53 protein-coding genes and 1 pseudogene (1 of these 54 running past the window's edge) are annotated in these 57245 nt (G+C 73.0%); 37 read left to right on the top strand and 17 right to left on the bottom strand.

Going from position 1 to position 57245, the window contains the following annotated elements:
* The 5 genes from atpA to IEX22_RS09450 form a co-directional block, all read left to right on the top strand.
* Positions 1-924 carry the 3' portion of a F0F1 ATP synthase subunit alpha gene (gene atpA, locus IEX22_RS09470; RefSeq protein ID WP_188668094.1) on the top strand. Its footprint begins 711 nt before the window's first position, so 924 of the gene's 1635 nt are visible here — the last part of the coding sequence; its start codon lies off the left edge, out of view; it ends in the stop codon at positions 922-924.
* Positions 925-997: 73 nt separating this feature from the next.
* Entirely contained in the window at positions 998-1888 is an 891-nt protein-coding gene (locus IEX22_RS09465) for a F0F1 ATP synthase subunit gamma (protein WP_188668093.1), read from the top strand.
* 49 nt (positions 1889-1937) lie between these two features.
* Positions 1938-3398: a F0F1 ATP synthase subunit beta gene (gene atpD / locus IEX22_RS09460; protein ID WP_188668092.1), complete on the top strand. Its 1461-nt coding sequence runs from the start codon at positions 1938-1940 to the stop codon at positions 3396-3398.
* Positions 3399-3400: 2 nt separating this feature from the next.
* Entirely contained in the window at positions 3401-3697 is a 297-nt protein-coding gene (locus IEX22_RS09455; protein WP_188668091.1) for a F0F1 ATP synthase subunit epsilon, read from the top strand.
* A 7-nt stretch (positions 3698-3704) separates the two neighbouring features.
* Positions 3705-4136, top strand: a complete 432-nt coding sequence (locus IEX22_RS09450; protein WP_188668090.1) for a DUF2550 domain-containing protein — start codon at positions 3705-3707, stop codon at positions 4134-4136.
* A 114-nt stretch (positions 4137-4250) separates the two neighbouring features.
* Here the strand turns inward: IEX22_RS09450 and IEX22_RS09445 are convergent, their stop codons facing one another.
* Together IEX22_RS09445 and nucS are read right to left on the bottom strand one after the other, a co-directional pair.
* A complete protein-coding gene (locus IEX22_RS09445) occupies positions 4251-4454 on the bottom strand; it encodes a cold-shock protein (RefSeq protein ID WP_076692750.1) in 204 nt (67 codons plus the stop codon).
* Positions 4455-4695: 241 nt separating this feature from the next.
* Positions 4696-5391 (bottom strand): endonuclease NucS, encoded by a 696-nt coding sequence (gene nucS, locus IEX22_RS09440; RefSeq protein WP_188668089.1) that lies wholly within the window; start codon positions 5389-5391, stop codon positions 4696-4698.
* 33 nt (positions 5392-5424) lie between these two features.
* Between nucS and IEX22_RS09435 the strand changes: the two genes are divergently transcribed.
* Positions 5425-5745, top strand: coding sequence for an Rv1322 family protein (locus IEX22_RS09435; protein WP_229659913.1), 321 nt, complete (start codon positions 5425-5427; stop codon positions 5743-5745).
* 50 nt (positions 5746-5795) lie between these two features.
* The gene (locus tag IEX22_RS09430; protein ID WP_188668088.1) at positions 5796-6590 is read left to right on the top strand and encodes an alpha/beta hydrolase; all 795 of its coding nucleotides are present in this window, start codon (positions 5796-5798) and stop codon (positions 6588-6590) included.
* A gap of 29 nt (positions 6591-6619) precedes the next feature.
* On the opposite strand, the gene IEX22_RS09425 is transcribed toward IEX22_RS09430, so the two are convergent.
* The gene (locus IEX22_RS09425) at positions 6620-7909 is read right to left on the bottom strand and encodes an AI-2E family transporter (RefSeq protein WP_438816615.1); all 1290 of its coding nucleotides are present in this window, start codon (positions 7907-7909) and stop codon (positions 6620-6622) included.
* Between the two features lie 271 nt (positions 7910-8180).
* On the opposite strand from IEX22_RS09425, the gene IEX22_RS09420 reads away from it, so the two are divergent.
* The 9 genes from IEX22_RS09420 (at position 8181) to IEX22_RS09380 (ending at position 21073) form a co-directional block, all read left to right on the top strand.
* Positions 8181-10031, top strand: a complete 1851-nt coding sequence (locus IEX22_RS09420) for a DUF8094 domain-containing protein (RefSeq protein ID WP_188668086.1) — start codon at positions 8181-8183, stop codon at positions 10029-10031.
* Between the two features lie 75 nt (positions 10032-10106).
* Positions 10107-11102 carry a tetratricopeptide repeat protein gene (locus tag IEX22_RS09415; RefSeq protein WP_188668085.1) on the top strand — a complete coding sequence of 332 codons (996 nt, stop codon included), beginning with the start codon at positions 10107-10109 and terminating at the stop codon, positions 11100-11102.
* A gap of 216 nt (positions 11103-11318) precedes the next feature.
* On the top strand, positions 11319-12272 hold the full coding sequence (locus tag IEX22_RS09410) for an ABC transporter ATP-binding protein (RefSeq protein WP_229659912.1): 954 nt from the start codon (positions 11319-11321) through the stop codon (positions 12270-12272).
* Entirely contained in the window at positions 12257-13834 is a 1578-nt protein-coding gene (locus tag IEX22_RS09405) for a transporter (RefSeq protein ID WP_188668084.1), read from the top strand. The genes IEX22_RS09410 and IEX22_RS09405 overlap by 16 nt, the downstream gene beginning before the upstream one ends.
* Positions 13835-13887: 53 nt before the next feature.
* Positions 13888-15627, top strand: coding sequence for a CocE/NonD family hydrolase (locus tag IEX22_RS09400; RefSeq protein WP_188668083.1), 1740 nt, complete (start codon positions 13888-13890; stop codon positions 15625-15627).
* Between the two features lie 9 nt (positions 15628-15636).
* Positions 15637-15954, top strand: coding sequence for a DUF3039 domain-containing protein (locus IEX22_RS09395; protein WP_188668082.1), 318 nt, complete (start codon positions 15637-15639; stop codon positions 15952-15954).
* Between the two features lie 33 nt (positions 15955-15987).
* A complete protein-coding gene (locus tag IEX22_RS09390) occupies positions 15988-17436 on the top strand; it encodes an MFS transporter (RefSeq protein ID WP_188668081.1) in 1449 nt (482 codons plus the stop codon).
* 67 nt (positions 17437-17503) lie between these two features.
* Complete coding sequence (locus IEX22_RS09385) at positions 17504-19291, top strand: DEAD/DEAH box helicase (RefSeq protein WP_188668130.1); 1788 nt, start codon at positions 17504-17506, stop codon at positions 19289-19291.
* 111 nt (positions 19292-19402) lie between these two features.
* Positions 19403-21073: an FAD-binding dehydrogenase gene (locus tag IEX22_RS09380; RefSeq protein WP_188668080.1), complete on the top strand. Its 1671-nt coding sequence runs from the start codon at positions 19403-19405 to the stop codon at positions 21071-21073.
* 102 nt (positions 21074-21175) lie between these two features.
* Here the strand turns inward: IEX22_RS09380 and IEX22_RS09375 are convergent, their stop codons facing one another.
* From IEX22_RS09375 to IEX22_RS09360, 4 genes are all read right to left on the bottom strand, one after another.
* Positions 21176-21646: a DUF3817 domain-containing protein gene (locus tag IEX22_RS09375; protein WP_188668079.1), complete on the bottom strand. Its 471-nt coding sequence runs from the start codon at positions 21644-21646 to the stop codon at positions 21176-21178.
* A gap of 92 nt (positions 21647-21738) precedes the next feature.
* Positions 21739-22545, bottom strand: a complete 807-nt coding sequence (locus tag IEX22_RS09370) for an SDR family oxidoreductase (RefSeq protein WP_188668078.1) — start codon at positions 22543-22545, stop codon at positions 21739-21741.
* Positions 22542-23168: an isochorismatase family protein gene (locus IEX22_RS09365; RefSeq protein ID WP_188668077.1), complete on the bottom strand. Its 627-nt coding sequence runs from the start codon at positions 23166-23168 to the stop codon at positions 22542-22544. The genes IEX22_RS09370 and IEX22_RS09365 overlap by 4 nt, the downstream gene beginning before the upstream one ends.
* A gap of 47 nt (positions 23169-23215) precedes the next feature.
* On the bottom strand, positions 23216-24544 hold the full coding sequence (locus tag IEX22_RS09360) for a nicotinate phosphoribosyltransferase (RefSeq protein ID WP_188668076.1): 1329 nt from the start codon (positions 24542-24544) through the stop codon (positions 23216-23218).
* A 38-nt stretch (positions 24545-24582) separates the two neighbouring features.
* Between IEX22_RS09360 and clpS the strand changes: the two genes are divergently transcribed.
* The 14 genes and pseudogenes from clpS (at position 24583) to rdgB (ending at position 36210) form a co-directional block, all read left to right on the top strand.
* Entirely contained in the window at positions 24583-24906 is a 324-nt protein-coding gene (gene clpS, locus IEX22_RS09355) for an ATP-dependent Clp protease adapter ClpS (RefSeq protein WP_188668075.1), read from the top strand.
* A complete protein-coding gene (locus tag IEX22_RS09350) occupies positions 24906-25466 on the top strand; it encodes a DUF2017 domain-containing protein (RefSeq protein ID WP_188668074.1) in 561 nt (186 codons plus the stop codon). The genes clpS and IEX22_RS09350 overlap by 1 nt, the downstream gene beginning before the upstream one ends.
* Before the next feature lie 101 nt (positions 25467-25567).
* Positions 25568-26608 (top strand): glutamate racemase, encoded by a 1041-nt coding sequence (gene murI, locus IEX22_RS09345; protein WP_188668073.1) that lies wholly within the window; start codon positions 25568-25570, stop codon positions 26606-26608.
* Complete coding sequence (locus IEX22_RS09340; RefSeq protein ID WP_229659911.1) at positions 26605-27426, top strand: MBL fold metallo-hydrolase; 822 nt, start codon at positions 26605-26607, stop codon at positions 27424-27426. The genes murI and IEX22_RS09340 overlap by 4 nt, the downstream gene beginning before the upstream one ends.
* Before the next feature lie 124 nt (positions 27427-27550).
* Positions 27551-27853: an urease subunit gamma gene (locus tag IEX22_RS09335; RefSeq protein ID WP_188668072.1), complete on the top strand. Its 303-nt coding sequence runs from the start codon at positions 27551-27553 to the stop codon at positions 27851-27853.
* 11 nt (positions 27854-27864) lie between these two features.
* Positions 27865-28197 carry an urease subunit beta gene (locus tag IEX22_RS09330; RefSeq protein ID WP_188668071.1) on the top strand — a complete coding sequence of 111 codons (333 nt, stop codon included), beginning with the start codon at positions 27865-27867 and terminating at the stop codon, positions 28195-28197.
* Positions 28194-29963 (top strand): urease subunit alpha, encoded by a 1770-nt coding sequence (gene ureC / locus IEX22_RS09325; RefSeq protein WP_188668070.1) that lies wholly within the window; start codon positions 28194-28196, stop codon positions 29961-29963. The genes IEX22_RS09330 and ureC overlap by 4 nt, the downstream gene beginning before the upstream one ends.
* A gap of 34 nt (positions 29964-29997) precedes the next feature.
* Positions 29998-30483: an urease accessory protein UreE gene (ureE, locus tag IEX22_RS09320; RefSeq protein ID WP_188668069.1), complete on the top strand. Its 486-nt coding sequence runs from the start codon at positions 29998-30000 to the stop codon at positions 30481-30483.
* On the top strand, positions 30483-31196 hold the full coding sequence (locus IEX22_RS09315) for an urease accessory protein UreF (protein ID WP_188668068.1): 714 nt from the start codon (positions 30483-30485) through the stop codon (positions 31194-31196). Before ureE ends, IEX22_RS09315 begins: the two co-directional genes overlap by 1 nt.
* 63 nt (positions 31197-31259) lie before the next feature.
* Positions 31260-31871: an urease accessory protein UreG gene (gene ureG, locus IEX22_RS09310; RefSeq protein ID WP_188668067.1), complete on the top strand. Its 612-nt coding sequence runs from the start codon at positions 31260-31262 to the stop codon at positions 31869-31871.
* On the top strand, positions 31868-32779 hold the full coding sequence (locus tag IEX22_RS09305) for an urease accessory protein UreD (protein ID WP_188668066.1): 912 nt from the start codon (positions 31868-31870) through the stop codon (positions 32777-32779). The genes ureG and IEX22_RS09305 overlap by 4 nt, the downstream gene beginning before the upstream one ends.
* Positions 32780-32890: 111 nt before the next feature.
* Positions 32891-34174: pseudogene (locus IEX22_RS15860) on the top strand (DUF222 domain-containing protein); the annotation flags it as partial.
* Positions 34175-34738: 564 nt separating this feature from the next.
* Entirely contained in the window at positions 34739-35527 is a 789-nt protein-coding gene (gene rph, locus IEX22_RS15855; RefSeq protein WP_229659917.1) for a ribonuclease PH, read from the top strand.
* Positions 35524-36210, top strand: coding sequence for an RdgB/HAM1 family non-canonical purine NTP pyrophosphatase (gene rdgB / locus IEX22_RS09295; protein WP_229659910.1), 687 nt, complete (start codon positions 35524-35526; stop codon positions 36208-36210). The genes rph and rdgB overlap by 4 nt, the downstream gene beginning before the upstream one ends.
* Before the next feature lie 15 nt (positions 36211-36225).
* Here rdgB and IEX22_RS09290 read toward each other — a convergent pair whose 3' ends face one another.
* A complete protein-coding gene (locus tag IEX22_RS09290; RefSeq protein ID WP_229659909.1) occupies positions 36226-36930 on the bottom strand; it encodes a DedA family protein in 705 nt (234 codons plus the stop codon).
* A 174-nt stretch (positions 36931-37104) separates the two neighbouring features.
* Here IEX22_RS09290 and IEX22_RS09285 point away from each other — a divergent pair, with 174 nt between their 5' ends.
* Complete coding sequence (locus IEX22_RS09285; RefSeq protein WP_188668064.1) at positions 37105-37818, top strand: 3'-5' exonuclease; 714 nt, start codon at positions 37105-37107, stop codon at positions 37816-37818.
* A gap of 46 nt (positions 37819-37864) precedes the next feature.
* Here the strand turns inward: IEX22_RS09285 and IEX22_RS09280 are convergent, their stop codons facing one another.
* Positions 37865-39019 (bottom strand): ADP-ribosylglycohydrolase family protein, encoded by a 1155-nt coding sequence (locus IEX22_RS09280; protein WP_229659908.1) that lies wholly within the window; start codon positions 39017-39019, stop codon positions 37865-37867.
* Positions 39020-39105: 86 nt separating this feature from the next.
* Here IEX22_RS09280 and IEX22_RS09275 point away from each other — a divergent pair, with 86 nt between their 5' ends.
* The 3 genes from IEX22_RS09275 to IEX22_RS09265 all read left to right on the top strand — a co-directional run bounded on the left by IEX22_RS09275 (position 39106) and on the right by IEX22_RS09265 (position 44709).
* Positions 39106-40221 (top strand): MIP/aquaporin family protein, encoded by a 1116-nt coding sequence (locus IEX22_RS09275; protein WP_188668063.1) that lies wholly within the window; start codon positions 39106-39108, stop codon positions 40219-40221.
* Between the two features lie 100 nt (positions 40222-40321).
* Entirely contained in the window at positions 40322-41551 is a 1230-nt protein-coding gene (locus tag IEX22_RS09270) for an exonuclease SbcCD subunit D (RefSeq protein WP_188668062.1), read from the top strand.
* Entirely contained in the window at positions 41548-44709 is a 3162-nt protein-coding gene (locus IEX22_RS09265) for an AAA family ATPase (protein WP_188668061.1), read from the top strand. The genes IEX22_RS09270 and IEX22_RS09265 overlap by 4 nt, the downstream gene beginning before the upstream one ends.
* Before the next feature lie 154 nt (positions 44710-44863).
* Here the strand turns inward: IEX22_RS09265 and IEX22_RS09260 are convergent, their stop codons facing one another.
* Both IEX22_RS09260 and IEX22_RS09255 read right to left on the bottom strand, forming a co-directional pair.
* Positions 44864-45622: an IclR family transcriptional regulator gene (locus IEX22_RS09260; RefSeq protein ID WP_188668060.1), complete on the bottom strand. Its 759-nt coding sequence runs from the start codon at positions 45620-45622 to the stop codon at positions 44864-44866.
* Between the two features lie 62 nt (positions 45623-45684).
* The gene (locus IEX22_RS09255; protein ID WP_229659907.1) at positions 45685-46401 is read right to left on the bottom strand and encodes a phosphoribosyltransferase; all 717 of its coding nucleotides are present in this window, start codon (positions 46399-46401) and stop codon (positions 45685-45687) included.
* Positions 46402-46556: 155 nt separating this feature from the next.
* Between IEX22_RS09255 and IEX22_RS09250 the strand changes: the two genes are divergently transcribed.
* The 3 genes from IEX22_RS09250 (at position 46557) to IEX22_RS09240 (ending at position 50406) form a co-directional block, all read left to right on the top strand.
* On the top strand, positions 46557-47960 hold the full coding sequence (locus IEX22_RS09250; protein ID WP_188668059.1) for an MFS transporter: 1404 nt from the start codon (positions 46557-46559) through the stop codon (positions 47958-47960).
* A 161-nt stretch (positions 47961-48121) separates the two neighbouring features.
* Complete coding sequence (locus IEX22_RS09245) at positions 48122-49597, top strand: MFS transporter (protein ID WP_188668058.1); 1476 nt, start codon at positions 48122-48124, stop codon at positions 49595-49597.
* Between the two features lie 23 nt (positions 49598-49620).
* Positions 49621-50406 (top strand): alpha/beta fold hydrolase, encoded by a 786-nt coding sequence (locus IEX22_RS09240; protein WP_188668057.1) that lies wholly within the window; start codon positions 49621-49623, stop codon positions 50404-50406.
* A 43-nt stretch (positions 50407-50449) separates the two neighbouring features.
* On the opposite strand, the gene IEX22_RS09235 is transcribed toward IEX22_RS09240, so the two are convergent.
* The 6 genes from IEX22_RS09235 to IEX22_RS09210 form a co-directional block, all read right to left on the bottom strand.
* Positions 50450-51229, bottom strand: coding sequence for an HpcH/HpaI aldolase family protein (locus tag IEX22_RS09235; protein ID WP_188668056.1), 780 nt, complete (start codon positions 51227-51229; stop codon positions 50450-50452).
* Positions 51214-52014, bottom strand: coding sequence for a fumarylacetoacetate hydrolase family protein (locus tag IEX22_RS09230; RefSeq protein ID WP_188668055.1), 801 nt, complete (start codon positions 52012-52014; stop codon positions 51214-51216). Before IEX22_RS09230 ends, IEX22_RS09235 begins: the two co-directional genes overlap by 16 nt.
* Positions 52014-53132: a 3,4-dihydroxyphenylacetate 2,3-dioxygenase gene (hpaD, locus tag IEX22_RS09225; RefSeq protein WP_188668054.1), complete on the bottom strand. Its 1119-nt coding sequence runs from the start codon at positions 53130-53132 to the stop codon at positions 52014-52016. The genes IEX22_RS09230 and hpaD overlap by 1 nt, the downstream gene beginning before the upstream one ends.
* 39 nt (positions 53133-53171) lie before the next feature.
* Positions 53172-54701 carry a 5-carboxymethyl-2-hydroxymuconate semialdehyde dehydrogenase gene (hpaE, locus tag IEX22_RS09220; RefSeq protein WP_188668053.1) on the bottom strand — a complete coding sequence of 510 codons (1530 nt, stop codon included), beginning with the start codon at positions 54699-54701 and terminating at the stop codon, positions 53172-53174.
* A 64-nt stretch (positions 54702-54765) separates the two neighbouring features.
* The gene (locus tag IEX22_RS09215; protein ID WP_188668052.1) at positions 54766-55422 is read right to left on the bottom strand and encodes a GntR family transcriptional regulator; all 657 of its coding nucleotides are present in this window, start codon (positions 55420-55422) and stop codon (positions 54766-54768) included.
* A gap of 5 nt (positions 55423-55427) precedes the next feature.
* A complete protein-coding gene (locus IEX22_RS09210; protein WP_188668051.1) occupies positions 55428-56963 on the bottom strand; it encodes a fumarylacetoacetate hydrolase family protein in 1536 nt (511 codons plus the stop codon).
* Between the last annotated feature and the right edge of the window lie 282 nt (positions 56964-57245).

Raw genomic sequence — 57245 nt, 5'->3', positions numbered from 1 at the left:
TCCCCGGCTTCCGACCCCGCCGGCTTCAAGTACCTGGCCCCCTACGCCGGCTCGGCCATCGGCCAGCACTGGATGTACGGCGGCAAGCACGTGCTCATCGTGTTCGACGACCTGTCCAAGCAGGCCGAGGCGTACCGCGCCGTGTCGCTGCTGCTGCGGCGCCCGCCGGGACGCGAGGCCTACCCGGGCGACGTGTTCTACCTGCACTCCCGGCTGCTCGAGCGTTGTGCGAAGCTCTCGGACGACCTGGGCGCGGGCTCGATGACCGGCCTGCCGATCATCGAGACGAAGGCGAACGACGTCTCGGCGTACATCCCGACCAACGTCATCTCCATCACCGACGGCCAGATCTTCCTGCAGTCGGACCTGTTCAACGCCAACCAGCGCCCGGCCGTGGACGTGGGCATCTCGGTGTCCCGCGTCGGTGGCGCCGCGCAGGTGAAGTCGATGAAGAAGGTCTCCGGCACGCTGAAACTGGACCTGGCCCAGTACCGCGACATGCAGGCGTTCGCCATGTTCGCCTCGGACCTGGACGCCGCGTCCCAGCAGCAGCTGACCCGTGGCGCCCGGCTGATGGAGCTGCTCAAGCAGAAGCAGTACTCGCCGTTCCCGGTGGAGGAGCAGGTCGTCTCGATCTGGGCCGGCACCAACGGTCACCTCGACGACGTCCCCGTCAACGAGATCGGCCGGTTCGAGCGGGAGTTCCTCGACCACCTGCGCCGCAAGGACATCGCCCTGACGACGCTGGCCCAGACCGGCAAGCTCGAGGACGAGACGGTCGCTGCGCTGGAGTCCGAGCTCACCGAGTTCAAGAAGGGCTTCCTGGGGCAGGAGTCGGCCTACGGCCACGCCGGTTCCGAGCAGAACGAGGCGATCGACGCCGAGGACATCAACCAGGAGCGGATCGTCAAGCAGGCGCACTGAGCTCGACCGACGGGGTGCGGCTGGCCCGCACCCCGTCGGCCCGGTTCGACCGCCTCACGAAAGGAAACACCCGATGGGAGCGCAGCTTCGCGTCTACCGCCAGAAGATCGAGTCGACCAAGTCGACGCAGAAGATCTTCAAGGCGATGGAGATGATGGCCACGTCGCGCATCGCCAAGGCGCGCTCACGCGTGAGTGCCTCGACGCCGTACGCACGGGCGATCACCCGCGCCGTCTCGGCCGTGGCGAGCCAGCACGACCTCGATCACCCGCTGACCACCGAGCCGGAGCGCGTGCGCCGGTCGCTCGTGGTCGTGCTGACGTCGGACCGCGGGCTCGCCGGGTCCTACTCGGCGAACGCCCTGAAGAAGGCGGAGGGCCTGATCCAGCGGCTCAAGGACGCCGGGTCCGAGCCGAAGCTGTACCTGGTGGGCCGCAAGGCGCAGGCGTACTTCCAGTTCCGCCGCCGCTCGTTCGAGAAGGCGTGGACGGGGGACACGGACGCACCGACCTACGCACTGGCGCGGGAGATCGCCGAGGCCGTCCTGGCCGAGTTCACCACCCCGTACGAGAAGGGCGGAGTCGACGAGATCCACGTCGTCTACACCCAGTTCCAGTCGATGGTCGCCCAGGTGCCCCAGGTGCTGCGGCTGCTGCCGCTGGAGGTCAGCGAGCAGCGGGTCACCAGCGAGTCGGATCTGCTGCCGCTCTACGAGTTCGAACCGGAGCCGGCCCAGGTGCTCGACGCGCTGCTGCCCCGGTACATCGAGTCGCGGATCTTCGCGGCCCTGCTGCAGTCCTCGGCCAGCGAGCTCGCCTCGCGGCAGCGGGCGATGAAGCAGGCCGGCGACAACGCGGCCGACCTGATCCGCACCTACACCCGGCTGGCCAACAACGCCCGGCAGGCGGAGATCACGCAGGAGCTCTCCGAGATCGTCGCCGGCGCGGACGCCCTCGCCTCCTGACCGGTCGATAGAATCCGTACCAAGCCATCCACCAAGTGAAGTGAGAGAGATGACTGCCACACTGAACGACCAGGGCACCGGGACCACGTCCGGCGGCGCGACCGGGCGCATCGCGCGCGTGATCGGTCCTGTCGTCGACGTCGAGTTCCCGGCGGACGCGCTTCCCGAGATGTACAACGCGCTCACCGCCGAGCTCACGGTGGGGGAGACCACCCGCACCATCACGTTCGAGACCTCCCAGCACCTGGGCGACAACCTCGTCCGCGCGATCTCCCTGCAGGCGACCGACGGCCTGGTCCGTGGCACCTCCGTGGTGGACACCGGTGCCCCGATCTCCGTCCCGGTCGGCGACGTCGTCAAGGGTCACCTGTTCAACGTGCTCGGCGAGGCGCTCGACGTGCCCACCGCGCAGCTCGAGGTCACCGAGCGCTGGCCGATCCACCGCAAGGCGCCGGACTTCGCCCAGCTCGAGGGCTCGACCGAGATGCTGGAGACCGGCATCAAGGTCATCGACCTGCTCACCCCGTACATCAAGGGCGGCAAGATCGGCCTGTTCGGCGGTGCCGGCGTCGGCAAGACGGTGCTCATCCAGGAGATGATCACCCGCGTGGCCCGTAACTTCGGTGGCACCTCGGTGTTCGCCGGCGTGGGCGAGCGCACCCGTGAGGGCAACGACCTCTGGGTCGAGATGGAGGAGGCGAACGTCCTCAAGGACACCGCCCTCGTGTTCGGCCAGATGGACGAGCCGCCGGGAACGCGTCTGCGGGTGGCCCTGTCCGGTCTGACCATGGCGGAGTACTTCCGCGACGTGCAGAACCAGGACGTGCTGCTCTTCATCGACAACATCTTCCGGTTCACCCAGGCCGGTTCCGAGGTCTCCACGCTGCTCGGCCGCATGCCGTCCGCGGTGGGCTACCAGCCGAACCTGGCCGACGAGATGGGTCTGCTGCAGGAGCGCATCACCTCCACCCGCGGTCACTCCATCACGTCGATGCAGGCCATCTACGTGCCGGCGGACGACTACACGGACCCGGCCCCGGCGACGACGTTCGCCCACCTGGACGCCACCACCGAGCTGTCGCGGGCGATCGCCTCCCGCGGCCTCTACCCGGCCGTGGACCCGCTGACCTCGACCTCGCGCATCCTCTCCCCGCAGTACGTGGGCCAGGAGCACTACGACGTCGCCACCCGCGTCAAGCAGATCCTGCAGAAGAACAAGGAACTGCAGGACATCATCGCGATCATGGGTGTCGACGAGCTCTCCGAGGAGGACAAGGTCACCGTCTCCCGGGCGCGCCGCATCCAGCAGTTCCTCTCCCAGAACACCTACACCGCCAAGCAGTTCACCGGCGTGGAGGGTTCGACCGTCTCCGTCAAGGACACCATCGAGGGCTTCAACGCGATCTGCGTCGGCGACCTCGACCACGTGGCCGAGCAGGCGTTCTTCAACGTGGGCGGCCTGGACGACGTCGAGCGCAACTGGGCCCGCATCCAGGAGCAGACCAAGTAGCCATGGCTGATTCCGCGTCCGAACTCGAGGTCGAGGTCGTCGCCTCGGACCGCTTCATCTGGTCCGGGGGCGCGCGCATGGTCAAGGCGCGCACCACCGACGGCGACATCGGCATCATGCCCGGCCACACGCCCGTGCTGGCCCTGCTCGCCGAGGGTGAGGTGGCGATCGAACCGGTCACCGGCTCCCGCGTGCGGGTGCAGGTGTCCCAGGGCTTCTTCTCCGTGGACCACGACCGTGTGGTGATCGTGGCGGACGACGCCACGGTGGCCGACGGCGCCGGGGCCGGGAGCCGCTGAGAGCCGTATGAACGCAGGCGTCGTCGCGGTCATCGTGCTCGTGGTGATCGTGCTCGCCTGCTTCGGCCTGGTGGCGGCGGGGCTGCTCCGCCGCCATCAGCTGCGTTCCGCCTACGGAACGTTCGACGCCTCGCTGCGCCGCCCCTCCGGGCGGTGGCAGCTGGGCGTCTGCCGTTATAAGGACAACTCCCTGGAGTGGCTGCGCACCTTCTCCGTCAGCCCGGTCCCGGTGGAGGAGTACTGCCGGCCCCGTCTCGACCTCATCGGCTGGCGGGAACCGACCGAGGCCGAACGGCGCCGCATCCAGCCCGGCGCCGTGATCGGCGTGGTCGAGCACGACGGCGCCCAGACCCTCATCGCCCTGTCCCGCGACGCGTGGGCGGGGCTCTCCTCGTGGGTCGAGGCCGGCCCGTCCCGGCGCGTCGGCAATTGGCACTGACGCCTTCCCACGACGGCGCGGCCGTTCACGCCCAGCGTCCTCCCGGGCCGGGGACGGACGAAGAAGGCCCCCGGCAGCCGTGCTGCCGGGGGCCTTCTCGCAGTGACGCCGAGATCAGATGACGGTGACGCCGGTGGCCTGCGGGCCCTTCTGGCCCTGACCGATCTCGAAGGACACGCGCTGGTTCTCGTCCAGGGTGCGGAAGCCGTTCGTCTGGATCTCCGAGTAGTGGACGAACACGTCGCCGTCGGAGTCGTCCGGGGTGATGAACCCGAAGCCCTTTTCAGCGTTGAACCACTTGACGGTTCCCTGTGCCATCGAATTTCTCCTCATGATGGTGCGGTGAAGACCGGCACACCTCGTACCGGTCGTCGTTACTGACGAGGAGACGCACGGAACCCGGAGGGCTCAGTTGCGGATCATCGCTCGCAACGGCCTTGCGAGCGGAAAATCCAACCACAAAGACACCACAAGCAAAACACATGGGAAGGGCCGGGTCAACGCGGTGTCAGGCTCCGGTGCCGCGACGTGACAGGGACCTCGACGGCGGCGCCGGACCTCAGAACAGGCGGGTGTGCGCGTCGTCGACCCCGCGCAGCGCGTCGTAGTCCAGGGTCACGCAGTCGATGCCGCGATCGGTCGCCAGCACCCGTGCCTGCGGCTTGATCTGCTGCGCCGCGAAGACGCCGCGCACCGGGGCCAGCAGCGGGTCCCGGTTGAGCAACTCGAGGTACCGCGTGAGCTGTTCGACGCCGTCGATGTCGCCGCGCCGCTTGATCTCGATCGCGACGGTGCCCCCGTCGGCGTCGCGGACGAGGATGTCGACCGGACCGATCGCCGTCGGGTACTCCCGGCGGACCACCGACCAGCCCGCGCCGATGGTGTGGATCTGGTCGGCCAGCAGGCGCTGCAGATCCGCCTCGACGCCGTCCTTGATCAGCCCGGGGTCGACGCCGAGGTCGTGACTGCTCTCGTGCAGGATCTCCTCGATGGTGATGACGAGCCGGTCGTCGGTCTTGGCGTGCTGCACGGTCCAGATGCTGACGGCGCCGGCGGCGGCGGCTTCCTCGTCCGGCTCGCTGATGCGCAGGGTGGCCGGCGGGCTCATCCAGTTCAGCGGCTTGTAGGAGCCACCGTCGGAGTGCACCAGCACCGAGCCGTCGGCCTTGACCAGGAGCAGCCGGGTGGCCAGCGGCAGGTGGGCGCGCAGCCTCCCGACGTAGTCGACGGAACAGCGGGCAATGGTCAGACGCACCGTTCGACTCTACCGGCCGGGCAGAATGGGAGCGTGCCCCGCTCCAACCGTCCCTCCCGCCCGTCGCGGCCCTCGGTGCGGCGCGGGCGACGCCCGGCACCGGAGCCGCGCGACGTCGAGAACCTGCTCGGCGGGATCCGCCGCACGGAGAGCACCCGACGCGGCGAGTTCGTCGTCGCGCCCGTCAGCGCCCAGCGTGCCGTCAAGAGCTACGTGTGTCCCGGGTGCGGCAACGCCGTGCTGCCCGGCACGGCGCACGTGGTGGCCTGGCGGGCCGACTGGATCATGGGCGACGAGGCGGCCGCGGCCGATCGGCGGCACTGGCACGAGCGCTGCTGGCGCGCGTTCCGCTGAGCGCGCCCACCCTCGCCGGAGCGACCGTCGACCGTCGATACACTGACCGGATGACCTCCGCCGCCCCGACCTTCGACTTCCGCGCCGCCGACGAGCCGGCTCCGATCCGGGCCGCGACGGTGCTGCCCGCCCGGCGGGAGAACATCGAGCTGCACACCTCCGACGGGCTGACCCTGGTCGGGGAGCTCGCACTGCCGGCCGACCGGGACCCGGTGGCCACCCTCGTCACCCTGCACCCGCTGCCCACGGCGGGCGGCTTCATGGATTCGCACGTGTTCCGCAAGGCGTCCTACCGGCTGCCGGCGCTCGCGGACCTGGCCGTGCTGCGGTTCAACACCCGGGGCACCTGCTCCCCGCGCGGCTGCAGCGAGGGCGAATTCGGCGACGGGGAGGCGGAGCGGGCCGACGTCGATGCCGCCACCGCGTTCGCCGTCGAGCGCGGGCTGCCCGCCCGCTGGCTGGTCGGCTGGTCCTTCGGCACGGAGCTGGCGCTCAAGCACGGGGCGGTCCCGCCGGTGGCCGACCGGATCGAGGGCGCCATCCTGCTGTCCCCGCCGCTGCGCCGCGCCGGCGACGCCGACCTGGCGGCCTGGCGCGCGTCGGGCAAGCCGTTGCGGGTACTCGTGCCCGAGCACGACGACTTCCTCCGGCCGGCCGAGGCCACCGAGCGTTTCGCGGCCGTGCCGCAGTGCGAGCTGACCGGCGTCGACGGCGCCAAGCACCTGTGGGTGGGGGAGAAGTACGTCGGCCGGGCGCTGCAGGAGATCGTCGACGTCGTCCGCGGCCCCGGGACCGTGACCCTGCCGGCCACGTTCGACGGGCCGGTTGCCACCGCGGCCGACTGATATCCCGCCGGGCGGTCAGCCGGACGGCCTCACAGCCGGTCCTGCCGGGCGATGAAGACCTCCCGCACGAGCAGCAGGACCGCGGCCGCCGTCGGAATCGCCATCAGCGCGCCGAGCACACCCAGGAGTGAGCCGCCGGCGATCACGGCGATCACCGCGACCGCGCCCGGCACCGCGACGGCCCGCTGCATGATGCGCGGCGAGACGAAGTACGCCTCGAACTGCAGGTAGGCGAAGTAGCAGATCGCGAACGCCACGGCCGTCTGCCAGCCGGCGGTCAGCGCGATCAGGGACACCAGCACCCCGGCGATCATCCCGCCGACCAGGGGGATGAACGCGAGCAGGGCGACCAGGAACGTGAGCAGCACCGAAAACGGGACGCCGACGATCGACATCACGATGAATGCGAACGCGGCGTTGAGCAGCGCGACGACGGCCTGCCCGATCACGTAGTTGCCGACGCCGTCGGTGATCGCCTCGCCGAGCGTCTCGACGCGGGTGCGGCGGGAGCGCGGCGCCAACCGGTACGCCCAGCGCTTCATCGCCGGCATGGAGGCGAGGAAGTACAGGGTCAGCACGAGCACGATCAGGGTCCCGAACAGGGAGTTGACGATCGCCGTGCCGATGCCGAGCACCCCGCCGGCCACCGAACCGACGGCCGAGGAGTTGGAGAAGAACTTCGTCGCCTCGGTCTCGACCCAGGAACGGACGTTCAGCTGACCGTCCACCTGGTGGAAAAGGTCCGAGTCGAGGAAGTCCTGGACGAACCCCGGCGCGGCCTGCACCAGCTGGCTGGTCTGGTCCACGATGGTCGGGATCAGGGTCGCGATGAAGATCGCGACGCCGCCGGCGAGCACGAGCAGGACGCCGATGATGCCGAGCGGCCGCGGGACCCCGTGCTTCTCCAGCCAGCGGACGACGGGCTCAAGACCGAGCGAGATGAACAGCGCGGCCGCGATCCACAGCAGCAGCTGGCTGTTCGACGTGACGACGTAGTAGAGGCCGAGTGCGATGCCGACGCCGACCGTGCCGAGGAAACCCCAGTACAGGGGACTGCGCCCCGTTCCGATCGGTCCCGGAGGGCCGTACGCCAGGTCCTCGGCGTTGACCTCGTTGCCGTCGGCGTCGAAGTAGTGGTGCTTGACCGCCTCCACCTCCGGGGGGAGGTCGAACCGGCGCCGGGGCTGCGCGCCGGGGATCGGCCTGATGACGCGGCGCGCCGCGCGGCGCCACCAGGGCGGCCGGGGTCCCGTCGCCGGGCCGGCCGGGGGCGGGGACAGGCGCGGCTCCTCGTCCGGTCGGTCCGATTCCGTGTCCACCGGCGCACCCTCTCGTCCATCGTCGTCGTCGTGCACCGCGGGATCGTGGTGCACGCCAGTGCTCAGTGTGCTTGGTGTCCGGGTGCCCGGTCCAGTCGAGGGTCGCGAGTTTGGAGGCCCCGACAACGAGATGGTTACCATTGACCGGCCGTTCCGGGCGTGGGACACGCGCGGTGCGCGGCGATTCCCCCGCCGGTGACCGGCCGGACCGAGGACGAGAACCGACGTGGGAGATGCCGTGCCGATGACGAGGGTCCGACGAATCGGCGCGATGGCGCTCCTGGCGGTCGGGCTCGTGGCCCTGCTGGCGGGCATCGGGATGCGCACCTGGTGGCTGCCGCCGGCGACGACGTCCGTCTCGGCTCCCGCGCCGTCGGGCTCCGCGCCGGTCACCGTCCTCGACTCCGGGATCGCCGGCATCGGTGCCGGCAGGGACGTCGATGTGTCGATCAGGGCGGCCGGCGCGTTCGTCCTGGCCCAGGGCCGCAGCGCCGACGTCGACGCGTGGGTCGGCCCCGCGGCGCACACGACCGTGCGTGCGCAGGGCGACGGCCTGGCCACGACGACGACCGACGGCGAGGCGCGGGTACCGACTCCGGTGGACGCCGACCTCTTCGTCAGTGCGCAACGGGCCACGGGCGAACTGACACAGCGGTGGACCGTTCCCGCGGACGGGGACTGGTCGCTGCTGCTGACCGGCGACGGCGGCGGGGCCGCCCCGTCGGACGTCACCCTCACGTGGGCGAACGACCGGTCCACGCCGTGGGCGGTGCCGCTGATCGTGCTCGGCGCCGTCGCGCTCGTCGCCGGCCTCGCGCTGCTGGTGCTGTGGCGGCGCGCCCCCGGCCGCGGCCGGCCCGCTGCCGGCCCGGGCCGCGGGCACGGCCGGCACGCCGCACCGGCGGTCGCGGGCGCCGCACGCTCCGGGTCGACCGCCGTGCCCACCACCACGAACGATCCGGCCGGCCCGGCGACCGTCCCGACCGGCACCTACCGGCCCGACTACGGCACCGCCGGCGCCGGCGGTACCGCCTCCGACCCCGCGCCGGGCGAACAGCGCAGCACGGCCGATCGTCCGCGACCCCGGTCGATGCGCCGCGCGGTGGTCCCCGGCGGCCTCGCGCTGGCGCTGACCTGCGCTGTCCTGACCTGTGCCGTCCTGACCTCGGGTGCCCGGCCGGCGGCGGCCGCCCCGAGCGGGACTCCCGGCGCCACCGCCCCGGCGTCCGCCACCGCCGACGCCACCCTCGCCCTGCAGCCGCCCCAGGTGGACCGCATCATGGGCTCGATCGCGGACGTGGTCGGCCGCGCCGACGCGGCGCGCTCGGCTGCCGCCCTGACGTCGCGGATGAGCGGGGAGGCCCTCGCGGAGCGCACCGCCAACTACCGGATCCGCGCGACGGCGCCGTCCTACCGCGCGCCCGCCGCCATCGCCGCGGGGCCCGTGCTCGCGCAGATGATCACCACCGGAACCGGGTGGCCGCGCACCGTCGTCATGGTGACCAAGGACGACGACAGCACCGTGCCGCAGATCCTCACCCTGACGCAGTCGTCGGCGCGGGAGAACTACCGGGTCGTCTCCGCGGTGGGGCTGCTGCCCGGCACCACGTTCCCGCAGGCCGGCTCCGACCGACCCGCCGCCCGCCCCCTCGATCCGGCCCGAGCGGACGGCCTGACCAGCTCGCCGCGGGCGGCGCTGGCCGCGCTCGCATCCGTGCTCGACGCCGGTCGTCCCGCCTACACCCGCACGATCGCGAAGAACCGGTTCGTCGACCAGCTGATCGCCGGTCAGGCCGCCGCCGTCAAGGCCAACACCGGGGCGCGGATCACCGCGAAGCACACCCCGGACACCGCCCTGACCCGCGTGCTGCAGACCTCCGACGGCGGGGCACTGGTGATCGGCACCCTGCGGAACACGGTGGCGGTGGCGCCGAAGGAGAAGGGCGGCACCATCACCCTGCGCTCCGAGCTGGCGGCCCTGGCCGGCGGGACGACGGCCCGCACGCCCGTCGAGATCCGGTACGGCGAATCCGTGGTGCTGTACGTGCCCGCGGCCGGGTCACGGGAAGCGGCGCAGGTGATCGGCGCGGCGCAGGAGCTGCTCTCCGTCACGCGCCGCTGATCGGGGCGGCGCCGACCGGCGGCGCGGGCTCGGCGCCGATGTGCCCGCTCGGGGGCGGCTGGCTAGGCTGAGGTCATGACCACTCCTCGCCCCGGTTCGCCGGTGCCCTCCTCGATGAACCTGCGCGGTGCCGTGGACCTCTCCGCGCTCAAGGCGCGCGCGCAGCGCCCCGAGTCCGCCGCCGGGACGCCGGGTGCCGCAGGCTCCGGCGCGGGCGCGGGCGCGGGCGCGGGCGCCTCCACGCCCTCGCCCTGGGTGGTCGAGGGCAGCGACGCGCGGATCAACCAGCTGGCCCAGCTCTCCGGCCAGGTTCCCGTCATCCTCCAGCTCTGGTCCTCGGCCAGCGAGATGTCCCAGCAGATGCTGGATCTCATGGGCGAGCGGGTGCACGCCCGCGGCGGGCGCCTCGCCCTGGCCACCATCGACATCGACGCGAACCCGCAGATCACCCAGGCGTTCGCCGTCCAGGGCGTCCCCGCGACGTTCGCCCTGATCAAGGGGCAGCCGGTGCCGCTCTTCACGGGCGCCCAGCCGGCCAGCCAGATCGACGCGTTCTTCGACGAGCTGCTGCAGGTGGCGCAGGCCAACGGGGTGACGGGCACCCTCGGCGGCGAGGGGGACGAGCCCGGCGACGAGCCGACCGACGCCGAGCCGGCCCTGCCACCTCTGCACCAGGAGGCCGTCGACGCCATCGACGCCGGCGACTACGAGCGGGCGATCGCGGCGTACCGTCGTGCCCTGGCCGAGAGCCCGGCCGACGCCGACGCCGCGGTGGGACTGGCCCAGGTCCAGCTGCTGCAGCGCCTCGACGGCGTCGACGCGGCCGCGGTGCGCGCCGCCGCGGCCGACCGTCCCGATGATCTGCACGCCCAGCTGACCGTCGCCGACCTCGACCTCGGCGGCGGCCACGTCGAGGACGCCTTCTCCCGGCTGATCGGCGTCGTCGGCCGCAGCGCCGGCGACGACAGGGAGGCCGCGCGGGCTCGACTCGTCGAGCTGTTCGACGTCGTCGGGGCCACCGACCCGCGCGTCTCCCAGGCCCGGTCCGCGCTCGCCCGCGTCCTGTTCTGAGTCAGGCGCCTCGCGGTGGTGCAAGCCGCCCGGTGCCTCCGACGGCTACGCCCGCGGAGGCACGTGAGTCAGCCGGTTTCGCCCGCGGAGGGTGCTCTGTGAGCAGGGCTTTCGGGCGGACACCGCTGACTCACGATGGGTGGTGGACCCCGCTCCTGGTGCCTCGTCCGGTGCAGGCTCCACACCGGGCGGCACCGCCCGCTCTAGGCTGAGGCCATGGACGACCGCGCCGCCCACCCCTCGACCGAGCCGACCACCGCTCCGATGACCCAGGCGGTCACCGAGCCGACCGCCGCTCCGACCACCCACCCCGGGCCGGCTGCCGGCCGCGAGCCCGGCCGGGAGGATCCCGCCCCACCCGATCAGGCCCGTCCGCTCGGCCCCTGGGCGCCGCTCGCCCCGGAGGGCCCGGAGCGGGACCGGCTCGCCCTGTCCGTCCGCGGACTGGTCAAGGTCTTCGGGCAGAAGGTCGCCGTCAACGGCATCGGCCTGGACGTGCCCGCCGGCTCCTTCTACGGACTCGTGGGCCCCAACGGCGCGGGCAAGACGACGAGCCTGTCGATGGCGACGGGCCTGCTGCGCCCGACGCAGGGCAGCGTGCTCGTACGCGGTGTCGACGTCTGGGCCGACCCGCTGCGCGCGAAGCGCATGCTCGGCGTGCTGCCCGACGGCGTGCGTCTCTTCGACCGGCTCACCGGCGAGCAACTGGTCACCTACGCCGGGCTGCTGCGCGGGATGGACAAGGCGACGGTGGCCGAGCGCGTCGGAGACCTGATGACCGCGCTCGACCTGACCGCCGACGCAGGCACCCCCGTCGTCGACTACTCCGCCGGCATGACGAAGAAGATCGCCCTGGCCGCGGCCATGATCCACGCCCCCGCCGTGCTCGTGCTCGACGAGCCGTTCGAGTCGGTGGATCCGGTGTCGGCGGCCAACATCCGGCAGATCCTCCACTCCTACGTGGGATCCGGGGGCACCGTGATCGTCTCCAGCCACGTGATGGACCTCGTGCAGCGGATGTGCGACCACGTCGCCGTCATCGCGGGTGGCAACGTGCTCGCCGCGGGCACCGTCGACGAGGTGCGCGCCGGTCAGAGCCTCGAGGACCGCTTCGTCGCCATGGTCGGCGGCCGCAGCTCGGGGGAGGGCCTCTCGTGGTTGCACATCTGATCCGGCTCAAGACGCAGCTGCTGGTCAACGGGCTCAAGCGCAGTCCGTGGCAGATCGTCGGCCTCGTCCTCGCCGGCCTCTACGCCCTGTTCCTGCTCGGCCTGATCGGCGCGGGACTGGTGGCGCTGCGCTTCGCCGAGCCCGACGTGGCCGGCGCCGTCGTCGTCATCGGCGGGTCCGTGCTCGTGGCGGGCTGGGCGCTCGTCCCGCTGGTCGCCTCGGGCGTGGACATGACGCTCGACCCCCGCCGGTTCGCGACCTACGCCGTCCCGGTCACCGCGCTCGTGACCGGGCTCGCCGTCGCCTCCCTGATCGGCGTGCCCGGCATCGTCAGCGCCATCCTGTCCCTGCTCAGCGTGGTTCCGCTCGCGCGGGACCCGCTCAGCGCCGTCGCGGCACTGGTCGGTGCGGTGATCGGCCTGTTCACGTGCGTCGCGGCGTCCCGCGTGGTGGCGACCGCGCTGACCGGGCTGACCAGCTCCCGACGGTTCCGTGACGTGGCGGGGATCGTCGCCTTCATCCCGCTGATCCTGCTCGGGCCGATCATCGGCTCGGTGGCGTCCCTCGCGGACGAGAACCCCGACCTGCCGGCGCTGCTGGCCCGGACGGCGTCGGTGCTCGGCTGGACGCCCCTGGGCGCGGCCTGGGCCATCGGCGCGTCCACGCTCGCGGGCCGGCCCGGTGCGGCCGTGCTGCAGGCGCTCATCGCCCTGGCCACCCTGGGCGTGCTGATGGCGATCTGGCGTGCGACGCTGGCCCGGGCGTTGGTCAACCCGCCCGCCTCCGGCGCGGAGGCGCGAACCGGTGGCCGCCTCGGCTTCCTCGGCTCCGCCGACGGCCGGGTCGCCTCCGTCGCGGCACGTTGCCTGACCTACTGGTTCAAGGACCCCCGCTACGGCGGCAGCCTCGTCGTCGTGCCGCTGCTGCCCGTCGTGTTCTGGTTCGTCGGGCTCCAGGCCGATGACTTCACCCTGATGCTGTGGACCGGCCCCATCGTGGCGTTCCTGCTCGGGTGGAGCATCTCCGCGGACATCTCCTACGACAACACCGCCTTCTGGCTGCACGTGGCGTCCGGGCTGCCCGGGACGGCGGACCGCTGGGGCCGGGTGATCGCCTGCCTGGTCATCGCCGTGCCGTTGCTCGCCGTCGTCGTCCTCGCGCCCGTGGCGATCAGCGGCCGCTGGGACGTGCTCGCCCCGCTGGCCGGCGCGAGCGCCGGCGTCCTGCTGACCGGCCTCGGCCTGGCCAGTGTCGTCTCGGCGCGGTGGGTCTATGCCGTGCCGGCGCCGGGGGAGAGCCCGTTCAAGTCGCCGCAGGGCGCCGGGATGCTGCCCATGATCGTCCAGTTCGCCGGGATGGGCGTGCTCGCGGTGCTGTGCCTGCCGGCCCTCGCCCTGTTCGCGGTGGCCCTGGTCGGCGGATCGGCGCTGGCCGGCTGGCTGGCGCTGCTGGTCGGTCCGGTGCTCGGCGTGGTGTTCCTGCTGCTCGGCGTGCGGATCGGCGGTCGCTGGTACGACCGGCGCACCCCGGAGCTGTACGCGCAGGTCGCGGCGATCCGCTGAGGGCGGTCCGGCGTCAGGGCCGGTGCGATGCAGACCCACGACGAAGGAGAGCCATGAGCGAGCCGGTCGAGTACCTGTTCCGCGGTCCGCGCAGCACGCCGGAGTCGCGCGCCGGCCGGCCCCCACGGCCGCACGTCGAACGCCGCCCGGGCATGGTCATCGAGCGGGACGTCGCCGTGCCGTTCGGCGACGAGGGACACGTCCTGTACGTGGACGTCTACCGGCCCGACACCGACGTGCCGGCCGCGCCACTGATCAGCTGGTCGCCCTACGGGAAGCACAATCCGGCGCCGATCGGGCAGATCTACCCGAACGCCGGGGTGAAGCCGGAGTGGACGTCCGACCTGACGACCTTCGAGGCGCCCGATCCGGAGTACTGGCTGCCGCACGGCTACGCCCTCGTGCTGGCCGACTGTCCCGGCACCTGGTACTCCGAGGGCCGCGCCACCTACCACTCGCCGGAGGAGGCGCGGGCGTTCGCCGACCTCGTCGAGTGGGCCGGCACGCAGCCGTGGAGCGCGGGCAAGGTGGGGCTGTCCGGGGTGTCCTACCTCGCCAGCCTGCAGTGGCGGGTCGCGGCGCTGAACCCGCCGCACCTGGCGGCGATCAACCCGTGGGAGGGGTGGAACGACACCTACCGCGAGGTCGCCCGGCACGGCGGGATCCCGGAGACCTCGTTCTGGCCCTACATCTGGGAGCGCTGGGGCGCCGGCACGACGGAGATCGAGGACCTGGAGGCCGAGACCGCCGCGCACCCCTTCTTCGACGACTTCTGGGCGTCCAAGGTGCCCCCGCTGGAGGACATCCGGGTGCCGGCCTACGTCGTGGCCAGCTGGGCCGACCAGGGCTTGCACTCCCGCGGCACCCTGGAAGGTTTCCGCCGGATCTCCTCGGAGCGGAAATGGCTCGACGTGCACGGCCGGAAGAAGTGGGCCTACTACTACGAGCCGGAGCTGATCGAGCGCCAGCGGGCGTTCTTCGACCACTTCCTGCTGGACCGGCCGGACACCGGCATCGACTCCTGGCCGCGGGTCCGCGCCGAGGTGCGCGACGCCTACTACCGGGGCACCTGGCGGGACGCGGAGCAGTGGCCGCTCGAGGACGTCGAGAACCGGCCGCTGTACCTGCGGGCCGGCGACGGCTCGCTCGGCTGGGAGGCGTCCGACGTCGTGGAGGAGGTCGGCTACGACGGGCTCGGCAGCGGGCTGGCACCCCGCCGGGCGACCTTCGCGATCACCTTCCCCGAGGCGGTCGAGCTGGTCGGCCACATCAAGGCGGCGCTCTGGGTCTCGGCCGAGGCGGCCGAGGACATGGACGTGTTCGTCGCCCTGTTCAAACTCGACACGCAGGGCCGGCAGGTCGGCTTCCCCTACTACGGCCAGTTCGAGGACGGCCCGGTCGCCGTCGGGTGGCTGCGGGCCTCCCACCGGGAACTCGACGCCGAACGGTCCACGGACGCCATGCCGGTGCTCGCGCACCGACGGGAGTTGCCGCTCACGCCGGGCGAGCCGACCCGGATCGACGTCGAGGTGTGGCCCTCGGGCACCCGGTTCGAGGCGGGAGAGACGCTCCTGCTCGTCGTCCAGGGCAGCGACGTGATGCGCTATCCGGAGCACCTCACCTTCGCCCGGCACGGGCGGACGGTGAACGTCGGCCGCCACGTGGTGCACACCGGCGGGCGCTTCGACTCGCACCTGCTGGTCCCGGTGCTGCCGGCGCGGGACCGACCGCCGGCGGGTCCGGACCGGTGTGGTCCGGGCGCTGCCCGGGGTTCTGTCGGCACCCCCGCGTAGGATGGCGTCATGTCCCTCCCCAACGATCCCTTCCCGCCCGCCGGCGACCCGTTCGCCGAGCCGTCCCGTCCCGCCGGTGGCACCGCGACCATCGAGCGTGAGGAGCAGCGCGAGGAACTCGAGCCGGGCGACCGCGAACGCTTCTCCCATTACGTGCGCAAGGAGAAGATCATGGAGTCCGCCCTCTCGGGTGAGCCCGTGATCGCCCTGTGCGGCAAGGTGTGGACCCCCGGTCGGGACCCGCAGCGCTTCCCGGTGTGCCCGCAGTGCAAGGAGATCTACGAGGGCATGCGGCCCGGGGACGACGACGAGGGCCCCGACAACTGATGCGCGGGCGTCGCTGATGCGCCCGCACCCCGCGTGACGACCGGCCGGCAGGCCGGCACCGGCGACGCCGGCGTCCCCGCCGGTGCTCCGCCCGCGGGATCGCCGCTGGCGCCCCCGCACCGGGCGCTCACCGTCGGCCTGCTCGCGATCGTCGCCTGCTTCGCCTTCGAGGCGATGGCCGTGACGACGGCGATGCCCGTCGTCTCGGCCGATCTCGGGGGTGCCGGCGCCTACGGGCTGGCCTTCTCGATGTACCTGACGGCGTCGCTGGCGGCCACCGTCCTGGCCGGCTCCTGGTGCGACCGGGCCGGCCCGGCCCCGGCCATGCTCACCGGCCTGGCCCTGATGACCGCCGGCCTGCTCACCTGCGCCCTCGCCGGCGACTTCGTCCTGCTGATCCTCGGGCGCGCGGTGTCCGGCGCGGGCGGCGGTCTGATGATCGTCGCCGTCTACGTGCTGATCGGGATCTGCCTGCCGGAGCGGCTGCAGCCGCAGCTGTTCGGCTGGATGTCGGCCGCCTGGGTGCTGCCCTCGCTCGTCGGCCCGCTCGCAGCGGGGCTGCTCGCCCAGCTCGGCGCCTGGCGGGCGGTGTTCGCCGCCGTCGTGCCCGTCGTGGTCGTCGCCGTGGTGCTGATCCGGCGGCAGCTGCGGGCGGCCGGCGCCCCCGCCGCTCCCGAGCTGACCGGGGCCGCGGCCCGCCGCCGACTGGTGGCCGGCCGGGTCCTCGCCGCGGCGGTGCTGGCTGCTCAGGCCTCGCTCACCGTCGCCGTCACCGCGGCGACCGAGCCGGCGGCGCCCGCGGGCGCGGTGCTGCCGACGGTGCTCACCGGGGCCACCGTGGTGGTGGCCGCCGCCTCCCTGCGGCGGCTGATGCCGGCGGGGTTCTTCCGTTTCGGCGCCGGGCTGCCCGCCGTGATGTGGGCGCGCCTCGGCCTGTCCGTCACGTTCTTCGGGGCCGAGGCGTTCCTGCCGCTGATGCTCACGACCGTCCACGCCGCCCCGCCCGCCGTGGCCGGGCTGACCCTGACGACGGGCGCCGTCGGTTGGACCGCGGGCGCCTTCTGGCAGGCGCGCACGCGGGTGCCGCCGCACCGGCTGATCGCCGTCGCGGCGACCCTGCTGGTGGGGTCGATGGCGGTGATGGCGGCCGTGGTGACCGGACCCGTGGGGCTGGGGGCGGCTATGATCGTCTGGGCAGTCGCCGGATTCGGCATGGGCGTCGGCACCTCCGTCGCGGGGGTCCTGACGCTGCGCTACTCGACCTCCGCCGACCGCGGCGTCAACGCCTCCTCGATGCAGCTGGCCGACCAGCTCGGCGGCGTCGTGGGCACCGCGGGGGCGGGCGCGCTGTTCGGCGTCGCCGTCGCCCGGAGTGCCGGAGCCGATGCCGCCGGCGGATTCGTGCTCATGTGGGTCGTCCTCGCCGCGCTCGCGCTCGTCGCCGTGGCGGCGGGACTGCGGACCGGTCTGCGCGCCGCCTGAGGCGGCCGGCCCATCGGATGTGGAGAAAGGAAGCAGCCGCGCGCGGATGACACCGCGCGGCACCGTGATGAACGAATCGCTCTTCGAAGCCCAGGCCGACGCGGGGGCGTCGCTGCCCCCCGCCTATCCCGACCGCGCCGCGTGGGGCACCGCGCAGAAACTGCGCGCGTGGCAGGCCGAGGCGCTCGAGAAGTACTTCGCCACCAATCCACGGGACTTCCTCGCCGTCGCCACCCCGGGCGCCGGCAAGACGACCTTCGCGCTGCGTCTGGCGGCCGAGCTGCTGGCCCGGCGCACCGTGCGCCGCATCGCCGTCGTCGCCCCCACCGAGCACCTGAAGCGGCAGTGGGCCGACGCGGCCGCCCGCATCGGCATCGCCCTGGACCCGAACTTCAAGAACGCCGACGGCCGGCACGGCGACCACTTCGTCGGCGTGGCGCTGACGTACGCGCAGGTCGCCAGCAAGCCCATGCTGCACCGAGCCCGCACCGAGGCGGCCAACACGCTCGTCATCCTCGACGAGGTGCACCACGGCGGCGACGCCCTCTCCTGGGGCGACGGGCTGCGCGAGGCCTTCGACCCCGCCACCCGGCGCCTGTCCCTGACCGGTACCCCGTTCCGCTCGGACACCGCCCAGATCCCGTTCGTCGAGTACGCCGAGGACCGCGACGGCATCCGCCGCTCCCGCGCGGACTACTCCTACGGCTACGGCCCGGCCCTGAAGGACCACGTCGTCCGGCCCGTCATCTTCATGGCCTACGCCGGGCAGATGCGCTGGCGCACCTCCGAGGGCGAGGAGATGGCGGCGAACCTCGGGGAGGGTGCGACGAAGGACATCACCGCCCACGCCTGGCGGACGGCGCTGAACCCCGAGGGGGAGTGGATCCCCTCCGTGCTGGCGGCCGCGGACCGGCGGCTGACCGAGGTGCGGCGCACCGTGCCCGACGCCGGCGCCCTGGTCATCGCCACCGACCACACCGACGCCAAGGCCTACGCCGCGATCCTCAAGCGGGTCACGGGCGAGCCGGCCACCGTGGTGCTCTCCGACGACAAGGCCGCGTCCCGGAAGATCGAGGAGTTCACCGAGTCGGACCGCCGCTGGATGGTGGCGGTGCGGATGGTGTCCGAGGGCGTGGACGTGCCGCGGCTGGCGGTCGGGGTGTACGCGACGTCCACCTCCACGCCCCTGTTCTTCGCCCAGGCCGTGGGCCGTTTCGTGCGTGCCCGCAAACGCGGCGAGACCGCCTCGGTGTTCCTGCCCTCCGTGCCGGCGCTGACCGACCTGGCGAACCAGATGGAGCTCGAGCGAGACCACGCGCTGGACCGGCCGGTCGCCACCGTCGAGGTCGAGTCCGACGAGATGCTCGATGACGCGGAGCTGGCCGCCGCCAACCGGGAGGACCGCGCGTCGGACTCCCTGACGAAGGCGAAGTTCGAGGCCCTGGAGTCACAGGCGTCGTTCGACCGCGTCCTGTTCGACGGCAGCGAGTTCGGCACGGGCGGCGAACTCGGCGGCGAGCACGAGCAGGACTTCCTCGGCATCCCGGGGCTGTTGGACGCCGACCAGATCGGTGACCTGCTGCGGGCGCGGCAGGCGGAGGAGCTGCGCCGGCAGAAGTCCACCCGCCCCGCCCCGACCGGTCCGGCGATGCCCGACCACCGGATGCTCAAGGACCTGCGCAACCAGCTGGCGAAGAACGTCTCCGCCTGGTCCGCACGCTCGGGCACCCCGCACGGCGTCATCCACGCCGAGCTGCGGCGGCTCTGCGGTGGCCCGCCGGTCGCCCAGGCCAACGCGGCCCAGCTCGAGAGCCGCCTGGCGAAGCTGCAGAACTGGTTCATCGGCCGGACGTGACCCGCTCTTCTGCGCCAGGTCGTCAATTGATGTCGCATCCGGGCCCGAAACGGCCCCGACGTGTGCATCTATTGACGAGCTGGCGAGAGGGGGGTCGAGGATGATGGCAGCATGCATGCCGACGTCGTCATCATCGGGGCCGGGCTCGCGGGCCTGACCGCCTGTCACGAGCTGGTCGCCGCCGGCCGCCGAGTCGTGGTCCTGGAACAGGAGAACGAGCACAACCTCGGCGGCCAGGCGCACTGGTCCTTCGGCGGCCTGTTCCTCGTCGACACCCCGATGCAGCGCCGGCTCGGCGTCAAGGACTCCGCCGAGCTGGCCTGGCAGGACTGGACGGGCAGTGCCGGCTGGGACCGGTTCGGAGGGCAGCATCCCGAGGACGAGTGGGGTCGGCGCTGGGCGCGGGCCTATGTCGAGTTCGCCGCGGGCGAGAAGCTGGCCTGGCTGCGGTCCCTCGGCGTCTCCTTCACGCCCGTGGTCGGCTGGGCCGAGCGCGGCGACGGCCGGGCCGGAGGCCACGGCAACTCGGTGCCCCGCTTCCACCTGCCCTGGGGCACCGGCACGGGCGTCAGCGGCCCCTTCGCGCAGCGCGCCCGCCGGGCCGCGGCCGACGGCGCGATCCGGCTGCTGTTCCGGCACCGGGTGGACGAGCTCGTGGTCACCGGCGGCGCGGTGACCGGGGTGCGCGGCACGATCCTGGCCGACGACGACGCCCCGCGCGGCGTCTCCTCGACCCGCGAGCCGGCCGGGGACTTCAGCATCACCGCGGACGCCGTCGTCGTCGCCTCCGGCGGCATCGGGGCGAACCACGACGCGATCCGCCGCTGGTGGCCCGAGCGGCTCGGCACCCCGCCCGCGCACCTGATCACCGGGGTGCCCGCCCACGTCGACGGCCGCATACTCGAGGCCACCGCCCGCGCCGGTGGCCGGCTGGTCAACCGGGACCGGATGTGGCACTACACCGAGGGCATCGCCAACGGGAACCCGATCTGGCCCGGCCACGGGATCCGGATCCTGCCCGGCCCGTCGCCGCTGTGGTTCGACGCGCTCGGCCGGCGGCTGCCGTTCCCGGCGCTGCCCGGCTACGACACGCTCGCTACGCTGCGGCACCTGCGCACGACGCCGGACCTGTCCGAGCACAGCCACTCGTGGTTCGTGCTCACCCAGAGGATGATCGAGAAGGAGTTCGCCCTCTCCGGTTCCGAGCAGAACCCCGACCTGACGAACCGCGACCTCAAGCTGCTGGTGAGGACCCGGCTGGGCCGCGGCGCGCCCGGTCCCGTCGAGGCGTTCAAGCGGCACGGAGAGGACTTCGTCGTCGCCGACACGCTGGACGAGCTGGTGCGGAGGATGAACGGGTTGACCGGGACGCCGCTGCTCGACGTCGGCGGCCTGCGTCGGCAGATCGTCGAGCGGGACGCGCAGCTGGCCAACCCGTTCGCCAAGGACGCGCAGGTGGTGGGGATCCGCAACGCGCGCCGCTTCCGCGGGGACCGGCTGATGCGGGTGGCCACCCCGCACCGCGTGCTCGACCCGGCGGCCGGCCCGCTGATCGGCGTCCGGCTGCACGTGCTGACGCGCAAGACGCTCGGCGGCCTGCAGACGGACCTGGCCGGCCGCGTGTTGGACGGCACGGCCAGCCCGATCCCGGGACTGTACGCGGCGGGGGAGGCGGCCGGCTTCGGCGGCGGCGGCCTGCACGGGTACAACGCGCTGGAAGGGACGTTCCTCGGCGGCTGCCTGTTCACCGGCCGCACGGTCGGCCGGGCACTGGCGCGCTAGCGATCCCGCGATCCCGCCAGGTCGTCACTCGATGTCCGATCCAGGCGGATGCAAGCGGTTGCGTCGACATCTATTGACGAGCTGGCGGGGGCGGGGGCGCCGTCAGCCTCGGGGGACGGGTGGGCCGACGACGAGCAGCGCGGCGAAGACGGCGAGCACGACGACGGCGCCGATGACGACGGTCGCCACCGGCCGGCGCAGCGTCGCGGCCAGCAGGCGTTCGACGCCGGTGCGCGGCGCCTCGCCCGTCCCACCAGCGCCCGGACCCAGCCGCCACCGGTCGGCCAGCAGCCCGCGGCGCTCGGCGGAGCGCTCGAACGGCAGCGTGGCGTACGGGATCACCGCCGAGGCCAGACCGAGCGCCGCCCGAGCCGCCGTCCAGCGGCCGTCGATCGCGACGTACACGGTGGCCGCCACGTAGGCCAGGAACGCCAGGCCGTGCAGCCCGCCGCCGATCCGCACACCGAGCTCGGTGGTCGCCGTGACGTACTTGAGCACCATGCCGATCAGCAGCAGGGTCCAGGTGACCGCCTCGATCAGCGCGAGACGGCGGAACAGGGTGCGGGGACTCACGAGCGAACTCCAGGGGTCGGGGTGCCGGCCGGCAAGGTCGCCGACAACGCTATCGGAGCAGGCTGGACGCCCGGTGTGCTCGGCCGCCGATCTCAGGCGTGGTGCCGGGCCGCCCACTCGGCGAACGTGCGCCGGTCGATCCGGGCGTCGGGTGGCGGCAACAGGCCCCCGGTCCGCAGCGCGCGCCGCGGCATCGGCACGGTCGCGACCGCCGGGGTCCCGCGCGCCTCGGCCAGCCGGCGGGCCATCGCGCCGGTGTCCATCACCTCGGGTCCGGCGACGTCGACCGTGCGCGCCGCGCTCGGCGGGCCCTCGTCGACCATGTCGGCGATCGCCTCGGCGACGGCGTCGGCGGCCACCGGCCGCACGCGCATCACGGGCACCACCGCCAGCGGGCCGATCCGGATCTGGCGCAGCAGCTGCTCGGCGAACTCGAACCACTGCGTCGAGCGCAGGCTGGTGAAGCCCACGTCGGTGCCGAGCAGGCGGCGGCGGTAGACGTCGTCCTGCGCGGCCTTGCCGGCGTAGTAACCGAGCGCCGACCGCAGCGCCGGCTCGGTGACGTTGACGATGGACAGGCAGACGACGTGGCCCACGCCCGCGGTCCGGGCGGCGTCCGCGATCCGCGTGGCCGTGCCGGTGAAGAAGTCCACGGCGGGCCCGCGCCGCGTGGTCGCGATGTTCAGGCAGTCCACGACGGCGCTCGCCCCGGCGAACGCCTCGGCCAGGCCGGCGCCCGTGGTCGCGTCGACCCCGGTCGCCCGGCTGACGCGGACCACCGCGTGGCCGCGGGCGGCGAGCTGCTCCGCGGCGCGGGTGCCGAGCAGACCGGATCCGCCGAGCACGACGACGCGGCCCCCGCCGTGGCCGCTCCCGTTCGGGTTCGCGTCGGCGGTCACGGGGTGGCCCCGGCGTCGGGATCGCCCGCGGCACCACTGCCGCTGCCCGCGCCGCTGTCGGTGACGGTGACCCCGGCGGCGGTCAGCTCGGCCAGCGCCCGCGCCGTCGAGTCCGGCGCCACCCCGGCCGCGAGGTCGGCGAGGACGGAGACGGCGAACCCGGACCGGGCGCCGTCCAGGGCGGTGGCACGCACGCAGTGGTCGGTGGCGATGCCGGCGACGTCGAGCGTGTCGATGTCGCGCTCGCGCAGCCAACGGGCGAGGTCCTCCTCGGAGCCCGGCTCGCCCGTGTGCCCCTCGAACCCGGAGTAGCCGTCGCTGTACTCACCCTTGTGGAACAGCGCGTCGATGGCGCCGGCGTCCAGCGCCGGGTGCAGGCCCGCACCCTCCGTGCCGGCGACGCAGTGCACGGGCCAGCTCGTGACGAAGTCCGGGTGCTCCGAGAAGTGGGAGCCCGGGTCGATGTGCCAGTCCTGGGTGCCGACGACGACGTCGTACGCGTCCCGGTGGTCGCGCAGGTGGGCGGTGATACGGGCCGCGACGGCCGCGCCGCCCTCGACCGCCAGCGCGCCGCCCTCGCAGAAGTCGTTCTGCACGTCCACGACGATCAGTGCCCTGCCCATGCGTCCTCCTCGGATCCGGTCCGGAGCTGCTCGGTGGCCGCGAGACGTCAGTCGGTCTCCACGACGGTCGGGATCACCGGCTCGCCGCGGGACATCGACTGCACCGCCCGCGGCAGTTCCGCCCGCGCAGCGGCGTGGTGCGCGGCGGCGCGGGTCACGCCTTCGGGCCCGGTCCAGCCGTCCTGCAGCTCGCCGTCGACGATGAAGTCGCAGGTGAGCGGTCGGTCGTCGCCGTCGTTCTCGGGCCTGCCGCCGATCCGCACCACCTCCGCGGTGGCGACGCCGTCCTCGTCGAGGCGGCGCAGACCCCACTTGTCCCCACCGATCGACACCTTGTCCTTGGACGCCTTGGCCACGTTCACCCAGCGGCCGTCGTCCCCCTGCCGGGCGACCAGCTTGTACACCATGGACGCGGTGGGCACGCCGGAGCCGATCACCAGCTGGGTGCCGACGCCGTACGAGTCGACCGGTGCCGCGGCGAGGCCCGCGATGGCGAACTCGTCGAGGTCCGAGGTGACGGTGATCCGGGTGTCCCGGTTGCCGAGGGAGTCGAGCAGGTCCCGCACCTCCCGGGCCTGGACGGCCAGGTCACCCGAGTCCAGGCGCACCGCGCCCAGCTCGGCGCCGACGAGCCGGACCGCGGTGCGCACGGCCGCCTCGACGTCGTAGGTGTCCACCAGCAGCGTGGTGTCGTGGCCCATCGACTCCAGCTGGGCGGCGAAGGCCTCCTCCTCGCTGTCGTGCAGCAGGGTGAAGGAGTGCGCGGCGGTGCCGATCGTGGTCAGCCCCCAGCGGCGGCCCGCCTCCAGGTTGGAGGTGCCGGTGAAGCCGGCGATGACGGCGGCGCGGGAGGCGGCGACGGCGGCGTCCTCCTGGATCCGGCGGGCCCCCATCTCCAGGCACGGCCGGTCCCCGGCGGCCAGGGTCATCCGGGAGGCGGCGGAGGCGATGGCGCTGTCGTAGTTCAGGACCGAGAGCAGATACGTCTCCAGCAGGCACGCCTCGGCGAACGTCCCCTCGACGGTGAGGATCGGTGAGTTCGGGAAGTACATCTCGCCCTCGGCGTAGCCCCGCACGGATCCGGTGAACCGGTAGTCGGCGAGGAAGTCGAGGGTCTGCCGGTTCACGACGCGCGTGGACTCGAGGAACGCCAGCTGCTCCTGCCCGAACCGGAAGTCGGCGATCCCCTCGAGCAGCCGCCCGGTCCCGGCGACGACGCCGTACCGCCGCCCGGTCGGCAGCCGGCGGGCGAACACCTCGAACACCGAGCGGCGATGCGCGGCGCCCGAGTGCAGGGCCGCCTGCAGCATGGTCAGCTCGTAGTGATCGGTGAACAGCGCCGTGCTGGGCCGGCGCGCGGGGGTGGCCTCACTCACGGGTCCACCCTAGGTCACCGGCCCACTACCATGGAGGAATGTCCATCGCCGTCCCGATCGAGCAGACCTCACCGCTCTCGTCGCCGGCACCGCGGACCGATCCCGACGCCCGCACCGAGCCCGACGTGCCGTGGGTGCTCATCGTCTGGAACGATCCGGTCAACCTGATGAGCTACGTCAGCTTCGTGTTCCGCAGCTACTTCGGGTACTCCGAGGAGAAGGCGAACACCCTGATGATGGAGGTGCACCAGCAGGGCCGCTCCGTCGTCGCCACCGGCAGCCGCGAGAAGATCGAGCAGGACACCACCGCCATGCACGGGTACGGCCTGTGGGCCACCTACCGGCGGGCGGACGAGAGCTGATGGCGCACGGATTCCGCTCCACCCGCCGCGGCATCACCGGTTCGCTCGAGGATGCCGAGCGAGAACTGCTGGGCAAGCTCTTCCACGACGTGGCCTCGATGGTCGAACCGGAGACCGCGCCGGACGACGACCCCCTCGCCGCCCTCGTCGGCATCGACCCCGACGCCACCGTGCCCGAGGACACCGCGGTGCGCCGGCTGCTGCCCGACGCGGTCGACGGGGACGACGAGGCCTCCCTCGAGTTCCGGCGGCTGACCGAGCGCGGGCTGCGCGAACAGAAGACCGCGGGCCTCAAGGCGGCGCAGGTGATGATCGAGTCCGACCCGATCCAGCTCGACCCCGAGCAGGCGACCATCCTGTCGAAGGCGATCAACGACGTCCGGCTCGTGCTGGCGGACCGGCTGCAGATCGTCACGGACGAGGACGCGACCCGCCTGCACGGCATCAACGACTGGGCCGAGGCCACCGACCTGGAGAGCTACCTCGCGCTGGTCTACAACTTCCTCACCTGGCTGCAGGACACCCTGATGCAGGCCCTGTTGCGCTCGCTGGACCGCTGAGTCCGGCGCTCCGGCCGCCGGTGCCGGACGACGGCCGCTGTGAGCAAGCAGACGGGGCGTGAAGTTCTGGCGGCGCCCAGGGAACGGCTAGTCTTCGTTCAATGAAACGTGCTGTGCCCCGCTCGACGTCGAGCGATGACGTCGAGTCGGCGCGCGCCCGCAGCTTCGCCCCGATCGGGATCTTCGACTCCGGGGTCGGGGGCCTGACGGTCGCCCGGGCCGTCATCGACCAGCTGCCGCACGAGTCCATCCTCTACGTGGGGGACACCGCCCGGGCCCCGTACGGGCCCCTGCCCATCGCGGAGGTCCGGGCCAACGCGCTCGGGGTGATGGACGAGCTCGTCGACGCCGGGGTCAAGCTGCTCGTCATCGCCTGCAACTCCGCGTCCGCCGCCGTCCTGCGCGACGCGCGCGAGCGGTACACCGCGGCGTACGGCATCCCCGTCATCGAGGTCATCCAGCCGGCCGTGCGCCGGGCGGTGGCCTCGAGCCGCAACGGGCGGATCGGGGTCATCGGCACCGCCGCGACGGTCGGTTCGCGCGCGTACGAGGACACGTTCGCCGCCGCCCCGCACCTGCAGATCACCTCGGCCTCGTGCCCGGCGTTCGTCGACTACGTCGAGGCGGGCATCACCAGCGGGCCGGAGCTGCTGGCCACGGCGGGCGAGTACCTGGCGCCGCTCAAGGACGCCGGCGTGGACACCCTCGTGCTCGGTTGCACCCACTACCCGCTGCTGACCGGCGTCATCTCCTACCAGATGGGCGACGGCGTCACCCTCGTGTCCAGCGCCGAGGAGACCGCCAAGGACGTCTACCGGGCCCTGATCGACCACGACCTGGCCCGCCCGGCCGACGGCCCGGCGCCGCAGCACCAGTTCCTCGCGACCGGGGACCCGGCCCAGTTCGAGGCCCTCGCCCGGCGGTTCCTCGGCCCCGAGGTGCGCGACGTCGAGCACGCCGACCACGTCGCGGCGCGCTACCCGACCGGCACGCTGGCCCGGATCACGCCGGAGATGCTCGCCGCGGCCCGCGAGTCCGTCGCCAGCCGCGCCGCCATGACGATCCCGACGCGGGTCGCCGCGCGCTCGACCGACCAGATCATCCACCGCACGCGGATCGGTTCGAGCGGGGGTGCCGGATGAGCGTGCGCGTCACCGTCGTCGGCTGCGCCGGCTCCTTCCCGCGGCCGGACTCCCCGGCATCCTGCTACCTGCTCTCCGCACAGGACGCGGACGGGCGCACCTGGAACGTCGCGATGGACCTGGGCAACGGGTCGCTCGGGGCGCTGCAGCGGTACATCGCGCTGGACCAGCTCGACGCGGTGATCATCTCCCACGCGCACGCGGACCACTACCTGGACCTGATCGGCCTGCACGTGGCGCTGCGCTGGAATCCCGCGGGCTGGAACGGACGACCGGTCCCGGTCTACGCGGCCGGGATGCTGGCCGACCGGCTCGCGCTGATCGCCGAGCTGCCCGCGGACCCCGGGATGCACCGGGAGTTCGCCTTCCACACCTGGGCGGGGCACCGGTCCGAGCGGATCGGCCCGTTCACGGTCGTCCCGTACCCCGTCGACCACCCGGTGGAGGAGGCGTACGCGCTGCGGATCAGCGCACGGGGCGACGACGGCGCGGACGCCGTGCTCGCCTACTCCGGCGACACCGACGCCTGCCCCGAGCTGGACGAGGCCGCCCACGCGGCGTGCCTCTACCTGTGCGAGGCCGCGTACCACGAGGGCCGGGACGACGCCGTCCGCGGCGTGCACCTGACCGGCCGGCGGGCGGGGGAGTCGGCCCGCACGGCCGGGGCGCACACGCTTGCGCTGACCCACCTGCCGGTGTGGAACGATCCGGCCCGCAGCTGCGCGGAGGCCCGCGAGGTGTTCACCGGGCCGGTGGACGCGGTGGCCCCCGGTGACGTGTACGTGCTGCACGGCGGCGGGCGCGTCGACCGCGGCTGAGCCCGCTCCGGCGACCCGAGGCCGTCCCGCGAGGAACGATCCCGACATCTGCCGGAAACGTGCGCGCCCTACGCTGCAGTGACGATGCGGCGCCGGCACGCGGCGCCGTCGACCGGAGGACGCCGTGCACCTCACCCCCCGCGAGCAGGAGAAGCTGCAGATCGTCGTGGCCGCGGACCTGGCCCGACGGCGGCAGGCGCGGGGTCTGAAGCTCAACCACCCCGAGGCGGTGGCCATCATCGCCTACGAGCTCGTCGAGGGGGCGCGCGACGGCAGGACCGTCGCGGACCTGATGAGCTGGGGCACCACCCTCCTGACCCGTGAGGACGTGATGGCGGGCGTGCCGGAGATGATCCCCGACGTCCAGGTCGAGGCGACCTTCCCCGACGGCACCAAGCTCGTCACCGTCCACCACCCGATCCGCTGACGGAGGCGACGATGATCCCCGGCGAGTACGTGCTCTCCGACGCACCGGTTCGGTGCAACGAGGACCGGGTGACGGTCGAGGTCGAGGTGACCAACACCGGCGACCGGCCCGTCCAGGTCGGCTCCCATTTCCACTTCTTCGAGGTCAATCCCGCTCTCGCGTTCGACCGCGCGCCCACCCGGGGCTTCCACCTCGACGTCCCCGCGGGCACCGCCGTGCGCTTCGAGCCCGGGGACCGGCGCACGGTCCGCCTCGTCGCGATGGCCGGGGCTCGCGCGGTGCACGGTTTCACCGGCGCGATCGACGGATCGCTGGACGGGCCGCACGACGGGCCGCAGGCATGAGCTTCGAGATGAGCCGGCGCCAGTACGCCGACCTGTACGGGCCCACCACCGGGGACGCGATCCGGCTGGCCGACACCGAACTGTTCGCCCGGATCGAGGCCGACCTGACCGGGCACGGCGACGAGGTCGTCTTCGGCGGCGGCAAGGTGATCCGGGACGGCATGGGTCAGGACGGGACCGCACTTCGGGACAGGGAGGGTTCCCCCGTGGCCGGTTCCGTGACGCCCGTGGCCGACACCGTCATCACCAACGTCGTCGTCCTCGACCACACCGGGATCTACCGGGCCGACGTCGGGCTGCGGGACGGCCGGATCCTCGCGATCGGCAAGGCCGGCAACCCGCAGATCATGGACGGCGTCGACATCGTGATCGGTCCGGCCACGGAGGCGATCGCCGGGGAGGGCCGGATCCTCACGGCCGGCGGCATCGACTCCCACATCCACTTCATCAGCCCCGACCAGATCGGCACCGCGCTGAACTCGGGGATCACGACGATGATCGGCGGCGGAACCGGCCCGGCCGAGGGCACCCGGGCGACCACCGTCACGCCGGGCTCCTGGAACCTCGCGAACATGCTCCGGGCGGTCGACGACGTGCCGATGAACATCGGCTTCCTCGGCAAGGGCCACGCCGCTTCGACCGAGCCGCTGGCCGAGCAGATCCGGGCCGGGGCGATCGGCCTGAAGATCCACGAGGACTGGGGCGCCACGGCGTCGTCCATCGACAACGCGCTGCGTGTGGCCGACGAGTACGACGTGCAGGTCGCCATCCACACGGACACCCTGAACGAGGGCGGTTTCGTCGAGGACACCATCCGCGCCATCGGGGGGCGCGTGATCCACACGTATCACACCGAGGGGGCCGGGGGCGGGCACGCGCCGGACATCATCAAGGTCGCCGGGCTGCCCAACGTGCTGCCCGCCTCGACCAATCCGACGCTGCCGTACACGCGCAACACCGAGGAAGAGCACCTCGACATGCTCCTGGTGTGCCACCACCTCAACCCGGACATCCCGGAGGACGTCGCGTTCGCGGACTCCCGGATCCGGCCCGAGACGATCGCCGCGGAGGACGTGCTGCAGGACCTGGGCGTCTTCTCCATCACCTCCTCGGACTCGCAGGCGATGGGCCGCGTCGGGGAGGTCGTGCTGCGCACCTGGCAGCTGGCGGACAAGATGAAGAAGCAGCGCGGTCCGCTGGAGCTCGCCGGTTCTCGCGACGGCGTCTCCGACGCCGGTGTTCCCGACGACAACGCCCGGATCAAGCGGTACATCGCCAAGTACACGATCAACCCGGCGCTCGCGCACGGCATCGCCGACGAGGTGGGAAGCGTCGAACCCGGCAAGCTCGCGGACCTGGTGCTGTGGGAGCCGGCGTTCTTCGGGGTCAAGCCGTACCTCGTGCTCAAGGGCGGGCAGGCGGTCACCTCCCTGATGGGCGACCCCAACGCGTCCATCCCCACGCCGCAGCCGATGACGATGCGGCCCTCCTTCGGGGCGATGGGCCGTGCGGTGCACACCTCGTCCGTCACGTTCGTCTCGCAGGCCGCCCTCGACGCCGGGGTCCCGGAGCGGCTCGGCCTGCGCAAGCAGGTCCGCGCGGTGCACGGCATCCGATCCCTGACGAAGGCGGACCTCGTGCACAACGGGGCGACGCCGGACATCGACGTCGACCCGGAGACCTACGAGGTGCGGGTCGACGGCGCGGTCGTCACCTGCGACCCGGTCGACGTGCTGCCGATGGCGCAGCGGTACTTCCTGTTCTGAGCTTCCTGTCCCGCACACCCGAGGGGAGAACACCGTGATCATCGAACGCATCGTGGGCAACCTGGGCGAGCTGACCCGTGCCGAACGGGCCGGCCTGCACATCGAGACGGTGACGCTGCCCAGCGCCGCCCTGGTCAAACGCATCCAGCGGGTGACGACGGACCACGGCCGCGAGCTCGGCCTGCGGCTGCAGTCCGCCTCGGGGCGTGCGGGCGACCTGCGGCACGGGGACATCCTCCTGTGGGAGGGCGCCGGCGTCGTCGCGATCGCCGTCGAGCCCACCGACGTGCTGGTGATCGCGCCGCGCACGATTCCCCAGATGGGCGTCACCGCGCACGCGCTGGGCAACCGGCACCTGCAGGCGCAGTTCTTCGACACGGACTCGGCGTACGCCGCCGACGTGATGGTCGTCCAGTACGACCACACGGTGGTGGACTGGCTCGTCGAGCACGGCGTGCCGTACACCCGCCAGGAGCGCGTCATGCCGGTGCCGTTCCGGCATGCGGAGCACACGCACTGATGGACACTGCCGGCATCGGTGCCGAGGACCCCTCGTCGGCCCTGCCCGGCGAGGCGCTGCTGCCCGTGCTGCAGCTGTGCGACTCGGCGCTGCCCACGGGCGCGTTCGCCCACACCTTCGGTCTGGAGACCTATCTGCACCGCGGCACGGTCCACGACGAGGCCACCTTCGGCGCCTGGCTGAGCCGATTCCTCGACGCCCAACTCGTGCCGGCGGACGGGCTCGCGGTCCGGCTGGCGGCGTCGGGCTGCCCGCTCGTCGAGCTCGATGCGGTGTTGTACGCCCAGGCGCTGCCGGCGCAGGTGCGGCGGGCCGGGGTCACCATGGGCCGGCGGCTGCTCGAGATCGGGAGCCTGGCGATGCCGGGGCCCCGGCTGGCGGCGTACGCGGACCTCGTCGACGCCGGCCGGTGCCACGGCCACCAGGCGATCGCCTTCGGGCTGATCGGCGTCGACCACGGGGCGCCGGCGGACGCGCTCGTGCGGGCCTTCCTCTTCTCCACGCTCACAGCGCTGACGCAGAACGCGGTGCGGGGTGTCCCCCTCGGGCAGAACGCCGGGCAGCGGGTCCTCGCACGGATGCGCCCCGACGTCGACGCGGCGGCCCGGCGGATCGCGACGCTGACGCTCGACGACCTGGGTGCGGTGCCGCCCGGGCTGGAGATCGCCCAGATGCAGCACGAGACCCAGCGCGCCCGCATGTTCATGAGCTGACGGCCCCCCTCGAACCAGCTCCACGCACTCCACGCACTCCACGGACTCCACGGAAGGACACCCATGACACCGGTGAGGATCGGCATCGGCGGACCCGTCGGCGCGGGCAAGACCGCGCTGATCGAGCGGCTCACCCGCGCTCTGAGCGGCGAGATCTCCATGGCCGCCATCACGAACGACATCTACACGATCGAGGACGCGAAGATCCTGGCGGCCACGAGCGTGCTGCCGCTCGACCGCATCGTCGGCATCGAGACGGGCGGCTGCCCGCACACGGCGATCCGCGAGGACACGTCGATGAACCAGGCCGCGATCGACGAGCTGGTCGCCGCCCACCCGGACCTGCAGGTCATCTTCGTCGAGTCCGGCGGGGACAACCTCTCGGCCACGTTCAGCCCCGAACTGGTGGACTTCTCGATCTACGTCATCGACGTCGCCCAGGGGGAGAAGATCCCCCGCAAGGCCGGGCAGGGGATGATCAAGTCCGATCTCTTCATCATCAACAAGACGGACCTGGCACCGTACGTCGGCGCCGACCTGGCGGTGATGGAGGCCGACTCGAAGGACTTCCGCGGCGAGAAGGCGTTCTGTTTCACCAACCTCAAGACCGACGAGGGGCTGGACGGGGTCATCGGCTGGTTGACGCGGGACGTGCTCATGCTCGACCTGGCATGACGGCTGATCCGGCCGGTACGGCGGCCGTGCCCGGTTCCGGCGTTGCACCCGTCGCGCCCGCGTCCACCGGCACGACCGAGACGTACCGCGGGGAGCTCGAGCTGACCGTGCGCCGGGATGCGGCGGGCCGGTCCGTCGCCGCGCACCAGTACCACCGCGGGGCGCTGCGGGTGCTGCGGCCGCACCACCTGGACGGGAGCGGACAGGTGGCGTACGTCGTCGTCAATCCCGGCGGGGCGTACCTGGACCGGGACCGGTTCCGGATCGGCGTCGAGGTCGCGGAGGGCGCGTCCCTGCTGCTGACGACGCAGTCCGCGACGAAGGTGTATCGCACGCCGGGGGACCGGGCCACCCAGCAGCTGACGGCACGGCTGGGGCCGGGCAGCAGGCTGGAGTACCTGCCGGATCAGCTGATCGCCTACCGCGGATCGCGGTACCGGCAGGAGACGCGGGTGGCGATGGATCCGACGGCGTGCCTGGTGCTCTCGGAGGTGGTCACGCCGGGCTGGTCGCCGAACGGGGAGCCGTTCCTGTACGACCGGCTGGGGTTGCGCACGATCGTCACCATGGGGGAGCGGCCGGTCGCCGTCGACAACCTGGTGCTCGCCCCGCGCGACGGGGCAGCCGGCATGACGGGGCTCGGCTACCTGGAGGGGCACTCCCACGTCGGCTCGCTGCTGGTGGTGGATCCCCGGGTGGACGACGCCGTCGTGGACGCAGCCCGGGACCGGCTGGCTGCCCGTGCCGGCTCCCTGACGGGTGGGGTGTCGGCGCTCGCCGTCCCCGGCCTGACGATGCGGGTGCTCGGCTCGTCGACCGAGCAGGTCACCGGGGCGATCCGTTCCGTGGTCGACGACCTGCGCGCCCGCTGGTACCGCCAGGATCCGGTGGATCTGCGGAAGTACTGACCCGGCCGCGGTCACCCGATCGCCGCTCACCGGGGACGGACACCCGCGGTTCGGCCCGCAACTCGGGGTCTTCGCCCGAGTTCTGTCGGTGGGGACGGGTGGAATGGGGTCATGGAAGCCCCTCCGGATCCATCGACCGATCGGCCGCCGTCGTCACCGGCACCGTCGCCGCCGGCACCAGCAGTGCCGGTGCAGATGTCGCTGCCGGTCGACGACGTGGCTCCCGGGCAGGGCGCCATCACCGAGCCGGCGCCCGTCGCTGCATCGGGACGCCCGGTGGTGCCCGCCGGGGACGTCGCCGGCCGGTTGGCACGAGTACTGGTGGACGGGGCCGCTGGGAAGCTCGGTCTCGATGCCGGGGTGGCAGCACTGGAGGACGTGCGCCGACTGGAGTCCTGGCTGGTCTGGGCGAAGCACCGGCTTGTGACCGACACCGCGCGGGCCGCCGCCGACGAGCAGGCCCGGTGGGTGGAGATGGACCCGACCGGCTTCGAGGAGCTGTCCACCGCTGTCTCCGGGAAAGCCCGGCGTCTGTCGCGGGCGAAACGGTTGGCGGTCGGGGACCGCGCCGGCGTCGCCGAGGTGGCCTGCGCGCTCCAGGTCAGTGAGCCGGAAGCCCACGACGTGCTGCGCCGAGCGGATCGGCTCACGGAGCTGCTGCCGGCCACCGCCCATGCCCTGGCCTCCGGAGCGATCACCGCCACCGCCGGAATGACGATCGCGGACGCGACCGATGAGTACGCCGACGCCCTCACCTCCACCGGGATCGACGAGTCGACGGTCTTTCGCCTCAGAGAGGCGGTGGCGGCGACCGAGGGCTGCCTGCTCGACGCCGCTCACCGGGGACGGACACCCGCGCAACTCCGGACTCGGGCCCGCACGGTCAGGGACCGGTACCACCCCCAGTGCTTCGCCGAGCGTGAGCGGGCTGCGCGGGCCGACCGGTACGTGCGGATCAGCACGGACGGGGACGGGATGGCGCGGCTGACCGCCCTGCTGCCGGCGGCGGTCGCCTTCCGGATCGACGGCCGCCTCTCCGCGCTGGCCCGCAGCCTGCAGGCAGCGCAGCGCCCTGCCGACGGCGCCGAGGAGACCGGCGCGGCGTTCGGCGTCGATCCGGCTGACGGGTCGCCGCCCACTCTCGGCCAGGTGCGCGCCGACGTGCTCGCCGACCTCCTGACCGGCATCGACGCACACCCATTCGACTCGTCCACCCCGTCCAACCCCGCGAACACGGAGGGTGGCACCATCGCCGGGCTCGATCCGGAGCCGGTGCCGCGGGTGCTGCTGACCGTGCCGGCGGCCACGCTCCTGGGCGGCGACGAACCCGGCGAGCTGGGTGAGTTCGGGCTCATCCCGGCCGTCGACGCCCGGGACCTCGCCGCTCATGCCGGCTCGTTCCTCCTCGGCGTCAGCTTCGATGCTGACGTGACCGGCACCGGCTCGGTCGGAGCGGGCGCGGGGCAGGTCGTCCCGATGCTGGTGACGACCGGACACCTCTACCGGACCCCCGCAGCGGTGCGCCGGGCCCTGCAGATCCGGGACGGGACCTGCCGATTCCCCGGCTGCCGCCGGAACGCCACCGGGTGCGACCTGGACCACGTCACCGCCTGGGCCGACGGTGGGACCAGTGACGCGAGCAATCTGGCACACCTGTGCCGGAAGCACCACGTCCTCAAGCACCACTCCGGCTGGACCGTCACGGTGGACCCCCGCCGGACGACGTACGACCACCCGGGGCAGTCGCCGCCGGAACCCTCCGAACTGGACGTGCGAAATCAGCGCCGGGGCACGCCGCCCTGGTCTGGACCTCGCCGGCCGGCCGGCGCTACCGCTCCGAACCCGACGACCCGCCACCGTTCTGACGCGTCGCGGTCCACCGCCCTCGATCGCCGGGCTCGCGTGGGTGGGACCGTCCGCCGGGCCGAACGGCGGCGGCGAACCCCTAGGCTGGAACGCATGACTGATGCCTCCGCCGCCACCCCGTCCGCCGCGACTCCGTCCTCCGCGACCTCGGGAGTCGCGCGGGCCGACGGGCGCGCGCCCGATGAGCTGCGGCCCATCAGTATCACCCGCGGCTGGTCGGACCAGGCGGAGGGTTCCGCGCTGATCGAGTTCGGCAACACCCGCGTCCTGTGCACGGCCTCCCTGACCGAGGGCGTGCCGCGCTGGCTCCGGGGCGAGGGCCGCGGCTGGGTCACCGCCGAGTACGCCATGCTGCCGCGGGCCACCAACACCCGGTCGGACCGCGAGTCGGTCAAGGGCCGGATCGGCGGCCGCACCCACGAGATCTCCCGGCTGATCGGCCGTTCCCTGCGCTCGATCATCGACCTCAAGGAACTGGGCGAGAACACCATCGTGCTGGACTGCGACGTCCTTCAGGCCGACGGCGGCACCCGCACCGCCGCCATCACCGGCGCCTACGTCGCCCTCGCCGACGCCGTCACCTGGGCCCGCACGAGGAAGCTGATCAAGCCCACCGCCAAGCCGCTCAAGGACACCGTCTCCGCGGTCAGCGTGGGCATCATCGACGGCATCCCCATGCTGGACCTGCCCTATGTGGAGGACGTCCGCGCCGAGACCGACATGAACGTCGTCGTCACCGGCTCCGGCCAGTTCGTCGAGGTGCAGGGCACCGCCGAGGGCGCCCCCTTCAACCGCGCCGAGCTGGATGCCCTGCTCGACCTCGCCCTCGCCGGCACCACCGAGCTCGCCGCCATCCAGCGCTCCACCCTGGGCGAGGCGTGAGCGGCGGCGTGTCCGAGGGCCGGCAGACCGGAGGCCCCCGGCTCGTCCTCGCCACCCACAACCGCGGCAAGCTGCTCGAGCTGCGGGAGATGCTCCGCGGGACTGTTCTGCCTGGCGGCCGCGCTCTCGACGTCGACGCCGACGTGATCGACGCCGGTGCGGCCGGTGCCCCGGACGTGCGCGAGACCGGGGTCACCTTCGCCGAGAACGCCCTGCTCAAGGCGCGGGCCGTCACCGCCGCCACCGGCCTGCCGGCCATCGCGGACGACTCCGGTCTCGCAGTCGACGTGCTCGGCGGCGCCCCCGGCATCTTCTCGGCCCGCTGGGCCGGCCGGCACGGCGACGACGAGGCGAACCTGCGCCTGCTGCTCGCCCAACTGGCCGACATCGACGACGACGAGCACCGCGGCGCGGCCTTCGTCTGCGCGGCCGCCCTGGTCGTCCCGGCCGGACCCACGGACGCGGACACCGAGCCCGTCGTCGTGCACGGCGAACTGCGCGGCACCCTGCTGCGCGAGCCGCGGGGCGAGCACGGCTTCGGCTACGACCCGATCCTGCAGCCCGACGGCCACACCCGCAGCTGTGCCGAGCTGGAGCCGGCGGAGAAGAATGCCATCAGTCACCGCGGTCAGGCGATGCGTGCGTTGATCCCGCACGTCACCGCGCTTCTGGACGCCCGCTGACGCCAGGCGGGTCGCTCAGTCGGCGGGATCCGCCGCTCGCTCGCGCTCGGCCGCCCGATTCGTCCGTCGCGCCTTGAGCAGCTCGACCGCGATCGGGATCACCGAGAGCGCCACGATGACGATGAAGATGATGTCGATGTTCTCGCCCACCCACGCGAACTGACCCAGCCAGAACCCGAGCAGGGTCACGCCGACGCCCCACAACAGCGCCCCGACGACGTTGTAGGTGATGAACGTCCGGTAGGGCATCTTCGCGACGCCGGCGATCACGGGTGTGAAGGTGCGCACGATCGGCACGAACCGGGCGAGGATGACGGCACGGCCGCCGAACCGCTCGAAGAACTCGTGCGCCCGGTCCACGTACTCCTGTCGGAACAGGCGCGAATCGGGTCGCCGGAACACCGCCGGGCCCGCCCGGTGGCCGATGTAGTAGCCGACCTGGTCCCCGGCGAACGCCGCGATGAAGACGCAGAGGCCGAGCACGATGATCGGGACCTGGATGGTGCCGGTCGCCGTCAGCAGCCCCGCCGTGAACAGCAGGGAATCGCCCGGGAGGAAGAAGCCGACCAGCAGGCCGGTCTCCGCGAACACGATGGCGCACACCAGCAGCACGATCCACGGGGCCAGGGCGGGGTCGCGCAGGAAGACGTTGGGGTCGAGCCAGTCGGGCAGGATGCCGGCCACGGGGCGCACGGAGAGAGCGGAGAGCAGGGAGTTCACCCGCCAAGGGTACGGGGTGGAACCTGAGCGGGCGGTGAGGCGGGGCTGTCCGCGGAGCAGACCGTCGCGCCGGCGGTGCACCGCGCGGGGGATCCAGCGCGCGCCGCCACGGCGCACGACGGCGTCCGGCGTTGTGTCCCGGGATGGGCCGGCGCGGGCGGTAGCGTGGCGCGGGTGGGAATCGCGTTCACGGCCATCGACTTCGAGACCGCCAACGGCCACCGCGGTTCTCCCTGCGCCGTCGGGCTGGTCAAGGTCCGGGACGGGCACGTGGTCGAGGAAACCTCCTGGCTGATGCGTCCCCCGCCCGGCGCCGACCACTTCGCGCCGGCCAACATCGCCGTCCACGGGATCACCGCCGCGGACGTCGCCGGTGCTCAGCCGACCGCCGAGGCGCTGGGGCGGATCGAACGCTTCGTCGACGGCGACCTGATGGTCGCCCACAACGCCGCCTTCGACCTCGGCGTCTTCACCGAGGCCGCCCGCTCCTGCGGCGTCCCCGTCGCGCCGGCCCGGTCCGCCTGCACGGTCCGGCTCGCCCGGCGGACCTACCGGTTGCCCTCGTACTCGCTGCCCTTCGTCGCCGCCGAGGCGGGTGTGCCGCTGCTCCAGCACCACGACCCGCTGGAGGACGCCCGCGCCTGCGCCGGCATCATGATCGACGTCGCCCGCCGGCATGCCGTCGAGGATCTGGCCGCCCTGTTCGCCCGGCTCGACCTGCCCGCCACCTCCTGGGGACCGGGCACGGCCACGGATCCGGCCCGGCCGCACCAGCTTGCCCTCTTCGACGTGGTGGACGGGCGGTTCCGGCGGCACGACGTCGACGAGTGGCCCGCCCGCGGGCGGGACGCCGTCGCCGTCGGCGAGGGACTGCGCCTCACCGGCTGACCGGTCCAGGGTGGGGATCGCGTCGGCGGTCGACGGCGCCGCCGCCTCAGCGGCCGCCGGCGACGGCGTCGAGGAACGCGGCGACCTCCCGCTCGACGACGTCCCGCTCCACCAGCCGGCCGACCCAGTCCTGGTCCAGCGCCGCCGTGCCGTGCAGGGCGCCGATGATGTTGCCCGCGATCGCCGCGGTCGAGTCGCTGTCGCCGTCGTGGTTGGCGGCCCGCACGAGCGCACGCCGCAGGTGGAGGCGCGGGTCCTCGTCCGCGTCCACGAGCGCGCAGTACACCGCGATCGCCAGCGCTTCCTCCGCGACCCAGCCCCCGCCGAGGCGCGCGGCCAACCGTGCAGGATCCAGCGGCACGGCGTCGTGATCGGCGCGGTCCGCCACCGCCGCCTCGACCGCCCCGGCGAGCGCGGCGCGCATCTCGACGGCGTCCTCGCCCGCGTCGGCGAGGGACGTCAGGGTCTCCCGCACCGCGTCCGCCAGGCTCTGGCCGCGCACGATCCGGGCGACGATGCCGGCGAACGCCCCGGCGGCAGCGCCGGCGGTCGGGTGGCCGTGCGTCAGGGCGGAGCCGCGGGCGGCCAGCCGCACCATGTCCTCGACCGCGACGTGCGGGACCAGGCCGAACGGGGCGGACCGCATCACGGTCCCGCAGCCCTTCGAGTCCGGGTTGACCGGCCGCTCGGCCGTGCCCATCGCCCCGGTGCCGAGGCCGGAGAGGCAGGCGCCGCCGGGGGCGCGCCGGTGCCGCATCGACGGTTCGGACTCCAGCCGCGTCGCCGGGGGCTGCGGGGCGGCGTCGGGCAGGAGCTCGCCCTGGGTGCGATACCAGCGCAGGTACGCCAGCCACAGGCACGCCAGCTCGTCCGCGGCCGACCCCTCGTTCGCCCAGCGCAGCGCCTCGGTCAGCCCCTCGAGGGTGAACAGGGTCAGCTGGGTGTCATCCGAGATGACGGGCTCGGCGACGGCGGCCAGATCGGTCAGGCCTCCGGTCCCGTATCGTTCGCTGATCTGCTGCCAGGAGGAGAACTCGACGGCGTAGCCGAGCGCGTCCCCGACGGCCCCGGCGAGGATGCTGCCGCGCACCCGGTCGGCATGGTCCGGGCCGGTGACGGAGGGCTCGTCGGACGTGTGGTCGGGAGCGGTCGGGGACGCGGTGTGAAGATCCCCACCCGGGGACGGCATCGATGCGGACACACGAGAACGATAGTCTCGACGGGCAATCGCGGGACCGCCGGCGCGACGACGCCGGTGCCGCGACCCACGACGAAATCGAGGACTGCATGGCTGCCGATCCTGGCCGCACCCCCCTGCCCGCCGACCATCCCGACCGGGTGGCCGGGACCGACGCCGACGGCGCCGTCACCGCCCCGACGGGGGCCCACCGCCCGACCGCCGTCGCCGCCGCCCGGGTGGGCGATCTCGCCTCCCCGGTTCCCGCGGCCGCGACCAAGGAGGGACTGGACCCGGAGGCGCTGGAGCGCGGCGCCGGTCCGTGGGCCCGTGCCGGCGCCGAGGCCATCGGCACCTTCCTGGTGATCTTCGGCGGCCTGGGCGCCGTGCTGGCCGGGCTGCTGGTGCAGAGCGGCGGCGTCCCCGGTCCCGTCGCCATCGGCCTGGCCATGACCGTCGGCGTCCTCGCCTTCGGCCACGTCAGCGGCGGTCACTTCAACCCCGCCCTGACGCTCGGCGCGGCCATCGCCGGCCGCACCCGCTGGGCCCACACGCCGTTCTACCTGCTCGGCCAGCTGGTCGGCGGGTTCGCCGCCGCCGGACTGCTGTACCTCGTGCTGCGGCCGCATCCGCAGCTGGGCGGCACCCTGGCGAACGTGTTCACCGCGCTCTCCAACGGCTACGACAGCCACTCGCCGACGCAGTTCCCGCTCACCAGCGTGCTGCTCGTCGAGGCCATCGGCACGGCGCTCTTCGTGGCCGCCGTCCTCGGCGCCACGACCCGACGCGCCAACAACCTGCTGGCCGCCCTCGCCGCCGGCTTCGCGCTCACCGTCGTGCTGGCGGTCACCGCGCCGATCTCCAACGGCGGCATCAACCCGGTCCGGGCCACGGTCTCCGCGCTCTTCGCCGAGGGCTGGGCCGTGCAGCAGCTCTGGGTCTTCTGGGCGGCGCCGCTGCTCGGCGGCCTGCTCGCCGGTCTGGTCTTCCGCAGCTTCCTGCCGGTCGTCCCGCGGGACGCGGGCGCGGCCGGCGGCGCCGCTCCGGGCGCGACCGACGACGCCGACACGCTCGCGGGCGAGCGGGCTGCGGGCACGCCGCGCACCGTGACCGTGCGGCGCGACGCGGACGACGCCGACCGCGGCACCACCGGCCCCACTGCGGACCGGCCGACGTCGGACCACGAGGTGCGCGACTTCTTCGACCACCGCGGCGGGGAGCGCTGACGTCCCGCCACCGGCCCGCCGATGCCCTGCCGTGCCCCGGGAGACCGGGGTCGCGGCGGGGCATCGCGGTTCTGTCGGTGGGCGGATCCATGATGGAAGCATGAAGATCCTCCACACCTCGGACTGGCACCTGGGCCGGTCGTTCCACGGTGTCGGGATGCTGGCCGACCAGCGGCGTGTCATCGACCAGCTGGTCGAGACCGTGCACCGGGACGGGGTCCGGGCGGTGTTGATCAGCGGCGACGTCTACGACCGGGCGCTGCCGTCCGTCGAGGTCGTCCAGCTCTTCTCCGACGCGCTGGACCGGCTCACCGCCGCCGGCGCCGAGGTCATCCTCTCGTCCGGCAATCACGACTCGCCGATCCGGCTCGGCTTCGCCGACCGGGTGCTCGAACGCGGCGGCGTGCACGTGCGCACGGGGCTGGACGCGTTGACCGACCCGGTGCGGCTGAGCGAGCCCGACGGCACCGACGTCGCGGTCTACGCCGTGCCCTATCTCGAGCCCCGGCTCGTCGCGGACCGGCTCGGCGTCCAGCGGCCCGGCCACCCCGCGGTGATGACCGCCGCGCTGCGGGTCGTGCGCCAGCACCTCGCCGGTCTGACGCCGGCGGCCGGGAGCGAGGCGGACGACACGACGCCGGTGGAGGACGGTGCCCTGTTCCCGGCCGCCGCCACCTCCCGCGTGCGCTCGATCCTGATGGCCCACGCCTTCGTCGCCGGAGCGGAGGAGTCGGACAGCGAGCGGGAGCTCGCCAGCGGCGGTCTCGGCCAGATCCCCGTCCCGGTGTTCGACGGGTTCGACTACGTGGCGCTGGGGCACCTGCACGGCCGGCAGAAGCTGCGCGAGCACGTGCGCTACAGCGGCTCGCCGCTGCCGTACTCCTTCTCCGAGGCGCGGCAGGCCAAGGGCGGCTGGCTGGTCGACGTCGGCCCCGACGGGGTCCGGGGCATCGACCCGGTCACCGCGGAGCTCGGCCGGCCCCTCGCCCTGCTCCGGGGAACCCTGGAGGACCTGCTCGCGGACCCGGCGCACGCCGCCGCCGAGGACGCTTGGTGCCAGGTCACCCTCACCGACCCGACCCGGCCCCTGATGGCGATGGACCGGCTGCGGGAGCGCTTCCCGCACACCCTCGTGCTGCAGTTCGACCCGCAGGGCGCCGCTCCCCGGGAACGGTCCACCTACAGTTCCCGGGTCGCCGGTGCCGCCGACGACCTCGAGATCGCGGCCGGGTTCCTCGACCACGTCCGCTCCCGGCCGCCGTCGGACGCCGAGCGGGAGGCCCTCGCCGCCGCCCTGGACGCCATTTCCCCGGCGGAGGCCGCCCGATGAGGATCCACGCCCTCGACGTCGAGGCCTTCGGGCCCTTCGCCACCGCCCAGCACATCGACATGGACGCCCTGTCCGAGCAGGGCCTGTTCCTGCTCAACGGTCCCACCGGGGCGGGCAAGACGAGCGTGCTCGACGCGATCTGCTTCGCCCTCTACGGTTCGGTTCCCGGCGAGCGGCAGAACGCGCGCAACCTGCGCAGCGACCACGCCGCCCCGGAGGCCGCGCCCTCGGTCAGCCTCGACTTCACCGCGGGCGGCCGGCGCCTGCGCGTCACCCGCGCGCCGGCCTGGGAGCGGCCGGCACGCCGTGGCGCGGCCCGGCTGGTGCCGGAGAACGCCAGGGTCAGCCTCGAGGTGTTCGAGGACGGCGCCTGGCAGCCGCGCAGCACCCGGGCCGACGAGGTCGGTGCCGAGGTGCTCGACACCCTCGGCATGACGAAGGACCAGTTCACGCGCGTGGTGATGCTGCCGCAGGGCGAGTTCGCCCGGTTCCTGCAGGCCCGCCCCGCCGAGCGCGAGGACCTGCTGGAGAAGCTCTTCGGCACGGACCGGTACGGCGACCTCGAGCAGCGCCTCGCGCAGGACGCGCTCGACGCCGAGGCCCGGGTGGGCCAGGACGAGACCCGGCTGGAGCTGCTCGGCCGGCAGGGGTGGGATCTGTGGACCGATCTGCCGCTCCCGCTGCCGGCCGACCGGCACGGGGCGGACCTCGACCCCCAGGCCGATCTGGACGATGATGCGTCCGGCGAGGCGGGCGAACCGACCGGTGGGGCGCACGAGCGGGCGAGCACGGTGGAGGACGAGGAGCGCTCCCTGGCCGACCTGCGGGACACCGTCGACGCGTCCCGGGCCACGGCGGCCGACGCGCTCGCGCTGCGGCGGGCCGAACTCGCCGGCCTCGAGCGTGCGGGCGCCGAGGCCGCCGAGCGGTTCGACCGGCACCGCTGCCTCGCCGACGCGCGTGGGGACCGGGCGGCCATCAAGGCCGAGAGCGACGAGGCCGACGCCCGTCGGTCCCGGCTGGACGCCCACCACCGGGCGACCGCTGTCAGCGGTCAACTCGCCGCGCTGGATCGCGCCGAGCGGCAGCTCGCCGCCGCCGAGCGGGCCGAGGCGGCAGCCGCGCGTGTCGCCCGCTCCGCCGGCGACCTGTCCGACGAGTCGGCCGGCGCGGCGGAGGCTCCGACGCAGCCGGCGGCCGACGCGACGGCCGCCGTGCTGAGCCGGGTCGAGGCGGCCCTGACGGCGAGGCGGTCCGACGCCGCCGTGCTCGAGGCCCGCCTGCCCCTGGAGGACGACCTCGTGGCCGTTCGCGGCGCCGGCGAGGCCCTCGCCGCCGAGGTGGACCGGCTGCGCGCCGAGGCCGCCGACCAGGAGGCCACCGCCACGGCCGCCGAGGCCCGGGTCACCGAGCTCGCCGCTCGGCTGGAGGCGACCCGGGCGCTCGCCGTCCAGCAGCCGGACCGCGCCGCCGCGGTCGAGCGCGCCTCCGCCGTGCGGGACGCCGCGACCCGGCTGCGCACGGAGCGCACCGCGGCCGAGACGGTCGAACGGGCGGCGCTGTCCGCCCGTGCCGAGGCCCAGGACGCCCGGCAGGCCTGGTTGGACATCGTCGAGCGCCGGCTCGAGCACGCCGCGGCCGAGCTGGCGGGCCGCCTCGCCGCCGGGGAGCAGTGTCCCGTCTGCGGTTCGCGGGAACACCCCGAGCCTGCGGGCGACGACGCCGCCGTCGTGCCCACCGAGGCGGAGCAGCAGTCCGCGCGCGGCCGGCTGGACCAGGCCGAGGCGACGGCCGGGCGCGCCCAGTCCGTCGCCGGGGACGTCGCACGGCGGATCGCCGCCCTGGAGGCGGTGGCCGGCGGGGTCGACGTGGCCGACGCCGTCGAGGCGCACGACGCCGCCCGCCGTGCCGCCGACGACGCCGAGGCGGCCCGGGACGAGGCGCACCGCCAGGATGCCGAACTGGCGCGCGTCAGGGCCCGAGGGGAGACCGCCCGGCAGGCCGGCCAGCGCGCCCGCGCCGAGCTCGGTGCCGTCACCGCGCGGCTGGAGGACGCCTGGGCCCGCTCCGAGCACCTGGACGCCCAGCTGGCGGCGGCGCGCGCCGGCTATCCCACGCTGGCTGACCGGCTCGCGGACCTGACGGCCCGGTGCGACCGGCTGGCCCGCTGGCGCGACGCCCTCGCGGCCCGCGACACCGCCGCGCGAGCCCACGCCGACGCCGCGACCGCCCTGCACGACGCCCTGGCCGAGCACGGTCTGGCCACGGAGGAGGCGGCCCGGTCGGCCCTGCTGACGGACGGCGACGCCGACGCCCTGCGCACCGCGATCGCTGCGTACCAGCGCCGGTCGGACCGCGCCGACGAGGCGATGGCGAGCGCGGCGGCCACCGCCGCCCTGGCGGAGGAGGCCGCCGGTGTGGCTCCGCCGACGTCCGAGGAACTCGCGCGCGTGCGAGCCGGTATCGACGCCGCCCGCGCCGCCGTCGCGGACGCCGAGGTGCGGCTGCGACTGCTCGACCGAGGGCACGACCGGCTCTGCGCCCTGGTGGAGCAGGAGGCCGAGCTGCTCGCCGCTGTCGGCCCCGAGCGGGAACGGGCGCGGATGCTGCGCTCCCTGGCGGACACCACGCGTGGGCTGGGGGAGAACGCCTACCGGATGACCCTCACCTCCTACGTGCTCGCGGCCCGGCTCGAACAGGTGGCCGCCGCGGCGAGCGAGCGGCTGCTGACCATGAGCAGCGGGCGGTACACGCTGGACCACAGCGACGCGCGGGTCAAGGGCAACGCCAAGTCCGGCCTGTCGCTGGTGGTGCAGGACGGGTGGACCGGCATCGGCCGGGAGACGAGCACCCTTTCCGGCGGCGAGGCGTTCATGGCCTCGCTGGCGCTCGCGCTCGGCCTGGCCGACGTGGTGCAGCAGGAGGCGGGCGGCCTGGACATCGACACCCTGTTCGTGGACGAGGGGTTCGGCTCGCTGGACGAGGCGTCGCTCGACGACGTGATGGAGGCGCTCGAGGGTCTGCGGGACCGGGGCCGCGTGGTCGGCGTCGTCAGCCATGTCGCCGACCTCAAGCACCGCATCCCGGTGCAGCTCGACGTGGTCAAGCAGCGCAACGGCTCCCGGGTTGCCGTCCGGGTGGCCGCGCCGGCGGCCTGACCCGGCCGTAGCGACGACCCCGGGGGCCACCAGCCCGTCGACGAGTCAGGTCGACGAGTCAGGTCGGGCCGGCTGGTCGGGCCGGCTGGTCGGGCCGGCTGGTCGGGTCGGCTGGTCGGGTCGGCTGGTCGGGTCGGCCGGTCGGGTCGGCCGGTCAGGCCAGCTGGTCGGCGATGCGGCCCGCGGCGTCCACCAGGCGCCGGCCGATCTGCGCCGTGTCGTCCCGTTCGCCCAGGTAGAGCACCGCCAACGCGGCCGGGGCCTGCCCGTGCCGGCGGATCGGTGCGGCGATCGCCCCCACGTCGGGGATCACCTCGTCGTGGCTCACGGCGTAGCCGAGCTCCCGGGCGCGCAGGGCCTCCCGGCGGTAGGGCGACGTCGGGTCGACCGTGCGCCACTGCTCCTCGCTGATGGCCGACTGGATGGCGATGCCGGGAGCGCCCACCGAGAACGAGTGGCGGGTACCGGGCCGCAACGTCGCGCTGCGCGCATTCGGTTCGACCGTCACCAGCGTCACGCAGTCGGCGTGGTCCCACACCGCGATGAACGCCGTCAGTCCCAGATCCGAGGACAGCTCGGTGAGCACGGGCAGACTCGCCGACTGCAGGGACCGGGCGACCGAGCGCGCGAGCATCGCCAGCCCGGGGCCGGACATCAGCTTGCCGGCGTCGTCGCGGACGACCAGCGAATGGTCCTCCAGCGTCCGCAGGATCCGGTAGGCGATGGACCGGTGCACCCCCAGCGCGGCCGAGACCTCGGCGATCGACATCGGGGCGTCGGCGTCCGCGAGGATCTCGAGCATCGTGATGCCGCGCGAGAGCGTCTGCGCATGCGAGCCACCGGCGGCCGATCGGCCCCCCGCCGTCCCGGCGGCGCCGCCGTCCGCCTCGTCGTCGTGCACGGGTGATCCCATTCGCGGGCTCTCCTTCGTCGGGCCGTCGTGTCGGCTGCCGCGGGAGCGACCGTCGTGTTCGATTATAGAACGGTTGCCCCGTCCGCCGGTCCGTGCCGACCCTCGGCCAGCGCGTCCAGCACCTCGGCGTCGGTGCACTGCGGGAAGGTGCGGTAGTACGCGCCGACGGCATGGAAGTCGTGCGGGCTGTGCAGGCAGAGGACCGCATCGGCAGCGGTGCGCAGCCGGCGGATCGCGGCCGGGGAGCCCACGGGCACGGCGACGACGACGCGCACCGCGCCGGCCGCACGGACGGCATCGACCGCGGCGAGCATGGTCGCGCCGGTCGCGATCCCGTCGTCGCACAGCACCACCGGCCTGCCGGCCACGGGCCGCGACGCCGCGAGGAACACGTCCTGCTGTCGGGCCAGCGCCGCGGCCTCCCGGGCGACGACCTCGTCCAGCCGGGTGCCGGGGACACCGGACGCAAGCAGCCGGTCCACCAGGGCGGCATCGGTCGTGCGGGCCCGGTGGCCGGCGCAGGACGCCAGGGCCCCGAACGCCACCTCGGCGTGCCCGGGCACCCCGAGCTTCCGGGTGGCCACCGCGTCGAGCGGCAGCCCGAGGTCGGCCGCCGCGGTGGCCGCGACCGGGACACCGCCACGGCACAGCCCGAGGACGATGGTGGCGGGGCTGATCGTCGCGGGCCCCGATCCCTCCGCCAGCGCGACGGCGAGGCGGTGCCCGGCGTCGGCTCGATCGGCCAGTGCGAATCCGGCCCTGCCGCGGAACGCCTCCACGCCTCCAGTATCCGCCCGCGCGTCATTGTGTCCCGGATCACGTTCGTTACGGTACGATGAGCGCACTGACTGACCGTTCAGTCACTATCTCGCATTCTCACGAGTCGCCGCGGGCGCCACCGTTCGGTCCCGCGGCCGGGCACAACGGAGTAGCCATGACCACTGTCAACAGCAGCGCCCCGGCGCATCGGACCGGGGGCACCGCGGAGGAGCGGCGCGTCCTCGGGGCGACCCTGGTCGGCACCACCATCGAGTGGTACGACTTCTTCATCTACGCCCAGGCGACCGCGGTGGTGCTCACCCCGCTGTTCCTGGCGCCGCTCAACGCCTCCAACCCCGCGCTGGCGCAGATCGTCGCCTTCGCCACCATCGGCATCTCGTTCCTGTTCCGGCCGCTCGGCGCGATCGTCGCCGGGCACCTGGGCGACAAGCTCGGCCGCAAGCAGATGCTCGTCTTCACCCTGTTCATGATGGGCGCGGCCACCGCCCTCATCGGCGTGCTGCCGACCTACAGCCAGATCGGCGTCGCGGCGCCCATCCTGCTTATCCTGCTGCGGGTGCTGCAGGGCTTCTCGGCCGGCGGCGAATGGGGCGGTGCGGCGCTGATGAGCGTCGAGCACGCCCCCGTGAACAAGCGCGGCCTGTTCGGCGCCTACCCGCAGATCGGCGTCCCGATCGGCATGATCCTGGCCACCGGCGTGCTGTGGATCCTCACCACCACGATGGGTCCGGCGTTCAACGAGTGGGGCTGGCGCCTGCCGTTCCTGTTCTCCATCGTGCTCATCGGTGTCGGCTACTTCGTCCGCCGCGCGGTCGAGGAGAGCCCGGTGTTCAAGGAGATGGCGCTGCGCCGCAAGGAGTCCTCCGCGCCGTTGGGCCAGCTCTTCAAGCACCACACCAAGGAGGTCATCCTCACCGCGCTGATCTTCCTGGCCAACAACGCGGCGGGCTACCTCCTGATCGCGTTCTTCATCTCCTACGGCGGCAGCGTGCTGAAGCTGCCGCGGCCCGACCTGCTGCTGGTCACCACGCTCGGCGCCTTCGGCTGGCTCATCTTCACCTTCGTCGGCGGCGGACTGTCGGACCGGATCGGCCGGGTGCGCACCTTTCAGATCGGCTACATCGGCCTGGTGATCTGGGCCGTGCCGATGTGGTTCCTGATCGACAGCCGGAACCTGTTCCTGTTCTTCATCGCCGTCTTCGTCCTCACCGTCTTCCTCGGCCTCTCCTACGGGCCGCAGGCGGCGCTGTACGCGGAGATGTTCCCGGCGAAGGTCCGGTACTCCGGTGTCTCGATCGGCTACGCGCTGGGCTCGATCCTCGGCGGCGCGTTCGCCCCGACCATCGCGCAGGCCCTGCTGGAGAACTACAAGTCGACCATCCCGATCGGCGTCTACATCGCCGTCGCTGCCGTCATCTCACTGATCGCGGTGTCCCTGGTGAAGGATCCGAAGGGCGTGGATCTGCACGTCAAGGAGGTGCACGACGAGTACCTCGCCGAGCACCCCGAGATCCGCGAGGATCTGGGTGTCGCCGGGGAGGTCGACACGACCCGCTGACCCCGCTCGCGCCGAGCGCGCAGCTCCCCTCCTGACGCCGGCTCGTCCCGCGCCGCCGCCTCGGCCGCGCGGGACGAGCCGGCGTCGTGTCCGGAGGGGTTAGCCTGTGCAGGGCGGGTAGAAGGACAGCCTGCTGTTGACCTGGGAGAGGCGCCGTCGACATGGCCAGCGAGACCGGAACCGCACGGCAGCAGCGCGAGGCGGGGGAGGATCCGGCGCGCTGGCGCATCCTGACCGTGCTGCTGGTGGCCATCTTCATGTCGCTGGTCAGCGTCAGCAGCGTCAACGTCGCCCTGCCGTCCATCCAGTCCGGCCTCGGCGCGTCGGCGTCCGCGCTGCAGTGGGTCCTCTCCGGCTACGCGCTGACCTTCGGCGTCGTACTGGTGGCGGCCGGCCGGGCGGGGGACATCGTCGGCCGCGGCCCGCTGTTCATCGCCGGCGTGGCCGTCTTCACCCTGTCCTCGATCGCGGCCGGTCTGGCGGCGGACCCCACGATGCTCGTCGTCGCCCGCTTCATCCAGGGCATCGGCTCCGGCCTGCTCAACCCCCAGGGCGTCGGAATGATCCAGCAGTACTTCCGTGGGGCCGAGCGGGGTCGGGCGTTCGGCGCCTTCGGCAGCGCCGTCGGCGTCTCCGTCGGGGTCGGCCCGCTGCTGGGTGGCCTGCTCATCCACCTCGGCGGCGCGCACGAGGGCTGGCGGTGGATCTTCTTCATCAACGTCCCGGTCGGCATCCTCGCGATCGTGCTCGCCTACCTCTGGTTCCCGAAGCCGCTCGTCGTCCGCTCGCGGGAGCGGACCGTCGGCGGACTCGTGCGCGACCTCGATCCCGTCGGTGCGCTGCTGCTCGGCCTGGCCATCTTCGCGATCCTGCTGCCCTTCATGGAGGCCCGCGCGGAGGTCTCCGGCTGGCTGTGGGCGCTGTTGCCCGTCGGCGTCGCGCTCGCCGCGGGCTGGATCGCGTGGGAGCGGATCTACCGGCGGCGCGGACGCAGCCCGATGGTGGACCTGCGGATCTTCCGCACCGGCAGCTTCTCCCGCGGCACCGGCCTGATCGGGCTGTACTTCCTCGGCGTGACGAGCGTGTGGGTGCTGATCGCCCTCTACTTCCAGGAGGGACTCGGCCACTCGCCGCTGGAGAGCGGCATGATCGGCCTGCCCAACGCCGTCGCCTCCGCCCTGTCCGCCACGTGGGCGGGCCGGCGGGTGCTGCGCCTGGGCCGCCGGCTCGTGCTCGGGGGCATGCTCAGCGTGCTGCTCGGACTGGGGCTCAGCGTGCTCGTGATCGAGCTGCACGGCCAGGGCCTGGTCAGTGAGTGGTGGCTGCTGCTGTCGCTCGCGTTCGTGGGCCTGGGGCAGGGCGCGGTGGTCAGCCCCAACCAGACGCTCACGCTCGCCGAGGTGCCGCTCGAGTACGCCGGCAGCGCCGGGGGGATCATGCAGACCGGCCAGCGGGTGGGGACCTCCGTCGGCATCGCGGTCATCACCGCCGCCGCGTTCACCGTGCTCTCCTCCGGTGGCTGGGCGAACGCGATCTCGGTGGGCTTCGGCCTGGTCGCCCTCGTGCTGCTGGTCGCCCTCGGGGTCGGCCTGGTGGATGAGCGCTCCCGCCGTCGCGGGGACGCCGCCGCACGCTGACGGGGGCTGGGTACGGTAGCCGGATGAGCCGCATCGTGAACCCCGCCGACGAGACCGCGATCGCCTACGACGTCACGGGGCAGGGGCCCGCGGTGGTCCTGCTGCACGGCTCGGCCCTGTCCAAGGCGATCTGGCGTGGCCTCGGGTATGTCAGGGCGCTCGCCGGCTACACCGTGGTGCGGATCGACCTGCGCGGGCACGGCCGCAGCGGCAAGCCGGCGGACGTCGAGGCGTACCGGATGCCACGACACACGAGCGACATGCTCGCCGTGCTCGACGCCGAGGGCATCGCGGCGGCGCACTGGGTCGGGTACTCGCTCGGCGCCCGGGTTGGCTTCGCGGTCGCCGCGGAGCACCCCGACCGCGCCATCAGCCTGACGACGCTCGGCGGGTCGCACCGCCCGCAGGCCGGCCAGGTCGAGGCGCTCTTCTTCCCCGGCTACCTGGAGGCGCTGCGCACCGGTCGGATCGAGGCGTTCGTCGAGGGCTTCGAGGCCGCGAGCGGGTCCCTGGACCCGGTCACCCGGCAGGCCTTCCTCGCCAACGACGCGACCGCCCTGGCCGCCTGCTTCACGGGCACCGAGGAGGACGCGGGGCTGCCGGAGTCGAGACTGACGACGCTGACGCTGCCGGCGCTGCTGATGGCGGGCACCCGGGACGCGAAGCGTCTGGCCGACGCCCGCCGCGCCGCCGAGCTGATGCCGCACGCGCGCGCCGTCGAGCTGACCGGACGGACCCACGGCACCACCCTGGTCCCGCCGGGGCCGGTACTCGACGAACTGCTGCCGTTCCTGGCCGCAGCGAGTTGACGGGCGGTCGCCGGCTCTGCACGCCCTGGTCAGCACGCCCTGGTCAGCGCAGGACGCCGGCCAGCCCCTCGCTGCCCCGGGCGAGCAGGGTGACGTCCGCGCCGACGGAGACGAACGCGACACCGCCCTGCGCGTACGCCCGCGCCCGGTCCGGGTTGAACGCATTGATGCCCACCGGCTTGCCCGCGTCCTTCGCGGCCCGCACGCAGGCCTCGACGGCGGCGAGGACGTCGGGGTGCTCCTGCTGCCCGAGCGGCCCGAGCGAGGCGGCCAGGTCGGAGGGCCCGATGAAGATCGCGTCCACGCCGTCCACGGCGAGGATCTCCTCGACGTTCTCCACCGCGGCCCCGGTCTCGATCTGCACCGTCAGGCTCACCGTGCCGGACGCGCGCGCCAGGTAGTCCGGGATGCGGCCCCAGCGGGAGGAGCGGCCCAGCGCCGCGCCGACCCCCCGGATCCCGGAGCCGGGGTACCGGATCGCGGCCACGGCGGCGGCGGCCGCCTCGGCGGTGTCGACCATCGGCACCAGCAGGTTCTGCGCCCCGGCGTCGAGGTACTGCTTGATCTGCACCGGGTCGTTCCACGGCACCCGCACCACGGAGACGACGTCGTACGCGGCGACAGCCTGCAGCTGCGCCAGCGTCGAGGTCAGGGTGTTGGGCCCGTGCTCGACGTCGATCAGCAGCCAGTCCACGCCGGAGCCCGCGCAGACCTCGGCGACCAGGGCCGAGCCCGAGCACACCCACATGCCCACCAGCGGGCGCTCGGCCGCGGCGAGTGCGGCCGCGAGCGTCGGTCGCGGTTCCTCTACACGAATCGGCATGTCACGGTCCCCAGTTCTCGGTAGTCGGCGAACACGGCGTCGCCCTGGTACACCCACATCGGCCGGGTGAAGGAGCCGGCGAGGATCAGCTGCCCGGCCCGCAGCCGCTGCCCGTGGGCGGCGAGCTTGGTGGCGAGCCACACGACGCCCGACGCCGGGTGGCCGAGGACGCCGGCCGCGACACCGGTCTCCTCGATCCCGGCGTTGCGGTACAGCAGCGCGGACACCCAGCGCAGGTCGACGTCGCCGACCGTCACGGGGCGGCCGCCGATCACCATGGCGCCCATGGCCGCGTTGTCGGCGATGGTGTCCACGATGGTGCGGCCGGACATCTCGATCCGGGAGTCGAGGATCTCCAGCGCCGGCACCACGTACTCGGTGGCGGCGAGGACGTCGAAGATCGTCACCGGGGGAGCCGCGGGATCGTCGCTGCCGAGGTCCCGTCCCAGCCGGAACGCCAGCTCCACCTCGACGCGGGGGTGCGTGTACCGGTCCCAGGGGATCTCCACGCCGCTGTCGAGGACCATGTCGTCGTGGATGACGCCGTAGTCGGGCTCGGTGATGCCGGTCGCGGCCTGCATCGCCTTCGAGGTGAGCCCGATCTTCCGGCCCACCACCGTCCGGCCGCCCTCCTGCAGGCGGGAGGACCACAGCTGCTGGACGGCGTAGGAGTCCTCCACCTCCATGCCCGGGTGGCGGGTGTGCAGCAGGGGCACCGGCGTGCGGGTGCGTCCGGCCTCGACCAGTTCGTCGGCGATCGCGGCGATCGTCGGTTCGTCGAGCATCAGAGCTGGTTTCCCAGCTTGAAGCCCTTGGCGGCCTCCCCGTGGTAGCTGCCGCCCTCGTCGCCGGCCCGGGTGTAGGAGAACCCGTCGGCGCCGATGGTCACGTCCATCTCGGAGGGGTCCTCCCGGTCCACGACCGGTTTCGCGTTGCCGTCCAGGTCGAGCACGAGGGACGCCTCGGTGTACCAGGACGGGACGACGGGGTTGCCCCACCAGTCGCGGCGCTGGTTGTCGTGCACGTCCCAGCGCACCACCGGGTTGTCCGGGTCGCCCGTGTAGTAGTCCTGCGTGTAGATCTCCACGCGGTGCCCGTCCGGGTCGAGGATGTAGAGGTAGAAGGCATTGGAGACGCCGTGGCGGCCCGGGCCCCGCTCGATCCGGTCCGACATCCGCAACGCGCCCATCTTGTCGCAGATGTAGATGATGTTGTGCTTCTCGTGGGTGGCGAACGCGACGTGATGCATGCGGGGGCCGTTGCCGCCGGTCATGGCGGTGTCGTGGACGGTGGGCTTGCGCCGCATCCAGGCCGCGTACTCGACGCCGTCGGAGTCGGAGATGTCCTCCGTGATCCGGAAGCCGAGGTCCTCCATGTACCGGCAGGCGCGGGGCACGTCGGGGGTCACCTGGTTGAAGTGGTCCAGCCGCACCAGCGCCCCGGCGCCGTACAGGTCGTAGCGCCACGCGAGGCGCTCCACGTGCTCCACCTCGAAGAAGAACTCGTACGGGAAGCCCAGCGGGTCCTCGACGCGCACGCTGTCGCCGATGCCCTTGACGAAACCGTCCGTGCGGCGTTCCGTGCGGCAGCCCAGCTCCTGGTACCAGGCCTCGGCCCGGTCCACGTCCTCGGGGGTGCGGACGCGGTAGGAGAAGGCGGCGACGGCGGCGACCGGACCCTGGCGCAGCACGAGGTTGTGGTGGATGAACTCCTCCATCGTGCGCAGGTAGATGGCGTTCTCGTCCTCCTCGGTCACGATCAGGCCGAGCAGGTCCACGTAGAACGCCCGGGAGGCGGCCAGGTCGGTGACGACCAGCTCCATGTAGGCGCAGCGCAGGATGTCCGGCGCGGGAGCGGTCGGGGTCGGGATGGGGGTGGTGGTGGGACGGGCGTCGGTACTCATCGGGGTTTCTCCTCGTCGAGAAGCGGGATGGGATCGGGATCAGGCGTCGGAGGCGGAGGCGGCGTCCTCGGCCTTGCCGAAGACCGGGTTGTGGACCTCGCCCAGGTTGATGTGGACGGCCTGCTGGTCGGTGTAGAAGTCGATGGAGCGGTAGCCGCCCTCGTGACCGAGGCCCGACGCCTTGACCCCGCCGAACGGGGTGCGCAGGTCACGGACGTTGTTCGAGTTCAGCCAGACCATGCCGGCCTCGACGTCCTGCGCGAAGTTGTGGGCGCGCTTGAGGTCGTTGGTCCAGATGTAGGCGGCCAGGCCGTACTTCGTGTTGTTCGCCAGCGCGAGGGCCTCCTCGTCCGTGTCGAACGGGGTGATGGCGACGACGGGGCCGAAGATCTCCTCCTGGAAGATGCGGGCGTCCGGGGCGACGTCGGCGAAGACGGTCGGGGCGATGAAGTTGCCTTCCGGGAAGCCGTCCGGGCGGCCGCCGCCGGCGGTCAGCCGCGCCTCGGTCTTGCCGATCTCGACGTAGGACATGACCTTCTCGAAGTGCTCCGGGTGGACCAGGGCGCCGACCTCGGTCGCCTTGTCGTGCGGGTAGCCCACCTTGACGCGCTTCGCCTGGGCCGAGTAGCGCTCCACGAACTCGTCGTAGATGCTCCGCTCGACCAGGATCCGGGAGCCGGCGGTGCAGCGCTCGCCGTTGAGGGAGAAGACACCGAAGATGGTGGCGTCGATCGCGGCGTCCAGGTCCGCATCGGCGAAGACGACGGCGGGGGACTTGCCGCCGAGCTCCATCGACAGGCCCTTCAGGTTCGGGGCGGCGTTGGCGAAGATGATCTGCCCGGTGCGGGACTCGCCGGTGAAGGAGATCAGCGGCACGTCGGGGTGCTTGACCAGCGAGTCGCCGGCGAAGCCCTCCTCGCCGAAGCCGTGCACGATGTTGAACACGCCCGCCGGCAGGCCGGCCTCCTCGAAGATGCCCGGCCACAGGGACGCGGAGAGCGGGGTGAACTCGGCCGGCTTGAGCACCACGGTGTTGCCGGTGGCCAGGGCCGGGCCCAGCTTCCAGGACTCGAGCATGAACGGCGTGTTCCACGGCGTGATCAGGCCGGCGACGCCGATCGGCTTGCGGTTGACGTAGTTGGCCTGGCGGCCGGGGACCTTGAAGGCGTCGTCGTGCTGGGCGACGATCAGGTCCGCGAAGAAGCGGAAGTTCTCCGCCGCGCGCCGGGCCTGGCCCAGGGCCTGCGTGATCGGCAGCCCGGTGTCGAAGCACTCCATCTCGGCCAGTTCCTGGCCGCGGGACTCGACGATGTCGGCGATCCGGTGCAGGACGCGGGAGCGCTCGCGGGGCAGCATGCCCGGCCACGGCCCGTTCTCGAACGCCTCCTTGGCGGCGGCGACCGCGGCGGCGACATCGGCGACCTTGCCGGACGCCGCCTTCAGGTACGGCTCGTTGGTGACGGGGTCGAGGACGTCGAACGTGTCGCCGTCGATCGAGTCGACGTGCGCACCGCCGATGTAGTGCTGCAGGAGGGTGGGCAGGTTGTCGGGCTTGGCGTGGCTGGTCACGGGTCTCTCCTTCGAGGGGGTGGATCGGGGAGTCGGTGGGGAGGGCGTCGGTGGGGCGGGGGGGTCAGGCCGCCGCGTGGGCGAGGTAGGCCTCGAGGGTGGCGAGGCGGTGCCGGCGGGCGAGGTGCTCGATCGTCTCGACGTCGTCGCCGGCCTCGAGGGCGTCGAGCAGGGCGTCGTGCTCGTCCACGGAGCTCGCCGCCCGGCCGGGCACGTAGGCGAAGGTCGAGGAGCGCAGGGCGCCGAGCCGGTTCCAGCCGCGGTGCACCAGATCCAGGACGTGCGGGTTGGGGCAGTTCTCGAACAGGATGGCGTGGAACCGCAGGTTCAGCTCGGTGAAGGTGCGGGGGTCGAAGTCGGCCAGCCGTTCGCGCATCTGCCGGTTGACCTCGCGGGCCCGGGCGATGTCCGCCGGCGTCACCAGCGGCGCGCACAGGGCCGTGGCGTACCCCTCGACCAGGGCAAGGGTCTGCATGGTGTAGAGGTACTCGGTCGGGTCGATGCCGGTGACCGTCGCGCCGACGTTGCGTAGATACGTGATCAGCCGCTCGGACTCCAGTCGCCGGATCGCTTCCCGGACCGGGACGACACTCATGTCCAGCTCGTCGGCGAGCCGGGAGAGCACGAGCCGGTATCCGGGCCCGTAGCTCCCCGAGCGGATCTTCTCGAGGACGTACTGGTAGGCGGTCTCGGACTTGCTGGCGTTCTCGGTGGTGACCATGCCGCTCAGAGCTCCCTCGGGTGCTCGGCGGCCCAGGCCTCGTACGTCGCCCGCCAGGCGGCGTTCAGCGGGAAGAGTCCGTCCACGGGATGGCCGGCCTCGACCTGCGCGTAGATGAAGGTCTCCTCGTGCTCCTGCTGCAGGCACTCCTCGACGAGCTCCTCGGCCAGGGCGGGCGGGATGACGAGGATGCCGTCCGCGTCGGCGACGATGATGTCCCCGGGGACCACGGTGGTGCCGCCGCAGGCGACGGCGACGTCCGTGTCCCAGGGCACGTGCTTGCGGCCGAGCACCGCGGGGTGGGCGGTGGCGTAGAAGGTGGGCATGGTCAGCCCGGCGACGACGGCCGCGTCCCGGACGCCGCCGTCGGTGATGATCGCGCCGGCGCCGGCCACCTGGGCGCGCAGGGCGAGGATGTCCCCGAGGGTGCCGGCGCCCTTCTCACCGCGGGCCTCCATGACCAGGACGTCGCCCTCGTGCAGGTCGTCGACGATCCGCTTCTGAGCGTTGTACCCGCCGCCGTGCTCGGTGAACAGGTCCTCGCGGTTGGGGACGTACCGCAGGGTGCGCGCGATGCCGACGACCTTCGCGTCGTCGCGGGTGCACCGCAGCCCGTCGATGGTGACGTTGTTCAGCCCGCGCTTGCGCAGCTGGGAGCTCAACGTCGCGGTGGCGACCGCCTCGAGCTTGCCACGCAGCTCGGGGGAGAGGACCGGTGCGGTCCCGGTGGTCGGCGCCGGCGTTTGCCGTGTCGCTGCCGACGCGGTGTCGCCGGCCCGCCGGGCCTCGTCACTGCGCCAGGCTGCTTCACTGCCGTACGCCTCGATGCGCTGCTCGTCGGTGACCGTCGGCGTGGACCCGTAGGCGGGGTTCGCCTCGACGTCGCCTTCCGTCACGATGCTGAGGAGGCGGCCGGTACTCCGGATGCCGTCGAGGCTGGACACCTCGACCTCGACCCGGTCGCCGGGCTGGGCGACGGAGGAGCCGGCGGGGGTGCCGGTGAGGATGACGTCGCCGGCCTCGAGGGTCAGCCACTGGGAGAGGTCGGCGATCAGCCGGCCGAAGCCGAAGAGCAGCGTCTCCGTCGTGTCGTCCTGCGCGATCGTCCCGTTCACCCAGGTCCGCACCCGCAGGCCGGCCGGGTCGATCTCGGCCGCCGGGATCAGCGCGGGGCCGAGCGCGGTGTACCCGGCGCCGCCCTTGTTCCGCACGTTCGAGCCCTTGTCGGCGGCGCGCATGTCGTACAGGCCCCAGTCGTTGGCGGCGGTGACGTGGGAGACGGCCGCCCAGCCCTGCTCCGGGGTGACGCGATGCACGCGCTCGCCGAGGACGACCGCGACCTCGCCCTCGAAGGCGAGCAGTTCGGTGCCGGCGGGCCGTTCGACGGTCGCGCCGCTGAGGGCCAGCGAGGACGCCGGCTTGAGGAAGTAGGAAGGGTGCTCCGGGGTGCGGCCGCGCTGCGCGCAGCGGCTCGGGTAGTTCAGGTGGACGGCGATGACGGTCCCGATGGTGCCGAGCGTCTCGGCGGTGACGTCCTGCATGCGCTCCTCCTGCGGTCGGCCGGGGACCTGGCTCGCGAATCGAGGTCGACCAGATCAGCGATCAAATCGTATACGATCCAGTCTGGCCGTGAGCGGCGCCACTGTCAACCCCCCCCGGAGCCTCACCGCCAGGTCGTCAATAGATGTTGCATCATGGCGCGATCGGGCCCGGATGCAACATCTATTTGTGGTGTCCAGGGACGTTGTCCCGGTTTAGGGCGGTGAGTCGGGCTGACAAATGAAGGCCTCCGGATGTGAAGTGGAGCTGTCGAGGAACCACTG

Source organism: Tersicoccus solisilvae (assembly GCF_014643255.1).
Taxonomy (GTDB): domain Bacteria; phylum Actinomycetota; class Actinomycetes; order Actinomycetales; family Micrococcaceae; genus Tersicoccus; species Tersicoccus solisilvae.
This window is presented reverse-complemented; position numbering and strand designations above follow the sequence as displayed.

Excerpts from the sequence above, each read along its gene's own strand:
- IEX22_RS09465 (WP_188668093.1), top strand. The coding sequence starts at position 998 with ATGGGAGCGCAGCTTCGCGTCTACCGCCAGAAGATCGAGTCGACCAAG.
- atpD (WP_188668092.1), top strand. The coding sequence starts at position 1,938 with ATGACTGCCACACTGAACGACCAGGGCACCGGGACCACGTCCGGCGGC.
- IEX22_RS09455 (WP_188668091.1), top strand. The coding sequence starts at position 3,401 with ATGGCTGATTCCGCGTCCGAACTCGAGGTCGAGGTCGTCGCCTCGGAC.
- IEX22_RS09450 (WP_188668090.1), top strand. The coding sequence starts at position 3,705 with ATGAACGCAGGCGTCGTCGCGGTCATCGTGCTCGTGGTGATCGTGCTC.
- IEX22_RS09445 (WP_076692750.1), bottom strand. The coding sequence starts at position 4,454 with ATGGCACAGGGAACCGTCAAGTGGTTCAACGCTGAAAAGGGCTTCGGG.
- IEX22_RS09430 (WP_188668088.1), top strand. The coding sequence starts at position 5,796 with ATGACCTCCGCCGCCCCGACCTTCGACTTCCGCGCCGCCGACGAGCCG.
- IEX22_RS09420 (WP_188668086.1), top strand. The coding sequence starts at position 8,181 with ATGGCGCTCCTGGCGGTCGGGCTCGTGGCCCTGCTGGCGGGCATCGGG.
- IEX22_RS09415 (WP_188668085.1), top strand. The coding sequence starts at position 10,107 with ATGACCACTCCTCGCCCCGGTTCGCCGGTGCCCTCCTCGATGAACCTG.
- IEX22_RS09410 (WP_229659912.1), top strand. The coding sequence starts at position 11,319 with ATGGACGACCGCGCCGCCCACCCCTCGACCGAGCCGACCACCGCTCCG.
- IEX22_RS09400 (WP_188668083.1), top strand. The coding sequence starts at position 13,888 with ATGAGCGAGCCGGTCGAGTACCTGTTCCGCGGTCCGCGCAGCACGCCG.
- IEX22_RS09395 (WP_188668082.1), top strand. The coding sequence starts at position 15,637 with ATGTCCCTCCCCAACGATCCCTTCCCGCCCGCCGGCGACCCGTTCGCC.
- IEX22_RS09385 (WP_188668130.1), top strand. The coding sequence starts at position 17,504 with ATGAACGAATCGCTCTTCGAAGCCCAGGCCGACGCGGGGGCGTCGCTG.
- IEX22_RS09380 (WP_188668080.1), top strand. The coding sequence starts at position 19,403 with ATGCATGCCGACGTCGTCATCATCGGGGCCGGGCTCGCGGGCCTGACC.
- IEX22_RS09365 (WP_188668077.1), bottom strand. The coding sequence starts at position 23,168 with ATGGGCAGGGCACTGATCGTCGTGGACGTGCAGAACGACTTCTGCGAG.
- clpS (WP_188668075.1), top strand. The coding sequence starts at position 24,583 with ATGTCCATCGCCGTCCCGATCGAGCAGACCTCACCGCTCTCGTCGCCG.
- IEX22_RS09350 (WP_188668074.1), top strand. The coding sequence starts at position 24,906 with ATGGCGCACGGATTCCGCTCCACCCGCCGCGGCATCACCGGTTCGCTC.
- murI (WP_188668073.1), top strand. The coding sequence starts at position 25,568 with ATGAAACGTGCTGTGCCCCGCTCGACGTCGAGCGATGACGTCGAGTCG.
- IEX22_RS09340 (WP_229659911.1), top strand. The coding sequence starts at position 26,605 with ATGAGCGTGCGCGTCACCGTCGTCGGCTGCGCCGGCTCCTTCCCGCGG.
- IEX22_RS09330 (WP_188668071.1), top strand. The coding sequence starts at position 27,865 with ATGATCCCCGGCGAGTACGTGCTCTCCGACGCACCGGTTCGGTGCAAC.
- ureC (WP_188668070.1), top strand. The coding sequence starts at position 28,194 with ATGAGCTTCGAGATGAGCCGGCGCCAGTACGCCGACCTGTACGGGCCC.
- IEX22_RS09315 (WP_188668068.1), top strand. The coding sequence starts at position 30,483 with ATGGACACTGCCGGCATCGGTGCCGAGGACCCCTCGTCGGCCCTGCCC.
- ureG (WP_188668067.1), top strand. The coding sequence starts at position 31,260 with ATGACACCGGTGAGGATCGGCATCGGCGGACCCGTCGGCGCGGGCAAG.
- IEX22_RS09305 (WP_188668066.1), top strand. The coding sequence starts at position 31,868 with ATGACGGCTGATCCGGCCGGTACGGCGGCCGTGCCCGGTTCCGGCGTT.
- rph (WP_229659917.1), top strand. The coding sequence starts at position 34,739 with ATGACTGATGCCTCCGCCGCCACCCCGTCCGCCGCGACTCCGTCCTCC.
- IEX22_RS09275 (WP_188668063.1), top strand. The coding sequence starts at position 39,106 with ATGGCTGCCGATCCTGGCCGCACCCCCCTGCCCGCCGACCATCCCGAC.
- IEX22_RS09270 (WP_188668062.1), top strand. The coding sequence starts at position 40,322 with ATGAAGATCCTCCACACCTCGGACTGGCACCTGGGCCGGTCGTTCCAC.
- IEX22_RS09265 (WP_188668061.1), top strand. The coding sequence starts at position 41,548 with ATGAGGATCCACGCCCTCGACGTCGAGGCCTTCGGGCCCTTCGCCACC.
- IEX22_RS09260 (WP_188668060.1), bottom strand. The coding sequence starts at position 45,622 with ATGGGATCACCCGTGCACGACGACGAGGCGGACGGCGGCGCCGCCGGG.
- IEX22_RS09250 (WP_188668059.1), top strand. The coding sequence starts at position 46,557 with ATGACCACTGTCAACAGCAGCGCCCCGGCGCATCGGACCGGGGGCACC.
- IEX22_RS09245 (WP_188668058.1), top strand. The coding sequence starts at position 48,122 with ATGGCCAGCGAGACCGGAACCGCACGGCAGCAGCGCGAGGCGGGGGAG.
- IEX22_RS09240 (WP_188668057.1), top strand. The coding sequence starts at position 49,621 with ATGAGCCGCATCGTGAACCCCGCCGACGAGACCGCGATCGCCTACGAC.
- IEX22_RS09235 (WP_188668056.1), bottom strand. The coding sequence starts at position 51,229 with ATGCCGATTCGTGTAGAGGAACCGCGACCGACGCTCGCGGCCGCACTC.
- IEX22_RS09230 (WP_188668055.1), bottom strand. The coding sequence starts at position 52,014 with ATGCTCGACGAACCGACGATCGCCGCGATCGCCGACGAACTGGTCGAG.
- hpaD (WP_188668054.1), bottom strand. The coding sequence starts at position 53,132 with ATGAGTACCGACGCCCGTCCCACCACCACCCCCATCCCGACCCCGACC.
- IEX22_RS09215 (WP_188668052.1), bottom strand. The coding sequence starts at position 55,422 with ATGGTCACCACCGAGAACGCCAGCAAGTCCGAGACCGCCTACCAGTAC.
- IEX22_RS09210 (WP_188668051.1), bottom strand. The coding sequence starts at position 56,963 with ATGCAGGACGTCACCGCCGAGACGCTCGGCACCATCGGGACCGTCATC.